We start from the raw sequence: 54133 nt of genomic DNA on the forward strand, positions 1-54133 counted from the left end.
CGAATTTTTTACATGAGAGAAATGGCATAATACTAGTTAATGCTCGAGTTGTAGAATATCAAATTAGCTTAGGCGTCCGCTTCCACTCCTACGGGATGTTTTTTCCACGTTGCCAACTGACCGTAATCCCATTCTTGGAATTTTCGTAAAGCCAAAAAAGAACCAATGGGATACTGTCAGTAACAACCTGATAAGTTTCGCTAACAGTCAGTGGTAAAACCCCACTGATTGTAGTCTCACTTTATCCGAAGATCCACTTTGGTAAGCGATCTTTGCTTGCCAAAGTTAGCTGAGGAGAAAAACCCGTGGAAAGGGAAGCGGACAAGCCGTAGCGGTTTCTAAGCGCAAACAACATGTCAAAATTACCCCAATGAATTTATATTTTATTATATTTAGTGTTCTTCAAATAACAAAACACGAGCCGGTGCTGCTTCAGTTCCGACTAATTTCAGCGGTGCTGCTATCATAAAATATTCACCCGGGGTAATATCTTTTAAACGTAGACCTTCGATAATAATAATATCGTGGCTGAATAAAGTTCTGTGTGTAGGATTACCTTCTTGAGAACGTTCGATTCCTAAAGTATCAATGCCAATCCCCTCAATACCTAACTCTTTCAAGTATTCAGCACCATCTTCTTTCAAAAAGATAAAGTTAAAGTCAAAGGAAGGCTCATCGTAATACGAGTTTTTCGTTTTGCATAGAATAAAATCACCTTTTTCTATCGAATGCGCTTCCAAATCAGAACTCGTGATGCCATCGTTTACATCTTCTAAATCAATAACTTTCACTTTACGTACTAATCTTTCTAACTGAATCGTTTCAAAAGTATCAGCATCATTAATCATATGGAGAGGGGCGTCAATATGTGTACCAGTATGTAAGCCGATATGTGCCGTTGTACTTGTCACATGACCACTCGTGTTCCTATCAAAAACAGGTTTGGCTCCTTCTATATCTTCCCAAACTTGCATGTCAGGATGAACTTCCATTGAAATATCATAAAACTTCATGTTAACACTCCTTTAATTATTATAAAAAAGCAATCAATCAAAGAAATATTGATTGATTGCTAATTGATTTAATCTTTTGTTACGTCCCACCATTCGAAGCCATCATTGTGTAATAATTGATCTGCTTCTTTTGGTCCGTTGCTGCCTGAAGCATAGTTAGGGAAATCCGCTTTTTTCTGAGACCATGCTTTGGCTATAACATCGGTGAATTTCCAGGATAATGCTACTTCATCCCAATGTGTGAAGTTGGTAGAATCACCACGCATACAATCATGTAAAAGGATTTCATATGCTTCTGGTGTGTTCATTTTATCATCCGAATTATTATCATAGCTTAATGTGATCGGTGTTGAGGAAGCGTTATAGTCCCCTTTCTTGGCATTTACATGTAAGGTAATACCTTCATGTGGCTGTACGTGAATCACTAAAAGATTAGACTTTGTCTCATGTTCTTTACCGTAATAAAGGTTCATCGGTAAATCTTTAAATTCTACTACAATTTCTGTTGATTTTTGCTTCATACGTTTTCCAGTTCGAAGATAGAATGGTACACCTGCCCAACGGAAATTATCGATCATTAGCTTTGCAGCAACAAACGTATCTGTATTAGATTCAGGGTCTACTCCGTTACCTTCTCGGTATGCCGGGAGTTCTTCCCCATTTACGAGTCCCTTATCATATTGTCCGCGAACAAAGTATTGTCCCACTTCGTCTTCATTTAGAACACGTAATGCACGCAAAGCTTTTACTTTTTCACTGCGAATTTCCTCAGGTGTTAATTTTATCGGTGGATCCATTGCGATCAGTGCAAGCATTTGTAGCATATGGTTTTGCATCATGTCTTTTAGTGCGCCTGCACCATCGTAATAACGACCACGCTCTTCTACACCAAGTACTTCACTTGAAGTGATTTGAATATTAGAAATGTATTGATTGTTCCAAAGTGGTTCAAATAGCGCATTTGCAAACCGAATGACTTCAATATTTTGAACCATTTCTTTTCCAAGATAATGATCAATGCGATAAATTTGATCTTCGGTAAATGCTTCCCGTATTTGATCATTTAATTCCTTCGCTGAGTGATAGTCATGGCCAAATGGTTTCTCGATAACTAAACGAGTCCAACCTTTTGTTGTTGTTAGTCCTTCTGATTTTAAGTTTGCTGCAAGAGTGCCGAAAAAGTTCGGCGCCATTGAGAAATAAAAGAGACGATTTCCATCTGTATCATGCTTAGCATCCAATTCAGTAATCAAATTCTCTAGTTTCTCATAATGTTCAAGGTCTTGAATATCAAATGGATTGTAATGAAAGTGACTTGCGAACTCATCAGCATCGATATGATCATCATCGAAACTATCAATCGATTCTTTAACCTTGTCACGGAATATTTCATTTGTCCATGGACGTCTTGCTACACCAATTACTGCGAAATTATCAGATAACTTTCCATTACGATAGAGTCGGTAAATGGAAGGGTAAAGTTTTCGATTTGCAAGATCCCCTGTTGCACCAAAAATAACAATAACTGCTTTCGGGTTATTCGTTGTCATTAACTTTAACTACCTTTCTACATGTTTATTTACGAGTTTTCACGGTGCTAACCGTCCGTGAGTCTCCAAAGAATCGAAGTCTCACATTATACGCATATGTGTCACGATATGCTATAATTTTGTAACGACGTGTCAAAAAAATAATGGTACTATGTTATACTACCATGTGTGAAAATGCATTTAAAATATTATACATGATAACATATAAACAGGTGTGTTGACGGAACTGTCATAAATATATACTATCATTTATTGGGAAAATGACAAATGAAATACATGGAATTTTCAAAAAATTTAGGAGGAAATCATGAAAAAATATAGCGGTTTTCTAATTGATTTAGATGGTACAGTTTATAAAGGTACTGAAAAAATAGTAGAAGCGATCGAATTCGTAAAAGAATTAGAATGTAAAAACTTGCCATACCTTTTTTTAACAAATAACTCTACCAAGCATCCCAGTGATGTTTCTGAAAAATTAGTTGATATGGGAGTTCCGAGTACTACAGAGCACGTTTTTACCACAAGTATGGCGACAGCTAGTTACATAAAAGAGCAAAATAGAGATGCAAAAGTTTATCCAATTGGTGAAGAGGGACTACATATGGCATTAGAAGAATGTGGTCTTGAAATCGTTGAAGAAAATGCAGATGTGGTTGTAATGGGGTTAGACCGTGACATTAATTATGAAAAATTAGCAAAAGGTGTGTTAAATATTCGTTCAGGAGCTTCGTTTGTGGCGACAAATGGTGATGTTGCTTTACCAACAGAACGTGGTTTTCTGCCAGGTGCAGGTTCGCTTATTTCGGTGCTATCCGTATCAACAGGTGTTCAACCGAAGTTTATCGGGAAGCCAGAATCAATTATTGTAGAACAAGCATTAGAAGTGTTAGGAACATCAAAAGAAGAGACGCTGATGGTTGGAGATAACTATGCAACAGATATCTTGGCAGGAATCAACGCTGGAATTGATTCGTTATTAGTTCACACCGGAGTTACAACAAAAGAAGATTTAAAATCAATAGAAAAGCAGCCAACTTTCACGATCGACAGTTTAGCGGAATGGACATTTGGTGAATGGTAAAAGAGACAGGGACAAAAGAAATTTATAATTATAAACATCCAAACGATTAGGATAAACTTAGAATCGTTTGGATGTTTATGCGTAGTAGGAAGAAACTGCGACATAGCAGAAGTGGTAATTATGAGATTTTGCTTTGCAACCGCTTCGGCTTGCCCGTTTTCCTTTCCGCGGGTTTTTACCCTAAGCTAACTTTTCAAGCAAAATTCGCTTAAAAAGTTAGCTTAGGGTAAAAACATCCCGCAGGAGTGAAAACGAACGCATACGCTTTAAATGGATACTACAACTGTTGTCAAAGCTATCATTTGAACTTTCTATAGTATTTTATCTACATTATGCGATAGTGTCATTATTTAAATTCTTGCATCTATTGTAGCACTATAACTAGCGTAGGCGTTCGCTTCAACTCCTATGGGACTCGTTTTACCTGAAGATCCACTTTTCCATGCGGTTTTTGCTTGGAAAAGTTAGCTGAAGGGAAAACCCCATGGAAAGGGAAGCGAACAAGCCGTAGCGGTTGTTACGCACAAATTTACTGTCAAAATGACTACATCATTTATTGCATAGTATCCTTATATCGCGTAACATTACTTATAGTTTCGTTCGTATTTGTTGTTAAGAAAATTGGTTATGTCCTAATCTCCTTTACTTTGGCTCTATTCGTAATAAGCACACCGAAAATAACGAAGAAAGACCCGATTAGCTGTACCCATGTTAATTGCTCACCTAAAAAGATAACCGCTCCTAACATAGTAAAAACCGGGATTAAATTCAAAAAGACAGATGCACGTGATGGACCTATCGCTTCAATCCCTTTATTATACGCTATTAAAGCTACCAGAGAAGGGAACACACCTAAATATATAAGTCCGGCAATTACCTCCCATGACCAATTAATAGAGCTAAATTGATTCATTTCGATAGTTATTAAAGGAATAAATATAATAATAGCAACTACCACCATAACAAGTAATGCACCATACGTCGGAAATTTCCATGTGTGTTGTTTAATGAAAATGGAATAAAAGGACCAGGTTATCATCGCAAGCAGCATAATTAAATCACCACTGTTAAATTGCAAACTCATGATCACTTCCAAAGAGCCTTTTGTAATGACGAAAAACACCCCGAATAGCGAGATGAATACTCCAATCATTTGCTTTCTCGAAAATCTATCACCAAATAATAAAAAAGTAAGAATTAGTGTGAATATCGGTGTAGATGCTTCTACAATTCCTGCATTGATAGATGTCGTATAGTTAAGTGCTAAATAAACAAAAATGTTAAAGAGAACTAAACCAGTTACAGATAATGCGAGTATTGCTTTCCATTCTTTTTTCCATAGTTCCCTATTGCTTTTCCATTCACGATAACCAATTGGTAAAATAACGAGTGCAGCTATTAGATATCGAAAGAATGATAGCATAATTGGTGGAATCTCCTCTGTAACAGGCTTCCCAACAATCAAATTTCCAGCGTAAAACATAGCAGCTAAAATTAAGAGAATGTATGCTTTCATTTGATCACCTCCAATAGAAGGCATCATAACACGTTTTCAGGTATGAAAAAAGGGCATAAAAATAGAAAAGTGCCCCGTATACATTGATTGATGTATGCTTCAGACACTCTTCATCTGTTTATTTTTCTATTTTCTCGATTTCAAAAACATCTTCTAATTTTTCACTTAAGAACTGGTGAGCATCCTTTATCCCTTGATTGTAAAAGGTCGGAGCAATTTCATTCATGAAAAAATCTAATAAAAAGCCTGCTTCTAAATTTCCTATTTCTTCTTGGCGTTCGTTTAGATAGAAATCTTGAATCGATGTTATCATTTCTTCTTTTTTCTCTTTGGAGATAGTGAAGGGTGCTTTCATACGATAACTCCTTTAAATTAATAATATTATTTCCAATTATATCATAGTGTTTATGGAGTTCATGTATAGTCGCACCTCTTAAATAAATCAGGATGGAAGTATTACTTTACAGCTTTCTGTAACTTCTGGATCATTTTTAAAGAGCGTCCTGTACCAATGGCAACAGATTCTAAAGGATTTTGAGCAAGGTGTACTGGAACATTCACTTCATTAGATAACCATTCTTGCATTCCTTTTAGCAATGATCCACCACCAGTAATCGTGATCCCCTGATCTACAATATCTCCGCTTAATTCAGGTGGGCAACTTTCTAATGTCTCAGTGATGGCATGTAAGATGGATTCCAATACTTCTTTAATAGAGCGCTGGATTTCTGTTGAACGAATGCTGACCACTTTTGGCAAACCAGTAACAAGGTCACGTCCTCTAACATCCATTTCTTCTTCCGAATGCTCGACTAACGCATAACCGATCTCCATTTTAATCTTTTCGGCACTGCTTTCACCGATTAATACATTGTAATGGCGTTTAATATATTGGATAATCTCTTCATCCATATGATCTCCACCTACACGAACGGAACGGCTGGCTACTACACCACCAAAGGAAATAATACCAACTTCACTGGTGCCTCCACCAATATCAACAATCATACTTGCTGTCGGTTCTGCGACAGGTAAGTCTGCACCGATGGCAGCTGCTACTGGTTCTTCAATTAAATGTACTTCTTTTGCACCAAAATTTTTCACTGCATTATCAATAGCTCTTCGTTCCACCGCTGTACTGCCAGAAGGAGTACAAACCACTACACTTGGCTTTCGCATCGATACTCCTGCTTTTTTGCTAACTTTTTTCAGGAATGCTTTTAACATTTGTGTTGTCATATCAAAATCAGCAATCACACCGTCTTTTAGCGGACGAATCGGAACAATATTTCGTGGCGTTTTACCAATCATTTCTTTTGCTTCGTTACCGACTGCAACCACTTGATTAGTAGTTGTATCAACAGCAACGACAGATGGTTCATTTAAAATAATACCTTTATTTTTTGCGTATATAAGAATATTTGCTGTACCTAAATCAATTCCAATTTCAGTATTTGAAAACATGCTGTTACCTCCATATGTTGTACGTTTTTATCACAAAAATGATCTTTATGACACGTTTAATTAACCATTAGAAATTCAAATGTTTCTTTAATGGTTGTCTCCTTTATATATAGTTATTCTTTTTTTAATCTAGAATTATGACGGTAGAAAGGGTGGTGTATTTTAACAATTATATTACTATCAAAAAAAGTAACAGACCAGTGTATGGTCTGCTACTATTTGCAACGTTAAAGACCGCCGATTCTAAAGGGGTTTTTAAGACAGTTTGTTATTCTGTTTCTTCTAATAAATTCGCAAGGACGTGTGCTTTGAATTTTTCGATTTTTCTTCCTTCATGATGACGCACACCTTTTTCTTTCAATTTTTCTACGTACCAACCTTTGCTGCCTACATGCATAATTCAACACTCCTTACTAAAAATTTTGCAGATGCCATTCTAACATCTGAAAATTATAGTGAAAAGGGGTTAATGGTAATTATTATAGGTATTTTTTTGTATAATAGAAATTATACAAGTGGGAGGAGGGTTCGGATGACTTATCGTATTTTCTCTTTAAACGTAGGAAAACCAAAAATATATCAATTAGAAGGAAAAGATATCAGGACTGGCTTTATTAAAAAACCGATTTATAAACCTAGCTTTTTAACGTTAACTGGTTTTGAAGAAGATGGACAGGCAGATTTAATAAATCATGGTGGAGAAGAAAAAGCATTACTCTTGTATCCAAAAGACCATTATTTATTTTGGAACAAACAATATAATAAAACTTTTTCTTATCCCGCTTTTGGTGAAAATATAACGATTGAGGGTCTTACAGAAAAGGATGTCTTTATCGGTGACACCTTTCAATTAGGGGAAGCAAAAATTCAAGTATCTCAACCGCGACAACCTTGTTACAAAATAGCGAAAACTCATGGCATTAAAGAGATGCCTGCTGTGGTAACAGAGACAGGTTATAGTGGATTTTACTTTCGAGTATTAAAAGAAGGAACAGTAAAGCCGACAGATGAACTAAAGAAGATAAAAGAAGATAGAAACCGCGTAACATCCTTTGAAATTTTTGATTGTTTATTTCATGATCGTAAAAATAAGCAACGAATGCAAAATTATCTTCAGTTAACGGGACTTGCTGCAAATGTCAAAGCAACCTTACAAAAAAGAATCGATAAGTTAGGTTAATGTATATACGTGCAGCACAAAAATAAGTCGAATATATTAGAAATTAAGTGAATTATAGGGAAAAAGTAGAAAAAAGTCCTAAAGTTACTTTTTAAGTTGACCTGATTAACGTATACTAAAAGAAACTATAAAAAAAGGTGACAACAATGCCAAATGAAAAAACAATGAAACAAGCCGAAGCTCGTATTAAGAATACGATAAATAAAAGCAATAATCTTTTGGAAGAAAAACATAATTACGAACAAATACTGAAGCACAATATGAACTTGATATTTGTAATCCGCCAAGAGAATGATCGTTTCTATTTTTCATTGTTAGCCGGGAAGTTAAAAGAGAAATTAGATTTATCTGATAACTTAATCGGAAAAAATGCAGACTTATCTATATTGGATCATGGTTTGAAAGCTTTGTTTAAAGAAAAGATACAAGAATCGTTAACAGGTAAAGAAGTATCATTTAGACACACCTATCAGCAATGTGATATATATTCGATGTTATCGCCAATCGTAAAAAATGGGCAAGTAATCGAAATTGTTGGTACTTCTATCGATATTACATCATTTAAAAAAGCAGAGCAGGAAATAGAATATTTACGAGCATATGACAGGTTAACAAATCTTCCTAATCGAGATAAATTACTGAAAGATTTAGATGAAAGCATTAAAGATAAGAAAATTAATCCTCTTAAAGCACTGATTATGTGTGATTTAGATCGGTTGAAAAATATAAATGACACATTAGGGCAATATGCGGGAGATCAAGTAATTTCGCTGATTTCAGAGCGGCTTCTGCAAATAACTCCTAGAGGTTGCAAAATCTACCGTTTTGGTGGAGATGAATTTGTTATTGTTATGGACCAAACGATAAAAGACATTAGTCGATTAGCAGAAGAGATTCTGCATATTATTCGACAGCCATTTGTGTTATCGAAAAATGACTTTTATATGACAGGAACAATAGGTATAAGTTATATGAATGAATCTGTTGAAGAAGCAGAAGAATATATTAATAGAGCAAGTGTTGCCGTTCATTATGGTAAAGTCAAGGGTGGCAATCGTGTAATTGAATATAATAATCAAATGAGTGAAAAATATAATGAGATATTATTGCTCGAATCAGACATACGTAAAGCATTTCAATACAATGAATTTACGCTATCTTATCAGCCAAAGGTAGACGTACATACGAATGAAATAGTTGGTGTCGAAGCATTGATACGATGGGAACATGGTAAGAAAGGTATGATCCCTCCATCCACTTTCATTCCAATTGCAGAAGAAATCGGTATGATCGAAAAAATTGGAGAATGGGTATTACGGGAAGCATGCAGCCAATTTGTAAAATGGCAATCAAGTGGACTTAAACCAGTGATAGTAGCTGTCAATGTTTCTGCCGTAGAGTTACAACAATCAGAATTTTTAAAAAGAGTAAAGAAGATTATTAAGGAAACAGGGATGGACCCAAATTATTTAGAGATTGAAATTACAGAAAACAGCATCATGCAAAACACTGAAGAATGTATTGATCGAATGAACCAACTACGAGAGATGGGCATTTCATTATCGATTGATGATTTTGGTACAGGTTATTCCTCTATGGGGTATTTGCAAAAATTCCCAATTAATTATTTAAAAATTGATAAGTCCTTTATAAAAGAATTATTTAGTCAATCGGGAAGTGCTGAAATTATTAAAGCAATGATTCAATTAGGACATACATTTGGTTTGAAGGTAGTAGCAGAAGGGGTAGAAGGTGAACAGATTCTTTCTTTTATTCAAAATCAGGATTGTGATTATTATCAGGGCTATTTCTATAGTAAACCAGTGGAACCAGAATTAATAAAAGAGAAATTGTTAGCTTACTCTTAACAAAAAAAGAGGATTAGCATAATGAATGAGGTGGTATTATATGATTAATGTGTTATTTATTTGTTTAGGAAATATATGCAGATCACCGATGGCAGAGGCGGTCTTTCGACAAATTATCAAAGAGAAGGGACTTGAGGATAGATTTGTAATTGATTCAGCAGGAATAGGTGATTGGCATATTGGTAATCCTCCACATCAAGGAACAAGAAAAAAATTAGATGAGATGAAAATTTCATATCAAGGGCAAAAGGCACGTCAAATTATAAAGAATGACTTAGAAGAATTCGATTATGTCATTGCTATGGATCAGCAGAACATGGATGACTTACAACAATTTAATTTTGAAGCTGCAAAGGTAACAGTAAAAAAACTAATGGATTTTATTGATCAACCAATAGAACAAAATGTACCTGATCCATATTTTACGAAAAATTTTGATTATACATTCGAGTTAGTTCAAGAAGGTTGTGAACATTTATTCGAGTATATAAAAAAAGAACACGACTTATAAGCATTAGCCAAAATAAGTAGAGAAGGGTTGATAGGTTATGGGAAAAGAAACACTGATTAAAGGAATTGCAGCTGGAGCATTAGTTGGAGGTTTGCTTACATTATTTGATCGAGATACACGAATTTTTGTATCAAAAAACCTAAAAAATTGTGGAGATAAATCTGTATATTATGCCAAAAATCCTGCAGATGCTATCCATCAACTTAATGCAGGATATGCGAAATGTTCGGAGCAGCTCTCTTCCGGGTTAACCACAGCGTTAGATATGCTTAATCAATTACAGGAAGTCACAAAGAAAATAGACAATAGAGATGCTAAATGAAAAAGAAATGGTTAAATCAACCGTTTGTTCGTTTTCTAAAGCGGCTGTTTGATCGAATTACGTCTGATGAGGTTCCGGGATTAGCGGCTCAATTATCTTATTTTTTATTGTTATCCTTGTTTCCTTTTATGATTTTTCTTGTAACCTTAGTAGGTTACTTACCTTTCAATGATATTGACGTAATGAACTTTGTTTCTACCTACGCACCAGACGGAATCATAACACTTTTGAATGATAATCTAACGCAAATTATGAATAATCGTAATGGTGGGTTATTGTCGATTGGTATTATTGGTACCCTCTGGTCTGCTTCCAATGGTATTAATGCATTAATACGTTCATTTAATAAAGCATATAATATTGATGAAGAACGATCTTTCGTTGTGACTAGAGGAATTTCGATTGTCTTAACGATTGCGATGCTGCTTGTCATACTTATCGCTTTTCTTTTACCTATATTTGGGCGGATGATTGGTGTTTACCTGTTTTCATTATTCGGATTGTCAGCAGGATTCTTAGATTTGTGGAATGCATTAAGATGGGTAATTTCGTCGGTAATTTTCTTTATTGTTTTAATAATGCTCTATCGATTAGCTCCGAGCAAAAAGGTTTATTTTAAACATGTTTATATCGGGGCGATCTTTGCTACTGTGTTTTGGCAATTAACCTCATTAGCATTCTCCTACTATGTATCGTCAATGGGTAATTATTCGGCCACATATGGAAGCTTAGGTGGTGTGATCATCCTAATGATATGGTTTTACATATCGGGCATCATCATTATCACCGGAGGAGAAATTAACGCAGAAATAGAAAGCAAACACAAGGCTTACGACTAATCGTCAGCCTTGTTCTCTTCACGGGATAATGCCTGCTCTTCACGGGATAACTACTTCGCTTCACGGGATAATGCCTGCTCTTGACGGGATATTATGACTTATCCCGTGAAGCGATCACTATATCCTGTGAAGACAACTGAATATCCCGTCTACAACACCACTTATCCCGTGAAGAGAATCCCCGCTTTTTGTTTTATTTTAATGTTAACAGACGTAAGCCGTTTAGTATGACTAGGATGGTGCTGCCTTCATGTCCGATAACTCCAAGTGGCATATCGATTAGTTGCAAGAAGTTAGAAGCGATAAGTGTTAGGATTACAGCGATAGAAAAAACGATATTTTGTTTGATAATTCGATTCATTTTTTTAGACAAGTTTACGGCCTTGACGATTTTTGAAAGTTTATTCTTGATTAAGACGACATCGGCAGTTTCCAATGCGATATCACTACCTGCCCCCATTGCTATTCCGATGTTCGCTGTTGCTAAAGCAGGTGCATCATTAATTCCGTCACCAATCATTGCTACTTTTTGATTATTCTCAGCTAACTGTTTTAGGTGTGTTACTTTGTCTTCAGGTAAACAGTTCGCATAAAATTCATCAATATTAGCTTCTTTAGCGATAGCAGCAGCTGTACTTTTGTTATCACCGGTTAACATTACAGTTTTTATACCCATTTTATTTAATGTCTCTATCGCCTCAATAGAATCTTTGCGTAACGTATCCTTCAAGAGAAAAATCGCGATAACTTCCTCAGCCTTTTTAACAAAGACCATCGTTTTTTCAACATGCAAATCCGTATTAACACCCTGTGCATTAATAAACTCCTCAGCCTGGCTATCTCCAACCATCGCTTTATTACCAATAAACCATTCTTCGTTATCAATACAACCTTTTAATCCCTTCCCGTTAATGTGTTTAACATCTTCAACAGTGACAGTGGTATCCTTTTTATTGTCACGTGCCCAGACTGTCATCGTTTGAGCTAATGGATGATTGGATTCATTTTCAATTGCATAGATCACATCGGCGATATATGGATAAGAATACGCCGAATGAATAAACGCGTCTGTTACGACTGGTTCACCTTTTGTTAATGTACCTGTTTTGTCAAAGGCAATTGTATCAATAGTAGATAAACCCTCGACATACATGCCACCCTTAAAAAGAACGCCATTTCTTGCACTGTTTGAGATGGCAGATAATGTTGCTGGCATGATCGCGGCAACGAGAGCACAAGGTGAAGCAACGACTAATAAAATCATGGCACGATAAATGGTATCTGTCCAAGACCAGCCAAATAAGAAATGCGGCAAAAACATCATAAAGCCTACTGAAACTAAAACAACTTTTACATAAGTGCTTTCAAAACGCTCAATAAATTGTTGGGATGGCGACCGCTCATTTTGTGCATGTTGAACAAGCTGAATGATTTTTTGAAAAAGCGTTTGATCAGGTAATGTATGGATCTCTACAAATAATGTGCCATTCATGTTAACTGTGCCTGCAAAAACGTTGTCCTCTGCATTCTTAATGACAGGAATCGCTTCTCCTGACAATGCGCTTTCGTCGATCGATGTTTCCCCTTTAGTAATTACCCCATCTGCAGGAACTCGTTCGCCAGCTTTGATGATAATATGATCGCCGATTTGTAACTTAGAGACTTTTACTTGTTTATTGTTTAAAAGTGTTGCCGTTTCTGGTTGTAAATTCATTAATGATTCTAATTCTTTTTCACTTTTGTTTTCTGTATAGGTTTCTAATGCACCAGATAGCGCAAAAATGAATATCAAAATCGCACCTTCTGTCCAATATCCGATCGAAGCTGCTCCGATAGCGGCCATGATCATAAGAAGTTCAACATTTAATTTTTTCTCGGAGATTGTTTCTGTAATTCCTTCTTTTGCTTTTGCATAACCACCGATAATAAAAGCACTAAGCAAAATGATAGTCCAACTTCTTTCAGGAAGCGAATCATGTAATAACCATGCAGATAGTATCAATAACCCACTAAACAAAGCAGCAATCAATTCTCGGTGTTTCCAAATGAATGAAAAAATTCGGGAATTCTTCCATGTATTCTTGTTATCGAATATTGGTTTATTTAAAATTATTTTAATTACATTACTCATTGTAATCCCCTCTCCTTATTAATTGAGAATAGAATTCATCAAAAGTCTTATATGACAATGATTATCATTATATTTTAATTATAATGATTATAAAATAAAAACTAATTTAATAATAGCATTTCTTCGAAAAAAGTCAATGGTGATTAAATAAGTAATGGGATAATATAACAGAAGATAAATTCCACTATAACAGATTGCAAAAACATTGAAATAAAAAAGATAAACTGTTATCTTCAATAAAGGAGAATACATATAACAAATGATAAGGGGTGTAGTAATAATGAAGAAAATTCTTGGATTTATGAGTTTTATTATAATGACGTCAATCCTGTTTGCATGTAGTGAAAATAGTGAAAAATGGGATGAAATTCAGGAAAAAGGTACAATAGTAGCTGGAACATCTGGTACTTTAATTGCTGCTTCAACATATGACGATGAAGAAAATTTAACAGGTTATGATGTGGAAGTTATGCGAGAAGTAGCTAAACGTTTAGATTTAGATGTAAAGTTTGAGATTCTTGGTATTGATAGTATGTTACCGGCTATTGAGAGTGGAAGAATTGATGTGGCGGTTAATGACATAGAAGTAACGGATAAGAGAAAAAAACAGTTTGCGTTCTCAGAACCATATAAATACTCTTACACAACAATGGTTGTCAGAAAAGACGATAATTCAGGTATTGAGAGCTTGGAAGATTTAGAAGGGAAACGTGCTGGTGGTGGAGCTACAACAATCTTTAGCCAGATTGCAGAACATTTCGGTGCAGAAGTTGTTACATATGGTAATGCTCCAAATGAAGCTTATCTGAGAGATGTTCATAATGGTAATACAGATGTAATCGTTAATGACTATTTCTTATCAAAATTTGGAGTGGGTGCATTTCCTGATTTCGATATTCATCTGCATCCAGATTTAAAATTCCACCCAACAAAGCAAGCGGTTGTGATGGATAAGGATGCACAAAAGTTGCAACAGGAGATTAATAAAGTAATAGCTGAAATGAGAGAAGATGGTACATTAACAGAGCTTGCAACTCAATTTTATCAGGAAGATGCCTCCCAAAAACCAGAAGAAGATATTGAAGAAATTGAAGGGCTTGACCTATAAGGTGTGATAGATGTGGAAGATTTTTTTGATATTAAATTAGCGATTGAAAACCTCCCGTTGATTCTTAGTGGTTTACCAATGACGATTATCGTCTCTTTAGGGAGTATGGCGTTGGGGTTAGTGCTAGGATTATTTTTATCACTAGCACGTAGCTCTGAGTTAATCGTTCTAAGATATCCTGCGAGAATATATATTTCGTTTATGCGAGGTACCCCCATTTTAGTATTTCTATTTATTTTGTACTATGGGTTGCCTATGATTGAAACCGTAAATTTACAGATGTCTGCATTATCGGCAGCTATTTTAGGCTTTGGATTAAATAGTGCTGCTTACATTGCAGAAGTGATTCGTGCTTCGATTAACAGTGTACCAAAAGGACAATGGGAGTCAGCAAAAGCACTAGGCTTAGGCTATTGGAGCTCACTAATGAAAATTATTCTGCCACAAGGTGCTCGTATTGCGATGCCACCTTTGACGAATGTTTTCTTGGACTTAGTGAAAGCCACATCGCTTGCTGCAGTTATTACAGTTCCCGAACTATTTCAGAAAGCCCAAATAGCTGGTGGTAGAAGCTTTGATTCGTTAACAATGTATATATTAGTAGCTCTCATTTATTGGCCATTGTGTATTATAATATCTATTATTCAAGAACGATTAGAAAAAAGGTTCAGTAAATATATGTGATCAAAAAAAGTAACAAGCATTGAGCTTGTTACTTTTTTTGTATTAAAATTGTGTAAATATTCTTTAAACTTTGTTTTATATTTTGTATTCATGATACCATTTTAATAATATGAATATAGAGTATGCATTCTATTAAAAAGGTGGGGTTTTTAATGAGAATAATTGTAGCGGGTGGAGATGGTTTCTGCGGGTGGCCAACAGCTCTTTATTTATCGGAAAAAGGACATGATGTATCGATTATTGATAATGGTGTTAGACGAAAGATAGATAATGAACTTCATTCCAATTCACTAACACCTATTGCTTCCTTAGAGGAAAGAGTAGCAAAATGGGAAGAATTAACGGGTAAACATATCACAGTATACGATGGTGATCTTGTACATTACGATTTTCTAAAGGAAATATTAAGAAAAGAAAAACCGGATGCATTTGTTCATTTTGCTGAACAAAGATCTGCACCTTATTCGATGATTGATAGGGAACATGCTGTATATACGCAAGAAAACAATGTAACGGGAACATTAAATGTTTTATTTGGAATCAAAGAAGTGGTTCCAGACTGTCATTTAATTAAACTAGGGACACTAGGAGAATACGGTACTCCGAACATTCCAATCGAAGAAGGATATATTGAAATCAAGCATAAAGGTCGAAAAGATACACTACCTTTTCCAAAACAACCAGGGTCTTTTTATCATTTGTCCAAAGTACATGATAGCCATAATATCATGTTTGCTTGTAAGATTTGGGGTATACGTGCGACAGATCTTAATCAAGGTATTGTATACGGCCTTGAAACAGAAGAAACACAACTGGATCCAGTATTAACCAATCGTTTAGACTATGATGGTGTTTTTGGAACTGCTTTAAACCGCTTTATTATTCAATCAACCGTCGGTTATGACTTAACGGTATATGGTAAAGGAGGACAAACAAGAGGCTTTTTAAATATTAAAGATACCGTGAGATGTATAGAAATAGCTGCTGAAAATCCTGCCGATTTCGGAGAGTTTCGGGTGTTTAATCAATTTACAGAACAATTTTCTGTTGCAGACTTAGCTGAAAAAGTACAAAACGTTGCTAAAGAAGAAGGCTTTGAAACTAAGATAGCTAATTTAGAAAATCCAAGAGTGGAGCTGGAGGAGCACTTCTATCAAGCTGAAAATACAAAGTTAAAAGATTTAGGACTTGAACCACACTTATTAACGGAAGATGTAATAAGAGATGTCTTAAGAACTGTAATTAAGCATAAGGATCGGGTAATCGAGAAGAATATTTTACCAAGTGTGAAGTGGAAATAGATTTGATTAATGATAGCAAGAAAGGGGAAGTATATTAGAAAAAGATCTTGATAGGATGAGGCGACAATGAAAATACTAATCATCACGGAAACGTTTTTGCCATCCACAGATGGTGTTGTCACTCGATTAACGAATAGTATACGCTATTTTTTGCAAGCTGGTCATCAGGTGAAGGTTGTTGCACCTGATTTAGGCGTGGATCAGTACAAGGGGGCGGAAGTGATTGGGTTGCCAGCCCGTAAATTGTTTTTTTATCGCTCCAAACCCTTTGCACTTCCCAATAGAAAAGTGAAAGCGATTATGAAAGAATACCAGCCCGATATTGTCCATGTTGTCAATCCAGGATTTGTTGGTGCTTCGGGTGTCCATTACGCCAAAAAATTACACTTTCCTTTAATCGCTTCGTATCACACGCAAGTACCTAAATATTTAGACTACTATCATTTATCTATGTTCAAAGGGTTATTGTGGTGGTATTTTCGGAAACTACATAATAAAGCAGAGCTTAATTTGTGCACGTCACATATAGTAAAAGAAGAATTAGATAACCAACGATTTAAGAATGTACAAGTTTGGAAACGTGGAGTTGATACAATTCTATTTGATCCAAATAAATCGAATCCAGAAATGCGAAGAAAATTATCCAATGGTAAGGTATCAAAAAAACTACTATTATATGTAGGGAGATTAGCGGCAGAGAAGGAAATTGAGAAGATTCGAGCTGTTATCGAAAAATCCGATCAGTTTGTACTAGCTATTGTTGGAGATGGTCCACATCGAACAACACTTGAAAACTACTTTAAAGGAACGGATACCGTATTTACCGGATTTATGCATGGGGAAGAACTAGCAGAGGCTTATGCTTCTTCTGATGTTTTTGTATTTCCATCAACAACGGAAACGCTTGGATTAGTTTTAATGGAGGCGATGGCTTCTGGGCTGCCAATCGTTGCTGCCAGGAGTGGACCCACGAAAGAACAAATTCGAGACGAAGTAAATGGTTTACTCTATAAGCCGGAAAGTATGGAAAACTTTATTGAAACTGTCCTGCGTTTCGAAGATGAGACTTTAAGAAGGCGTTTGGCAAAAGCGGCATGGCAAGAGGTTCAACAAATGGGATGGGAAGAACAATCAAAACAAGCATTAGATTTTTACAGACAAGTTGCAGGATTGCAAGCTGGTGAGGTTAGTAAAACTATGGAGAATTCAAAAGATTAAGGATTAGAAGGAGACATATGAAAAAGCATCCAAAGAAAAGTGGACGTTTTCAATTTTTTCAATTTAGTATGATCGGTGCCAGTAATGCCATAATAGATATTGGGGCATTAAATATATTGTTGTTATTGTTTCATACAGAAAATCGTGTTATTTTACTAGTGTTTAATACAATTGCCTACTCTCTAGCAATACTAAACAGTTATATCTGGAATGCTTCGATTACGTTCAAAAGAACTTCCGAAGGCAATGCCTATCAACGTTTCTCTTTTATCGTACAAGCTATCGTCAGTTTAGTCATTAGTAATGGTGTATTTATCGGGGCACATACACTTTTTATGGCGATGGATATGCCTTCATGGTGGAATTATAATCTAGCAAAATTGTTAGCAATGGTACTTTCATCATTAGCAAGCTTTTTTATGGTTAAGTTCTTTGTGTTTAGAGATTATTAAAGGAGGAATTTTAATGGATTTTTATCTTTCTGAAGGTGGCGTTCGAACACAATTACCGTTTGGTGAACTAGATATCTCAGGAAATGAAGAGCATGGTTATCGACCATTTCAACTTATGGTATCGTCAGTTGCCGGCTGTAGTGCATCTGTTTTTCGAAAAATTTTAGATAAGAAAAAAATTGCAATTGATGATTTAAAAATATCAGCAGAGGTAGAAAGAGCTCCAGATGAAGCAAATAAGATCACAGATATTCAACTGCATTTTGTTGTTAAAGGAGTAGGATTAAAGAAAGAACAATTGGAAAAAAGCATTGAGATTGCAAGAAAGAATTGTTCCATGATTAGGACGATAGAGGATAGTGTCACAATTACAGAAACCTTAGAGGTTATCAATTTAAGTAATTAATACGCATATTTTTCGCTCCAATTGTAACACTAAGCAAAAAAGGAGCGAAATATATGGAGAAACTAGGTCTTTCTGTCATCCTGTCTCTAATGATGTTAATGATTCCGCTAATTGCTTACTCTAAAGAAGAAATTCCAGATCAGGTAACATCTATCGAGAAAGAAAATACGTACACTCAAATGTCAGAAGAGGATGCAACAATCGAACCAAGTGATGAAGTGAAGGAATTGTTAGAGGATGCGAAAATTGATATAGATAATCCAGTGCTCATAAAATTATTAAATGAATCAACAATAAAGCCATCCCCATTTGCTTTTGGTTACAGGGCAAATGTGTATTTAGGACACTGGCCATTATCGTATCAGTCGGAATCGTCTGAAGTAAATTGGGATTTTCAAATGGTAAATGTAAATGAAATTAATAATGTGAATGGTGAAAAAAAGGAAGATCTTTTTTACTATCAAATAGAGGAAAAGCATGTAAAAGGCGCTTTAACTGCTAAAGCAGAGCAATCAGATCAAATTAATCAAATGATTTTGCAACAAGCGAGAGCTCAACATGATTTACCTCTTACTTTTCATGCGGTAGTCGGAAAAGAAACCAAATCAAGCAAAACTTACTCCGTTCCTGAGTCGAAAATAGGTAAGCTAAAAGCCTATCTTCCTGCTGTAAAGGATACCGGTCAGATGACGCTTGGCGAAGTATATCTAGAATTAAAAGGTTCGAATAAGAAGATAGTGATTAAAAACGTTACCAAGCAAGAAATAGGTGCCTACATCCCAGTCGCCAACCACCTCACCTTCACCTTCGAAACAAAATAACCCAAAAGCATGCAATCTTACCAGACTGCATGCTTTTTTACTTTTGCTAAATTTTTTTGTTGTTCACAGCATAATGCCTTCTCTTGACGGGATATCCTCTCCGCTTCACGGGATAATTGGTGTTCTTCACTGGATAATATGACTTATCCCGTGAAGACAATAACATATCCCGTCTACAGCACTACTTATCCCGTGAAGAAAGTGTACTTTTTGTCGAAAGTCTGTAATTGAGATTGAAAAAATTCTAGACAAGTATGTGAATTTCTATTAGCATGAGTAAGGGATAAAGAGAGGTTCTTATTTAAGAAAAGGAGCGAAATTATGAGTAACGAAGAAAAAATTAAACAACTAAGATTACAGTTAAAACATTTCCTTAAACAGCTTGATCAGATGGATCCTGAACAAACATCCATAGAAGATGTTGATCAATTGATTGAAATGATCGAAAAAATGGAAAAGGAACTAGGATAACCATTAAAGGGAGAGAATAGAAATATGGAATGGATTGTTATTGTATCAGTAATTGTTATGCTTGCACTTAGTTTATTAAAAGTCCATGTCATTTTTGCTATCATCATTGCAGCGATTGTGGCAGGTATGATGGCAGGTATGAATCTTCAAGATGCAATCGAAATGTTGATTGAAGGTATGGGTGGACAGGCTACGACCGCATTAAGTTATATTTTGTTAGGAGTATTTGCCGCTATGATAAGTTATACCGGTATTACTTCAATTTTAGTACGTGGATTAATCAAAGTATTAACAGGAAAAAAAACGATGCTTGTATTGGTAATAGCAGGTATCGCTTCACTATCACAAAACGTAGTTCCTGTGCATATCGCATTTATTCCGATTTTGATACCGCCATTATTAAAATTATTTGATCAAATGAAATTGGATAGACGTGCAGTTGCGACAGCCCTAACATTTGGACTGAAAGCCCCATATGTCATGATTCCAGCAGGATTTGGACTGCTCTTTCATCAAACCATTCAAGAGGGCATGAGTAATAATGGTGTGACGCTTACGATAAAGGAGATAGCACTCTCTTTATTATTACCGGGTCTTGGAATGGTTGTTGGTTTATTAATTGCAGTGTTTTTCACTTATAGAAAAAATCGTGAAGCAAAGCAATACGTATCTGTAGATAGTATATTAGTAGACCATGAAAAGGATAAAATCACTTTTAATTCGTCACATGTTTTCACTATAATTGCCATTATAGCAGCTTTAATTGCTCAAATTTTAACGGGAAGTTTAGTTATCGGTGCCTTAACAGGTGTAATCTTAATGGTATTATTCTTTGCCGTACCACTGCGTGAAGGTGATGCTTTTGTTCAGCAAGGTGTAGGAATGATGGGAACAATTGCTTTCGTTATGCTTGTCGCCTCTGGTTTTGGAAATATTCTTAAAGAAACAGGTGCCGTTGATGCCTTAGTCGAATCATCATCAAGTATGTTAGCAGGAAACCAAGCGATTATTTCACTTATATTGTTAGTGGTAGGTCTGGTTATTACATTAGGTATAGGTTCTTCTTTTGGAACAATTCCTATCATAGCAGCTCTTTATGTACCAATCTGTGTAGCGGCCGGTTTTTCGCCAATGGCAATTGCCGTATTGATTGGAACAGCAGGTGCGTTAGGTGATGCAGGTTCACCGGCGAGTGACAGTACATTAGGTCCTACCTCTGGGTTAAGTGCTGACGGCAAACATCATCACATTTGGGATACCTGTGTACCAACCTTTTTACACTTTAATATTCCATTGTTTATATTTGGATGGATTGCCAGCATTCTTTTATAGACGAAGTGGATATGATCATCCTTTTGTTCAATAATAATTAAAAAAGGTGATCACATGAAAAAACTTAGTTTAATGTTTATGATTCTGTTAATAGTAGCACCAATCGACCTCAGTGCAGCAAGTTACGGCTGGGGTTATAAAAAGGGAACAAATAATCAACAGCCTGAGGTAGGTAAATACCAGCAAATATTAGAAAAATACAACAGTTACTATCTAGATCCATCAGGAGATAAACATGTATATCTCACATTTGATAATGGCTATGAAGCAGGGTTTACGGAGCAGATATTGAATGTATTAAAAGAGAAAGAAGCGCCAGCCACATTTTTTCTCACGGGTCATTATGTCGAAGATCAACCTGAATTAGTTAAACGAATGATTGCTGATGGTCATATTATTGGTAATCATTCAGATGGACATCGTGACTTTACTTCGATCTCCAAAGAAGCTTTCACTAAAGATGTGACAGAACTGACCACAAAGATAGAAAAACTCGATGACAAGGTGGATGTACAATATATTCGCCCTCCAAAAGGGACATTTAATGAAACCTCTCTGGCATGGGCCAATGAGTTAGGTTACACACATATCTTTTGGTCATTGGCATTTGTTGATTGGAATGAAGGATCAGAAAAAGGTTGGAAACATGCCTATCAACAAGTGATGGACCAGATGCATCCTGGAGCAATAGTGCTGATGCATACTGTTTCGAAAGATAACGCGGATGCCTTAGCGTATTTAATCGATGATCTCAGAGAACAAGGCTATCAATTTAAAAGTTTAGATGATCTGATGTTAAAACAGCTGTTACCAAAAGAGATAATTGGCTACAATAAGGAAAAATAAAAAAGAAATTTCAACATAAAAATCCAAACGACTTCGAAATCGTTTGGATTTTTCTAATTCTAGAATTCTTTTTGTCTCAGTTGTTCAATTCTAATGAAAATGACTACACCATTTTGTTAAGTGGCTCACTTCACTGAAAGGCTTAAATTCCCTTTTTTCTTATCACCACGAATAATTCATCAATTCTTAGGATAAGTTAATCATATTAGTTTAGATTCCCTAAAAAGGAGGAATAGAATGAAACTCGATGGAAAAGTAATTCGATTAACTTCGGCGGAGATAACTCAATTATGGAATACTTACATGAATGATAGCGGCACTATTTGTCATTTAGAACACGAATTAAATCATGTTGAAGATGAACAAATAAAGCCGATTCTTCAACACGCATTAGCTATATCAAAATCACATATAAAAAAAATAACAGAACTATTCAATGCAGAAGGATATCCTGTCCCACATGGCTTCAAATTAGATGAAGATGTGAATGTAACAGCCCCTAAATTATTCTCTGACGTATATACTTTGATCGCAGCTAATTATTTAGGAAAAATGGGATTGAACGCTTATAGTATGGCATTACCTGTTGTTCACAGATCAGATGTTTATGCTTTTTTTAGCGACTGCCTACGTGAATCAGTTGAAATTATTAGGAAGTCCAATGAGCTATTGTTGTCAAAGGGGTTATATATCAAGTCACCGTATCTTCCCACTCCTGAAAACTTCGATTTTGTGAAAGATAAAAGCTTTCTAGCAGGTTACTTTGGAGAGAAAAGACCATTAATAGGTGCTGAAATTACAAACCTTTACACCAATTTCCAAAGAAATGCTTTAGGATCTGCCACTATGATGGGGTATAGTCAAGTTGCAAATAACAGTGATGTAACAGAATTTATTCTAAAAGGTAAAGAAATAGCACAAAAGCATTGCGAAATATTTGAGTCTTATTTAAATGAAAATGATCTTCCCAGTCCTGTGAGATGGGATACAGAAGTAACAGATTCAACCGCATACACGTTTTCTGATAGAAAAATGATGTTTTATTCTACTACTTTAACTGCCATCAGTATTGGTTATTACGGAGCCAGTATATCTATGAGCCCTAGAAGAGATATCGGAATTATGTACAGCAGGCTAGTAGCGGAAATCTTAAAATATGCGGATGATGGGGCAAAATTAATGATTAAGCATGGGTGGTTAGAAGAGCCGCCAAGGGCACTTGATCGTGATGAATTAGCAAAGAAAAAATAAGGTTGTTATTTATGTGCTAGTGATATATGAAAAATAAGAGATCAAATCATATACGATTTGATCTGCTAACTATAATTCGTATTTTTCTCAATAAAAACGGAATTACAGAAAATTTTATGGCTGCTTATTCTTCATCTTCTAAAACGTTATATGCCATATCAAACAAGGTAAGCTGACTGTTCCACAATGTGCCAGAGGTTTGATGTCTAACATGTGTATAACTGCCGTCTTGTGCTTGAATTCGCATTTTAGCAGTATCTCTTAATGTTATTTCTAAAATAGAAAGAATTCTTGATTTAATTCTTCCTTCAAAAATGGGGAACATTAACTCCACGCGCTTAACCATATTACGCGTCATCAAGTCAGCAGAAGATAAAAATATTTTTTCTTCTCCATTATAATGAAAATAATAAATGCGAGTATGTTCCAAAAATCGGCCAACAATGCTCCTGACATTAATATTATCACTAATACCTGAAATACCAGGACGTAAACAACAAATGCCACGTACTACCAGGTCCACCTTAATACCTGCTTGTGAAGCCTCGTAGAACTTCTTAATCACTAATTTATCTGTTAACGAGTTCATTTTTGCAATGATCCGACCATTTCCATATCGTTTGTGAAATGTAATCTCACTTTCAATATAAGTAATTATATCATTTCGAATATTAAAAGGAGCCATCGATAAATGATGAAAAGTCGGCTTTTCAGTATAGCCACTTAAATAGTTGAAAAAGTTGGTAGCATCGACCCCGAATTTTCGTTTCGTTGTCAGATAGGACATATCTGTGTAGAATTTGGCGGTCTGATCATTGTAATTACCTGTACCAAGGTGTACAATTCGCTCAATTCCACTCACTGTTTTTCGGACCACAAGGGTGATTTTGCTATGCGTTTTTAACGAAATCATCCCATAAATAACGTGACAACCCGCTTTTTCTAACTCTTTTGCCCATTGCACATTATTTTCCTCATCAAATCTTGCCTTTAGCTCGACCAAAACCGTCACTTGCTTGCCATTTTCTGCTGCACGTTTTAAACCTTCAATTATCGGTGAGCCACCACTAACACGATACAACGTTTGTTTAATAGCTAAAACATTAGGGTCATCAGCTGCATCACGGATCAAATCGACTACCGGTTCAAAGGATTCGTACGGATGATGCAGGAATAAATCCCGCTTTCTAACAGCCTCAAAAACATTTTCATCCTCATGAATATCTTGAGGAGGCTGTGGAATTAAGGTTTCGTAAATCAAGTTTTCATTATCTTTTTTAATATGATTATAAAAATCATCTAAAAAGGTGAGATCTAAGGGGCCATTAATAACGTATAAATCTTTTCTGTGGATTTCCAGAACATTTAACAGAAATTCCGTCATTTCTGTATTATTTTCACGCGCATCTACTTCCAAGCGGACGGCAGCTCCCCATTTTCTTTTCTTTAATTCCTTCTCAATTTCCTTTAAAAGATCCCGCGCCCCTTCCTCATGAATAGTCATATCTGCGTTACGAGTAATTCGAAAAGTCGTACTCGATAAAACATGATACCCTTTAAAGAATTTATGAATAAAATAGCGAATTAAATCTTCTAATAAAACATAATGGCTTGATTCACCAATTTGAATGAAACGATCTAATAGTGCTGGAACTTGTACGATTGCAGTTTTTACTTGTTCATGGTCAAAATCATATATATCTTCTAATTGCACAGCTAGATTTAAAGACTTATTTAAAAGCATAGGAAAAGCGCGATAGGCATCAATAGCCATAGGAGTTAATACAGGGAAAATATCTTCATCAAAATAATGTTCCAGTCGATTTATTTGCGAGACATTTAAATCTTCCATATTCAAAATTCGTATATTTTCTTTGGTTAGAAGTGGTAAAACACTTTTATATAAATCATATTGTTGTTCGACTAGCTCATGATTGAAGTTAGATATTCTGGATAGTTGTTGTTTTGGGGTTAAGCCTGATTTATTATCAGGGCGATTAAAACCAGCCTTGACTTGGTCTTTTAAACCAGCTACACGCACCATGAAAAACTCATCAAGGTTGGAAGAGAAAATGGCAAGAAATCGCAATCTTTCTAACAATGGATTTGTATGATCATCCGCTTCTTCTAAAACGCGTTTATTAAAAGAGAGCCAACTAAGCTCTCTATTATTATAAAATGTAGGAGAATCTAAATTTTTTTGTTGTTTAACGGTGGACATCAATCATCATCCTTTTTAGACAATATCTATCATCTATCATAACGTTTTATTAACGTTCTTTTGTTAAGATAATGTAAAAAATACGTAAAGTTAAACTTTACAATTTGAAATCCAATTCAATTTCTTTCTTTATTGCTTTTTCAACATGCTTCTTTTGTTTTTCTGATTGATATTCTTCTGGCGTGGCATCTCCTTCACAATGTAGAGTAAGGTATAGCTTATTATTCTTGTGCGAGCAGGTTATGTCCTTTATGACTTGTCTCTTTGTGGCATCTAAACAGTAACTGAATTTCAGTAATGCTCCTAAGTGTCGTAATCGTTTGCGTTCATCTTTTAAAAACCACGATTTATAAGGTTTAATAAATTGTTTAAAAACTGTTTTATTTTTGTATGAGGCAATTAAAGCTAGTCTGAGACGGTCCTTATGCATTAATCCATCAATTGTCCGGTTGGCCAACAAATAAAAGGTATGTTGCGCACTTGATTCGGCATCAATATATTCACCGAGATTACACAAATAACTTGCTCTTTTTAATAAATTCCAATCCTTTTTATCTAAGTGAATGAGCCCGTTTTCCTTCAAACAATCAAATAGCTTTCTGGTCAAATATTGAACATGAAGGATTTGTTTAGGTTCCAAGTTATAATCATTAATTAATTCTTGGATACTATCCTCTAACACATTAGGAAAAAGGATAGAACCGGTCTCCTTTGATAATTGCTCATAAAAGACGCCGTCTCTTAACCCTTTTCGACTTAAGATAAAACTATCTGCTTGTGTAATTTGATATAGACTGTGAAAGACTTCTATTGCGGGTATAATAATGTCTGCGCGATCTTTCGATAATCCTTCGACCTTTGATAGCTTTTCTGGCTTTAATGATGTTAAATAATTGCTAACATTTTTTATGTCAGTGTCATACATTTTGTATTGATGCAGGCCGGCTAAGGGGTATTCTTTTAAGTTTTGGTCGATTTGGACAAGGTTTCGTGCACTACCACCGATTGCAATCAATGGCACCTCTTTGTCAGATAACCATGGTAAGGTTTTAAAATGTTTTGTTAAATAGATTCGCAGTTTCTGTAATTCATCATCTGTTGGTATTTCTTTGGTGAAGAATTCTTTTAGTGTTAGCGCACCAAAAGGAAAGCTGTGAGCATGTTGTAATTCACGATCCTTAAAATAGGTCACCTCTGTACTTCCACCACCGATATCGACTGTAATGCCAGTCGATATCGACGTAGAGTTGACGACAGCAAGATATCCATAATACGCTTCTTCCTGGTCGGAGAGAATACGCATCGTCATTCCAGTTTCTTTTTCTGCCTGTATTACGATTTCCTCTTTGTTAGTTGCTTGTCTGATTGTTGCAGTAGCTACACAAACAACTTCCTGTAAGGGATATATTTCTAACACATCCTGAAAACTTTTTAATGTTGTGACGAGACGTTCGATTCCTGCTTTATTCAAGTGATTATCTTCATCTAGAAAGGTTCGTAGTCTGGCAACAGCTTTTACGTTCTCCACTTCTTTAAGTCTGCCGCCCTGTTCCCGTAGATAGATTACTAAACGCATCGTGTTGGAGCCAATGTCTATAATGGCATAATATTGTTTTTTCATCGAATCACCCTATACGTTGTGAATTTTTTCCCATTATATCATAATAGAGTGAAAACTCTGAATTCTGGAAGGAGTCTTAAAAAATGTGGGAAGTGAAAAAAAAGTTACATATTCCGTATGACTTTGATTATTTATTGTTTAGATTAGATATGGATGATTTAAACTACGTAAATATGGAAGAGCGACTCGTATTCGTTCCATTACGAATGGATGATGAAAAGCATATCGTCAAAGTTACTGCAATAGGAACAACGGAAAATCCGGAATTTAAAGTAGAAGGGCACGACATCAACCGAAAACGTTATTTGCTAAACAGGATCGCAGACATTTTTGCGTGGGATCAAGATCTTATCAAAGTGAAAGCCTTTTTTGCTGAAACAGAATTAGCACAATTATTTAATAACTACCCTGCCACACCATTGATTCGAGAATTTGATCCATTTAGTAATTTAGTGAAAACAATTATACACCAACAATTAAATATGGCTTTCGCCCAAGTATTAACAGCTCGTTTTGTTACCACTTACGGAGAAAAACTGGAAGATGTCTGGTTTTATCCAACACCTGAAACAGTAGCGAATATTCCCTATCATGAACTACAAGATATGCAGTTTAGTAAACGAAAAGCAGAATATGTGATTGATACAGCGAATAAAATTGTCGCTAATGAGCTGGATTTAGCGTCTTTTGATCAAAAAACAGATCAGGAAGTGATGAATGAATTAACAGAGATACGTGGAATAGGTGCATGGACTGCACAAAATTGGTTAATGTTCTCCTTAGGCAGACACGATTTATTTCCATCTAGTGATATAGGGATTCAAAATGCCCTCAAGCTCTATTTAGGTCTTGATAAGAAACCGACTGTAATAGAGCTCGAGGAATGGAACAAAGCTTGGAAACCTTATCGTTCTTGCGCTGCCATGACGCTATGGCGGAGTATTGAAGAACCTTAAGACGGAATATTCACCATTAATTGTTTATAGGTATTTGCTTGCGTTTTATCCCCTTTGGCTAAATAACTTTTGTATAAATAGTTTATTGGTGCTGGGTTGTTGGGTGATAATTCCATTTCCCATTCAAAGCAAGCAATCGCTTGATCATATTGTTCTAAATCATAATAGATTTCCCCTAAAGCAAACTGTTGATCAGGATTGTCTGTAAGTTGTTCCATCTTCTTTAGTTTGTGAATAATCGGTAGTTCTGTGTGCGGTATTGCTTCCATAATATCGGGTAATGATAGATGATGTAGTAATTTTCGAATCGTAATATGCAATAATTTCTCCAATTGGCCGGTGTCATTCTTATAAGTCTCCGTTAATGATTTTAATAAAAGTTGATAATTTTCAATTAAATCTTCAGAGGAAATATTCTCTAGTGCCTCTTCAAGTATCTTTAAATCAATATTAGCCTGACGATGATTGAGATAATGGATTAACAGTTGTTTGCATCCATTAAGTTCTACCAGCTTATTTATCATTTCTTTGGATTCTGGTTGTTTCTCTAATAAAAGTGCCCATAACTTTGCTTGGTCTTTTTTAGATAATCGTTTTTGTGAAAGTTCATGGATGTTGGATACAGCGTCCAACTCGGAAGATTTTAATACATATAAACTGAGCTGATCAAATTCTCGGTTTTCTACATGATATTGTTGCAAAAGTGGTTTTATGATCGATTCAGGAAAATTCTGATCAAAAAAGACGGCTTCTAAGTAGAGAGGATCAGACCATTTTTCGGTAATTTGATCGATCTTTTGATATCGATCTTTATACTTCTGGAAGTCAAAATGGTGGAGCATGTCACGAGCAAATGTGTCATTTGGTCTAACTTGGAGAAAGTTAATTAAAATGCGAAATGCTTTAAGAAGTTGGCCATTCCGGCGATATTGATAAAATGTTTTTTTGCATAAAGCCTGAATTTTCTTTTGATCGAGGAAGTTATCAAACATAGCAAGCACATAGAGCATTTCTGTATCATTAAATTTATCTTGTAATTTAGTGACCATATGATTATTGGTAGAAAGACTATAACTTTTTTCCTCAGAGAGTAACGCTTTTGTTAATGGGTGATCTGAAGTAAATGTGTAACCATGGATGAGGGCTCGATGTAAAAAAGATTGCAGGCGTATAGAGGTAGTTTTTTTTGCATTGATAAAACTTTTTTTGTAAAAGATAATGGTATAACATTGGTTTTGTTTGCTGAGAGCTTCGATGATTTTTGCTTGTTTATAAATGGTCATTTGCTGTACGTGAAGGGTCAACGTTTTTTTATTATTGGTTAATTGGATCGTTGTCATAGTAGAACAACTCCTTTTACTTGCGGATTACTTCTATTGTAGCATAGTTAAAAATTGCGTTAAAGCATGGGCAGAGAAATTCACTAGCTAAAATTATGGGCCACCATATAAATGTAAATTATTTGTAATGTTTTGTCCCAAAAGTCAATCATTCCAGATTTCCTGTGGTATGATGTGAGAAAAGCGGATTAGGGGGATCTATGTGCTAAAAGAAATTTTATGGATGGTCATTTTAGCCCTTGCAATTGTATTGATTCCATTCGGTGTTGTTATTTGAAAATATGGCAATTATAAAATAGAATTCATCTTCAAGTAGAGCCTGTATTATTGCGCAATATACGGATAGTAAGCAATAATTGGGGTGGTAATATTGAGATGAAGTTTGTGCTTAAAATCGCTCCGGCTTGCCCACTTCCCTTTCCAGGGGGCGCGTCTAGAGCTAACTTTGTAAAGAAGATCACTTTACAAAGTGGATCTTCAGATCGCGCTGATCGCCCAGGAGTCGAAGTGGACGCCTACGCTAATTTGATATTCTACAACGCTAGTATGAGATAACATTAGGTCCTGTCCGCAATGTGAAAAAAATATTTTTATAACAGATCAAAATGCGACCTGTCAAAATAGTTGTAGAAAAATTATAAGTGAAGGCCGCTCACTGCTTAGAAAACACTACGAATGCTTAATTTGGTAGATGTTGCACTTGTGTGCAGACTTCTCCTTTTGTCCGATATATTCTTTTATCGGACACTTGGACAGGTGCGCGCTTCTCCTTTTGGACGATATATTCTTTTATCGGACACTTGGGCAGGTGCGCACTTCTCTTTTTGGGCGATATATTCGTTTATCGGACACTTGGAGAGGTGCGTGCTTCTCCTTTTGGGCGATATATTCTTTTATCGGACACTTGGGGGAGGTGCGCACATCTCCTTTTAGACGATATATACTTTTAATAAACTATTTCGGTTAGTTCACAGTAATTTAGTTAAATGGGGATATCCCATGGTAAAAGGAAAGTGGGCAGCCGGAGCGGGTGCTACCTAGTTAATACAGTTTCAAAGTTACCATCCGTTATCGCGTATTATCCTCCTAAATAGCAATCCAAACGATTCAAGGTCTATTTCGAATCGTTTGGATTTTTTGTCGCCCTTTTTTAATTTTTCAAGCAAAGTACTTGAAAGTCAAAAAAGGTCAGACTATAATGGGAAATAAGATGAAAGGTCAAATATAGTCAAAGTCAAATTGGCCTTTTAAAATTGAAGGAGGAATGACAAATGAAATGTCAACAATGTGGAATTCGTCAAGCGTCTATTAATGTAAACCTTCGATTCAATGATCAAACAGACTCTTTACATGTTTGTAGTACATGCTTTCAAGATATAAAAAATCAAATGAAACAACCATCAGGTGATATGTTTAATGGTCAGGGATTTGAAGGTTTCTTCTCAGGAGAAGAAAGTGGTCCGAATCAAGCACAAGCAAAAACGTTTAATTCAAAAAAAGGTAAAGGTAATGGCCTTTTAGACCAATTAGGTAAAAACCTTTCCGATGCTGCAAGAGCAGGATTAGTTGACCCAGTAATTGGACGAGATAAAGAAGTAAAACGAGTAATGGAGACATTAAATCGTCGTAATAAAAACAATCCAGTCTTAATCGGGGAACCAGGTGTCGGTAAAACAGCAATAGCTGAAGGGCTTGCGTTAAAAGTCGTAGAAGGAAATGTCCCATCTAAGTTACTCAATAAAGAAATCTATATCTTAGATGTGGCATCACTTGTAGCAAATACTGGTGTTCGTGGTCAATTTGAAGAACGAATGAAACAACTGGTAGCAGAACTGCAAGAACGTCAAAATGTGATTCTCTTTGTTGATGAAATTCACTTACTAGTTGGTGCAGGTACTGCAGAGGGGTCCCAGATGGATGCCGGAAATATTCTGAAACCAGCTCTTGCCCGTGGTGAACTTCAGCTTATCGGTGCGACTACATTAAAAGAATATCGTCAAATTGAAAAAGATGCTGCATTAGAACGTCGTTTCCAACCGATTATGGTCAAGGAACCATCCCTTGAGGAAGCAGAGCAAATTTTACAAGGTTTAAAAGAACGATATGAAAAATACCATAAAGTAACGTATTCAGATGAAGTACTACATGCAGCAGTAGGATTATCCAAACGTTATATTCAAGATCGTTTCTTACCTGACAAGGCAATCGATTTAATGGATGAAGCTGGTGCCCGTCTGAATTTAGAGGTGAGTGAAACAGATCACGATTCCTTACAAAAACGTTTAGATGAAATTGCTAAAGAAAAGATGGAAGCAGCTGAAAAAGAAGATTATGAACGAGCTGCCAATCTGCGCCATCAGGAAATTAAGTTAGAAAAGAAATTAGAGGAAACAAATGAGGCACCAAAAGCGGAGGTAACTGTAGAAGATATTCAATTGATTATTGAAGAGAAAACAGGTATCCCTGTTAGAAAGATTCAGTCTGACGAGCAATCGAAGATGAAACATTTAGCTGTTAATCTAGGACAAAAAGTAATTGGTCAGCAAGTAGCAGTAGATAAAGTAGCAAAAGCAGTCCGTCGTAGTCGTGCTGGATTAAAATCAAAATACCGTCCAATTGGTTCATTCCTATTTGTTGGCCCAACAGGTGTTGGTAAAACGGAATTAACCAAAGCATTAGCAGAAGAACTGTTTGGCACAAAAGAATCGATGATACGTCTTGATATGAGTGAGTATATGGAAAAACACACCGTATCTAAAATTATCGGTTCACCACCAGGTTATGTTGGGCATGAAGAAGCAGGTCAATTAACTGAAAAAGTTCGTCATAACCCGTACAGCTTGATTTTATTAGATGAAATTGAAAAAGCCCATCCAGATGTGCAGCATATGTTCCTGCAAATTATGGAGGATGGTCAATTAACAGACAGTCATGGCAGAACGGTAAGCTTTAAGGACAGTGTGATTATCATGACAAGCAATGCCGGTACTGGAATAAAAAATATAACGGTAGGGTTTAACAGTGACAATAATGAAGCTGTGTCCACATTAGAAAACTTAAGTGATTATTTTAAACCAGAATTCTTGAATCGATTCGATGCGATCATTCCATTTAACGAATTAGAACAAGAGGACTTGATAAAAATCGTTGATCTAATGGTTGCTGAACTTTCCGAGCAGTTAAGAGAATCAGATCTAGAAATAACAGTGAGTGAGGATGCAAAGAAATACCTTGCCGATAAAGGTTATGATCCGCGATTTGGTGCACGTCCTTTACGTCGCGTAATTCAAGACAAAATCGAGGATGGTATTACAGACCTTGTTTTAGAAGAAGAAAATTTAAGCAGAGTAAAAATTGTACTAGAAAACGAAGATATCGTCGTGCAGAAAAGCACTAGCTGATTGAGCTAGTGTTTTTCTAGTTTACATAATCGGAGAGTGGCCGTAAAAAGTGGAAAAGTGTCCATAAAAGTACCGAAAGTGGCCATAAAAGTGTCAATAGTGGCCATAAAACATCTTAAAGTGGCCATAAAATAAAAAGCACGGTTGACTGTTTATCGAACGAATCAACCGTGCTTATATAAGATATTGCTTTATCATATGACAAGTATGTCTTTTTGATTACTGGAACATTAATTTAAATGTTAAAATGACACAAGTGAAAAAATTTGGATTTTTCCTATGTCTCCGATTCAATGGAATACCTCCTAAATCGTTTTTTAAGATAGCTTTAGATTAACATCAATAGAAAAAGGGTAAAACTAAGCTGTAAGAATATGTTACACACTTTTTTTTCAAAAAGAATTTATTGACAAGAGATTGGTATAATAAATCTAAAAGGGGGACTAAAATGATTTATCAACAAAATGAATATGACAGCCTAAAGAAAGTTATTGTGTGTCCGCCAACATATATGGAAATAAAAAAAGTGATTAATGAAACACAAAAGTTTTATGAGAATGACAATATTGATATTAAAATTGCGACAAAGCAGCATCAGCATTTTGTAGATACACTCAAAAAACATGAAGTCGAAGTTATCGAATTGTTTACAGATCCAAAATTAAACGAACAAGTCTTTACAAGAGATATTGGTTTTACTATTGGGGATACGCTGTATACCGCTGAAATGGGACGAAATATCCGTAAGCCTGAAATTGATGTACTAACTCAAGTACTAGATCAACAGGCTATTACATATCAAGCTCTAAAAACTCGTTCAATTGAGGGAGGAGATGTAATTGTTGCGGAAGATAAGGTGTGGGTAGGAAATAGTCAACGAACCACCAGCAGAGCAATATCTGCATTACAACAGCACCTTCCTAACAAAGATGTGGTGGAGGTTCCCATACGCGAAGATATTCTTCATTTAGACTGTGCCTTCAATTTGGTGAGTGATGAGGTTGGTTTAATCTATAGCCCGGCTTTTAAAAAAGAAGATGCTGAAAAACTTCATGAGCGTTACGATTTAATTGAAGTAGCGGACCGTGAGCAGTTTACATTAGGAACCAATGTATTTTCTATAGGCGATAAAAAAGTTATTTCACTGCCAGAAAACAAAAAAACCAATCGTCATCTATCCCAAAAAGGCTTTAAAGTGATCGAAGTAGAATTTTCAGAAATTATTAAATCTGGAGGTTCATTTAGGTGTTGCACCTTACCGATTGAAAGAAACTAAAGTGGAAGAAGCGTAATTAAGTCAAAACGATATCGAAGTCTCTTCGAATCGTTTTGATTTTTTTAATTACAAAATATTTCTGAAATACTCTATTAGGTGGCTCTTTGTTGTTTTGATATAATAATATTAGTAATGATCATTTCACAACAGAGGGGACTTAACATGAATCGATATGAAACACTCAAACGTCATATGTATTTATTTATCTTACCTGTTATTACAATTGCGAGTGTTATAGGACTCATTTTTTCATCACGTTCCAATCCCTTTAACATATGGATGTTAAGTGTATTTGTGGTGGTTTTTTCTCTCTCATTTCTTTTACTATTTTTCCCTAATACATTAAAAATAGTGGAATACTTAAACCTTTCTGTTGTAACCATCCTTCATATTATTAAATTTCATTCTATTATTACACTGGATATGATCGTCAAAGGTTACTCACATACCGGTAGCTCTACTTATTGGACGCCACTCATTTTAGTATTTATCTTTATTGCTTTACCAAGAAAAATAGGTATTTATTATGCATTGGTTTTATGGTCGATTATGGTATATATTGGATTCGACTATTGGTCATCGATCTCAGATAAAGGTACAGAAAGACTACTCCAATATTATCTGTCCATTTTAGTTTATATTATTCTTATCTATTTTGTTCGCCGGGTTATCACCTACTATGCTGAAAAAGAAATGATAGAAAAATTAGCTTATTTTGATCCCTTAACTGGAGTAGCTAACAGACGAAAAGTTTATTTATGGTTAGATGAAAGCATTCAAAAGAAAAAGGATTTTTATGTTGTATTATTTGATATAGACCATTTCAAAGCTGTGAATGATACGTATGGTCATCCGACTGGAGATGAAGTACTGAAAAAGATCACCGAAATTACGGCCTCTCAGTTAGGTGAAGATGACATAATTGGCAGGTGGGGAGGTGAAGAATTCATAATAGTTACACGAAGAGAAAAAGGAGCTCATTCATTAGTTGAACAAATTCGAAAGAAAATAGCGAATTTTGAGTTTGACGATATCCCCAATATAACTGCTAGCTTTGGTATTGCCAAGTATCAGAATCAATCAACAGAATTATTGCTGGAACAAGCGGACAACGCTCTCTATCAAGCAAAAAGTAATGGGAGAAACAGAGTAGAAACATATCAAAATATAAAATATTGAAACTATTTACTTTGGTAAACGTAAACATACTATATGAGGAGGTGAGAGAAGATGGGTGAAATTTTAAATTCGCTACCAATTGTTGCTCCGCTTATTTTGGTTCAATTTTTGTTAATGATTATTGCACTTATATCCTTAATTAAAGCAGAACAGACGAATGGACCGAAAGCTATGTGGGCAGTGATTGTAATTTTTATTGGATTTATCGGACCTATTTTATTTTTTATTATCGGAAGGAGGCAATACTAAATGGCAGTTATTGAGGTCCAAAATTTAATAAAAGCATTCAAAGGTGATCAAGTTGTCAAGGGTTTAAATTTCACTCTTGAAAAAGGGAAATGTGTTGCCTTGCTCGGACCAAATGGGGCGGGCAAAACAACTACTTTAAGGATGCTTTCAGGGCTTTTGAAGCCGACAGATGGTTCGATTCATTTTGAAGGTGCCACAAAAGGTGAAGATATTCGACAGTATATAGGTTACCTGCCGCAATATCCCATTTTTCATCCGTGGATGACTGGCAAGGAATTTCTGGTGTATGTTGGTCAACTAGCCCATTTATCAAAAAAAGATGCAATAGAGAAAGCAGACCAATTACTCGAGAAAGTGGCTATATTTGAAGCAAGAAATCAGCGTATTGGAAAATACTCAGGCGGTATGAAGCAACGATTAGGGATTGCACAGGCCATGATTCATAGCCCGCAGCTGTTAATGTTAGATGAACCTGTTTCCTCGTTAGACCCACTTGGAAGGCGAGAAGTATTAACCTTAATGGAAGAGTTAAAACAACAAACCACGATTCTCTTTTCTACACATATATTAGGAGATGCTGAAGAAATTAGTGATGATTTGTTAGTAATGCATCATGGAGAAATTGTAGAAGCAGGCTCAATTGAATCTCTAAGACATAAGCATCAGACAGCTAAATTCGAGTTAGCATTCCAAGGAGATACTACTACATATCAAGAAAGACTGAAGCAATTGGAATGCATTCAGGAAACCTTTTTAGAAAAAGGGGAAATCCATGTCATTGTTGAGGATATCGAAACAGCCAGAAGGGAAATTTTAAAAGAAGCGATTGCAACGGATTGGCCACTTGTTAAATTCGAATTAAGTAGAACGACGTTAGAGGATCTTTTTATGAAAGTGGTGAAAAACTAATGCAATGGATCACAATATTTAAAAAGGAAATACTAGAAGATTGGCGAAATTATAAGTGGATTTGGGTGCCTCTTGTCTTTATCGTTATTTGTATTATGGATCCGATATCGACGTATTACTTACCACAAATATTGGAATCAGTAGGAGGAATGCCTGAAGGAACGGTGCTAGAGCCTCCGGAAGTAGTTCCATCTCAAGCAATTATGATGAGTTTAACTGAACTGAGTATGCTCGGAGTACTCGTAATTGTGGCCATTTCAATGTCAGTTATTGCTGGCGAGAGGAAGAGCGGTGTAGCAGAACTTATTTTAGTGAAACCAGTTAGTTATTTCACCTACATATCCGCTAAATGGGCGGAAAAATTGTTATTAGTTTTCACTTCCTATTTGATCGGTATGTTAGCAAGCTGGTATTATGTCGATTTGTTATTCGGTCAGATAACAGCAGGGCAATTTTTTAGTTTATTCTTTTTCTATTTGATTTGGCTAATTTTCGTTATTAGCTTAACTATTTTTTATAATACAATTGTGAAAGTACCTGGACTTGTTTTAACATTGACTGTTGTCACAATTATGGCAATGTCGGCAATCAATCAAATATTTTCTTATCGGATGCCATGGTTTCCTAATAGTATTAGTGGACATATAACAAAAATGTTAATGGAAAATTCTGTTCCAAACGCCCTGTGGGGAGCAGTTTCTATTACAATTATTCTATCTGTTGGATTATTGATTGCTTCCAATTTTATTCTCAAGACAAAAGAAATGGCAGATTAAGAGTTCGTGCATTTGAACTCTTTTTCTACTATAATAGATACATATAAGGGGCATTAGCTCAGCTGGGAGAGCATCGTGCTGGCAGCGCGAGGGTCAGCGGTTCGAGCCCGCTATGCTCCATTAATGCAAAAGACCGTTCCGAAAGGATCGGTCTTTTGCATTTAACAGTAGTAGGGATTGAACCCCTGGAATATTCATCCCACGGACAGGAAGCGATTGAATCTGCATCTAATAGGAAGTCTCATTGAGGGAAGGACAATTAGATGTATCCCTCTTTGATACAACTGGAAGCGAAAGCGACACCACAATATTGTAATGTCGCTTTCGCTATATGCGCATGGTGGTCGATCTCCATGGGCTAGTATATATTCCGCTATTGGAGATTGGTGATTAATCGCAATTTATTTTCCAAGGAACGCCAAATCGATCGACTAATATACCATAACCTGTGGACCAAAAGGTTTCTTCAAACGGCAAAAGCACTTCTCCACCATCAGATAATGAATCGAAAACCTTTTTTGCAGTTAGTTGCTCAGGGAAATTTAATATAACAAAAACACCTTGAGGCTTCTTATAGTTTCCATGTAATGTATCTGCTCCAGCAAGGATAAAATCATTAATTTGAAGTGAAGCGTGTATGATTCGATTATGTGAATCTGGATCTACCTCTTTTACCATAGGGGAATCCCTATACTTTAACATCGTGACTATCTTTCCACCGAAGATTCGTTGATATTCAAGAAACGCTTCTTCACACTTACCATCAAAACTTATGTAGGGGGTTATTCTCATAGGAATACTAGGCCTCCTCGTCTATAAAACATAGTAGTTAATTAAAAATCTTTAGTTTTCAGGAATTTCCTGAAAATCAATATTGGATATATTAGTAAATTTATGGTTTTTTTTCAATTATAACTAAGGTGGTCTTTATTATCAACTTTTGATAGATTTAGCATCGTGCTGGCAGCGCGAGGGTCAGCGGTTCGATCCTGCTATGCTCCATCAAAAAACCGTAACCGAAGATGGCTGCGGTTTTTTGATGATGAATTTTGAAAATGTATAAAGCCAAAGTAAAACTATGATGATTGTTTCTCTGGCTGTGGTGAAATGGGTACGGTGAGCAGTTCACTTCGATGTTCCTTATACCAATTAACTGAGTCATGAAGTGTAACATGGAGTGGGCGAAAAGTAATGGCTAATTCATGGATTGCTTTAGCATTGCTGCACACTCTGCCTTCACTCACTTCATGGACACCATTTACTGAGATAGACATTTCTTTTTTTGTGATAGCTGCCATCCTGTCAATCAGCCATGCAAGGGTAAAGGCAACGGGTTTAGGGATCGTGAGCTTAGGAGAAGGGATTCCTGATGCTTTTTCTAAATGCTTGGATAATTCTCTTAAGTGGAAATGGTTACCTGTAACAAGGAAGCGATCCGTCTGCTTCACTTTGGTAACTGCTGATACTATTGCATCTGCAACATCTCTTACATCAACGATATCGATGCTGCCGTTCACATTACCGGGTATTTGTTTATTGAGATAATCAAGAATATATCTTCCACCGGTTGTTGGGCCTGCATCGACTGGTCCCATCATCCAACCAGGTAGGAAAGTAATGACAGGTATGGAATGTTGCTTACTAAAGTCTGTAATAAGCCTGTCACCGATAATTTTACTTTTTGCATAAAGTGTTTTTGCATGTTCCAGTTTCTTTACATCCAATTCAGTGCTTGGTTTATTATCTTTTCTTTTTTGAATCGTATTATTACTACTAGTATGAAAAATGCGCTGAATGTTATATTTTTTGGCATATTCAAAAAGCTTGAGCGTATTCGTTATATTAATCCTTTCTAATTCTTCCCAATGAGAGCCATATAAGAAGGATTCCCTGAAATATGCTGCCGTGTGAAAAAGAAGCTCACAATCCCTAAGTTCATCTGCAAAGGCGTCCACATTGGCCATATCTCCCTGTACAAATATGGCGTCAGTTGAGCCCAATATTTCCTTTGCTTTCGAGATGGAGCGCACCAGCGTTTTTACCTCATAGCCTTCCTTTAACAATTTCTTTACTAAATGATTTCCTAAGAAACCAGTCCCACCTGTTACGAATACTTTCATCATTATCACTCCTTATTTATAAACTATATATAATATATATTTAGTTTATAAATAAGTCAACTGTTTTTTAGATTGACTTTCATAAAGCTATTGATATAGTAAATATAAAGTGAAATTAGTTAATGAGGCATTTCATGATTAATTATGAGATTTTTGAAAGAGGAGATAAAATGAGTTATTCTACAGCTTTTTCCCATGCCTTATCTATTGTTGTTTATACTGCTGTCAAAATAGATGAGGGTGTCACAGAGTATGTTTCGGCACGACAATTATCAGAGCAAATAAACATCCCAAATCCTACGGTTGTGAAAATACTACAATCGCTAAATCGCTTTGGTCTTATAACTACAAAAGAAGGAGCAGGTGGAGGCATACGGCTATCAAAGGGTGCTAAAGATATTACGGTATATGATGTATTCAGTGCGATTGAGGTTGATCGTCCTTTATTTAAATTTTCACTTCCATCTACCTTAAATGATGATAAATCACGTCATGTCGGTCAAAATATTCAACATGTACTGTCGCAAGCTGAAAAAGATATGAAAAAAACGTTACAGTCTACGACAATATCAGATCTATATTAATTTTTTTTGTTAAATTGTATTGTATCCATCTAAAAAAGGGAAAACGAATAATAAGATATTTTCATACCATACTAGCAAAGAGAAGGTAGGTGGGATAATGAAGATTGGTGTACCTAAGGAAGTCAAAAGTAATGAAAACCGGGTGGCGATGACACCGGCTGGAGTAATGGCGTTAACGCAAGCAGGTCATGAAGTGAAGATAGAGCAAGGTGCAGGTATCGGGAGTGGAATTGAGGATCGATTATACCAAGAAGCTGGAGCAACTATTGTAGCTGAGGCAGAGCAGGCCTGGTCACAGGAACTTGTAGTTAAAGTCAAAGAACCCCAAGTCTCAGAGTTTCGTTTTTTCAGAAAAGACTTAATGCTTTTTACGTATCTGCACTTAGCTGCAGAAAGTGATGTAGCAGATGCATTATTAGAAAACAAAACAACGGCAATAGCATATGAAACCATTCAATTAAAAAATGGCGGTTTACCATTGCTGACACCTATGAGTGAAATTGCAGGACGAATGTCAGTACAGGCAGGCGTTCACTTTTTGGAAAAGACGCATGGAGGTAAAGGCGTTCTTGTTAGTGGAGTTCCCGGTGTAGCACCCGCAAATGTCGTGATTATTGGTGGCGGGATTGTCGGAACAAATGCAGCTAAAATGGCAATCGGCTTAGGTGCAAATGTTACATTACTAGATATAAATATTGAACGGTTGAGACAGTTAGAGGATTTATTCTCTGGTAAAATAAGAACATTGGCTTCTAATCAATATAATATTGCAGAGCAAGCTAAAAAAGCAGACCTGCTAATTGGAGCAGTATTAATTCCTGGCGCAAAAGCACCAAAATTGGTAACAGAAGACATGGTAAAAACAATGGAGGCAGGCTCAGTTATTGCAGATGTTGCGGTTGACCAAGGTGGTTCGATTGAAACGATTGACCGGATTACAACACACGAAGACCCAGTTTATATTAAACACGGTGTCAACCATTATGCAGTAGCTAATATACCTGGAGCAGTTTCTAAAACAGCAACATATGCACTGACAAATGTTACGGCACCCTATGTACTACGATTGGCAAATTTGGGATTAAAAGAAATGATTTTAAAGAACCCTTCATTTGCTAAAGGACTAAATACGTATCAAGGAAAAGTTGTTCATGAAGCCGTGGCTCAAGGTTTAGATAAAAGATATATCGAATTATCCTCGATTTTTCAGTAGTCTGAGTGAGATTTGCTGCTCAGGCTTCTTTTTTTTTCGACCTTTTCATAAAAAAAGGTTCCGTCAAAACGGAACCTTATTGTTCGAAGAAAGCTAATTCCTCTTCTATCGCTTTTCTTATTTTTTCTAATGTTTCTTCAGGTGTTTTCCCGTGAATACGTCGATTATTAACAAGCGCATATGGTTTTAATCGACACAATCCACAAAAATTCAAACAATCATTTATTAAAACAGCTACCTCTGGGTACTCTGATTCAATAGTAGCCTCTATATCAAATGTGTTCATTAAATTGCTATCACAAATTTCTACAACAACGATTCCCATTTAATCACCTTCCATCTATGTCTGTATGACGTAAATCACAGACAAAAAGAGAATCATCCTTTAAAATAACGACATAATCCGAATTTGTCAATAGATACGTATTTTAATAAAGGTGGTGTGACAAAATGATTAAACAACAATCTACACGAAATGAGATATTAGAACTTTTAAAGAAGAATCAAGCACTCTCTGTAAATGGAATAACTTCCTATTTAGATATTACAGAAATGGCAGTTAGAAAGCATTTAGTCAAACTAGAAGGCGATAAATTAATTACTGCTAAAACAGTGCGTCAACCAATGGGGAGACCTGTAATTTATTATTCATTAACAAGAGCGGGTGAAAATGAATTCCCTAAAAGTTATGATGTACTTGTGGTGGATTTTTTATCCGATATTGAGCAAACAATGGGCAAAGAAGCAATCTTACAATTGTTTGAAAAAAGGGAAGAACGATTACACAAAAAATATAGCAGACGTATTTATCCAGAGGATAACATATCAGAAAAAGTGCATGCGCTTGTCCAAATTCAACGTGAAGGTGGATATATGTCCGAACTTCAAGAAGAAGATGACACTAGATTATCGTTTTCGCAGTACAATTGTCCCATTGCAGAAATTGCAAATAAATATGATAAGCCATGTGAAGGTGAGCTCGACTTATTTAAATCTGTGCTCAATACTGAGCAAGTGAAGAGAGTAGAATGTATAGCAAAAGGGGGGGACGCGTGTAAATATATCGTGGGCAAATGAAGCAGAAGAAGAAGGCATTCTTCACGGGATAAGTAATGCTGTAGACGGGATAAGTAGTCCGCTTAACGGGATATATTACTCTCTTCACAGGATAAGTCGACTTATCCCGTGAAGAGAAGAAAGTATCCCGTCAACAGAGAGAGTTATCCCGTCAAGAGGATGACTTTAAAAGATCATTAAAAAGAATGGAACTAAAAAAGATACGATTACAGCACTTATGGTCATTGATAAAGCACTCACAGCACCTTCTAATTGTCCTAATTCCAACGCTTTTGCTGTGCCAATTGCATGTGAAGCCGTTCCAATCCCGAGTCCTCTTGCGACAGGATGCTCAATTCTGCAAATCCGAACGATCCATGGCCCAAACATTGCACCACTAATTCCTGCAATCATTACAAAAACGGCTGCGAAAGATAAGTTTCCACCAGCTGTTTCTGTAATGCTGAGAGAAACAGGAGTTGTTACAGATTTAGCTGCAACAGATTTGATAAGCGATTGATCGAATCCCAGTATTTTAGCTCCAATTAATCCTGTTACTACACCTACAGTGGATCCTGCAAATATTCCAATAAAGATTGTACGTGCATACCTTTTAATTAAATCCAATTGTCGATATAGAGGTAAAGCTAATGCTACGACAATTGGTCCAAGGAATAGATCAATCCATTGTCCACCAAGCATATAGGATTGGTAAGGTATGTCGACAATAAATAATAAAATTATAAGTAAGCTCGATGTGAGAAAGATTGGTAATGTAAAAGGGTTTGGCAGAAGTCGATATATTTGTTTACTGGCAAAGAAAAGACCAATGGTTACAATGAGAAAAACGCTACCTAAAAGGAAATCATTCATATGTATGACCATCTTTCTTCACTAGTAATGAGGTAATCAGACTACCACTTAAGATCACCAGAAAGGTGCTCAGGATGATTAAGGGTATCATTAAACTCCCTTTTCCAATAAAGAAGTCTAAATACTGAACCACTCCTACTGTGACTGGAACAAAAAATATCGGCATATCTTTTATTAATAAATCGATGCCATCTTCTACCCACTCAACTCGAATCCATCTAGCAGTTAATAATCCAAAAAATAGTAGCATACCAATGATGCTACCGGGAATAAACAATGAAAACAGTTCCTGGATGGTTTTACCGATATAGTAAAAAATAAATAATACACTGATCTGCATGATTATCTTCAGTATTTTTGGCATATACATTCCTCCGCTCTCTTCCTGAAGCTTTCTTGTTAACTAGAGCGCAAGTCTATTTTCTTTATGCAAGAATGGCAATAAATTGTGCCATACTCCTTATAATATTTTTTCACATTAGTAATAACTAATCCATCTTGAAGCTTACTTTTAAAAAAATATTCTTCATTAAATTCTATTTTTTCTCACAGTGATCACAAAATAATTTCGCTAAAAACATAAAACATGCCTCCTGTAAATATATTAACATATTCACAGCTTTATCAACAGAAACATTCCCTGTCAACATGTGTTTCAGAGTTTATCCACATTATCCACAGAAAAGCGCTAAAAATAACAGTGAATAGCGGAACTTATCAAAACAAGATCCACAACTCTTATGCACAATATGCACAGAGCTGTGGATAAGAATTGTGGATAAATGTTGGACATTATATAGCTTCTTCTCCCTCGGCAGAAGTCTGCGTATGGGAGAAATAGTTTTCTTTTGTAATCACATATAAATCATAAACAGCGACGAGTTGTGAATCATTGATTTTATTAAATACTTCAGGATAGCTTTCATTACCATACATGACAAAAGGGATTTTCAAAATTGCTTTTAAAGAGCGAACATTTGCGCGTCTGATTTTTATGAAAACAGCATCAATGTCATGTTGGTAAAATAACTCCTCAAAAAAGGCGTCCTTTGCTAACTTATTATACCCCTTGCCAAAATACGGTTTGCCAATCCACGTTGCCAGAAAGCCAGCATTATTTTCTATATCAAATAAATTGATGGTACCAATTGGGTTGTATTGTTCGTCAACGATGGTACGGGAAATCAATTCACCGTTTTCTTCTGCTTCGATCGTTTGTTTCGTTAAAAAATAGAATTCGTCACTTGTGTTTACCTTGTGTCTCACGTATGGAAATACTTCAGGATCAGACATTAAATCAAATAACACCGGAGCATCTTGGACGTCTCTTTTTTTTAGCATAAAAAATCCCTCCTTGTTGATGGGAGGGTGAAAAAAAGACAGAGACAGTGCGTCACTTTGTTCTTTCCCACCCTCGAATTTTTATCACGATAATTTCCTGATAAGTTTCACTTGCAATCCTGTTGATTGAAGTCTCACTTTATCAAGTTTTAACAAAAATTCGGGATGGGAATCGAACCCATTAGAACCAGTGAAAATGACTGGTGGCGCACCATTTGCCTTCCCTTATATGAACTGCCGTATCTTGCAATAAACTTTCCAAAAAATCTTACCCTTATCTTACACAATGAATAGGGAAATTGTAAATAGAAAAATCAAAAAAATATTAAAAAATTTCGAGTAAAATGAAGGAATATTAAGAAAACTTTATATATATAACATTATCTTAACCTCAGCACGTAATATAACGGAATTTCATCTATTATTACCTTTAATCATAAATTTCCTTAAGTGCTTCGTCGATGGTAGAATAATTAAATTTATAGCCGAATTCTAGTGCTTTTTCAGGTAGCACTTTTTGTCCATCAACAATTAATATACTCATTTCTCCTAAACCAGCTTTTAATAAAAAACTGGGTGTCGGAAACCAATTTGGACGATTTAAAACATGAGCTAAACTAGCAGATAATTCTTTGTTGCGAACCGGATTAGGTGCAGTCAGATGTAAAACATTCTCTATTTTAGGATGATCCAAGGCAAATAGTAACATTCCGACAACATCATCAATATGAATCCATGATACCCATTGATTACCACTACCTATTTTGCCTCCCACTAGAAATCGAAAAGGCAGAGACATTAAAGGTAAAGCACCTTCTTCACCCAAAATAACTCCAAACCTGGCTAATACAGTACGGACATTATGTGATCTGATTTGCATTGCCGTTTTTTCCCAGGCATCTGTCACTTCAGCAAGGAAGTCATTTCCTTGTTCTTGAGACTGTTCTGTAAATGTTTTTTCATCTGAGGTACCAAAATAGCCAACTGCTGAAGCGTTGATTAAGACTTTAGGCTTGTTTTCTAAGTTAGCTATTAGTTTATCGATTGCATAGGTCGCATTGATTCGGCTCTGATAAATTTTATCTTTTTTCGTTTTGGTCCAATAACCAAACAATGAATCTCCAGCTAAATTGATAATGCCATCAAGCTCAGGCAGTTCGTTTTCAGGTTGGCTTTCATCTGATAACCATCCGACATACTTTACGAAAGAGGTATTGATATATTTTTTAGGGGACCTCGTTAAGATATATACTACGTCTCCTCTAGATGTTAATGCTTTTGTAAGATGTTCACCAACGAATCCTGTTCCGCCTGTAATAGCAATGTTCATTGAAATCCCTCCAGTTATAAATTGTAGAACAAATGTTTGAATGGTAAAATAGAATTGAGGTGATAAGTGTGCCGGAAATAACCAAAATAACAACCCAAAAAAAATCAAAATACCGTTATAACATTTTTTTAACAGAAAATAATCAAGAATATTACGGCTTTAGTGTCAATGAGGATATCCTTATTGACTATCATTTACGAAAAGGTATGCTATTAACACCTGAATTAATTGAACAAATTCAAGAGCAAGATTCCTCTTATAAAGTGTATACCCTATCTGTGAAGTATTTAAGTTTCAGAATGCGTTCTGAACAAGAATTAATCGATTATTTACAAAAGAAAGAGGTTGAAGATACTTATATTGAAGAAGTAATCCATCGCTTGAAGAAAGAAAAATTACTCGATGATACAGCTTTTAGTGAAGCTTTGGTTCGGACTCGTGTTCAAACTTCCAGTAAAGGACCTATGTTGATCAAAAAAGAGTTAATGGATAAAGGGCTACAAGCACCACTTATAGAAGAAGCTTTAAAACATTATTCATTTGAGCAACAGTTTGAAAAAGTTGAGAAATTGGCACGTAAGAAATTAAATAGTTCAACTAAAAAATCTTTTAAACAACAGGAAGATAGTGTGAAGCAAACTCTCCTGCAAAAGGGTTTTACTTTTGATGTTATTTCAGAAGTTATTAACAGTTTGGACGTGGAACGAGATCATGATGAGGAATACAATGCTATTGTATTTCAAGGTGAAAAGTTGGTGACTAAATATCAAAAAAAAGACAGCGGATTTGCTTTAAAACAGAAGGTGAAAGCAGGATTATATAGAAAAGGTTTTGCAGGAGAATTGATTAATCGCTTTATAGAAGAGTATGTAAACGAAGACTAATAAATAACTTACAAGCGAATGCATAGCAACCGCTTGTAAGGATTACTTTATTTTAGTTATTTACTAAATGTGTCAGGCACTCTATTGCCTGATGAACATCATCGACGACATGTGCCGCTTTTTCTTGAACTGATTTTGGAGCGGTGCTCATTGCAAAGCTATTAGGAGTCATTTCAAACATCGGAATATCATTGTATGAATCACCTATTACCGCCATTTCTTCCGGATCTATACCTAAGTGTTTAGCAAGCGTTCGTAATCCCAAGGCCTTACTGACACCTTTTGGAACGATATCCACACATCTTGGATCAGATAGATAGGTTTCACTGACATCCTTAAATTGCTCATTGATTTTTTCTTGTAATACTATAATATCTTTTTCCGAGCCTAGTAACATAAACTTACTAGGTAAAAAAGCATCGTTATATTGATCAGCGAAATCTACACCTTCTACCAATGGGAAATAGAGAATCGATTCCATCGCCTTCAATTCAGGTGTCTTCTTCGAAATATATGATTCATCTGCTGTTGTAATACTGAATGGACTCGAGAATGAACTTATAACGTTGTGTAAGGCATTACTTGTAACTGCATCAAATGTTTTGGCAAGAAGGGCTTGATTACTTTTCGAGTCAACGAATGCCCCGTTTTGACTGATTCGATGTGCGTCATGATTTATTTCTGAACAAATCTTTTTAATATCGCGGTCCATGCGACCCGTCGCTATCGCAAAGTCTATGTTTTGTTCCTGCAGTCGATGAATGGCTGCAATATCTTCTTCCTTAATGAAATTACCATGTTTTAATAGTGTACCATCAAGGTCTGTGGCAAATAATTTTATCAAGCTTAATCAACATCCTTTTTATTGAGTTGCTTTCATTATAACGTTTCTTGTATCAAGAAAAAAATAAAATGAGCCTAAGCTTTTGACCGAAACGAATCTCATGCTAAAATTAAACTAGAAATCAAGATGGTGGTGGAAGAATGGATAGAAGATACAGTTCCTATACAGTAGAAGAATTAAGAGAAGAGGTTGCTAGCTTGAAAGAGCAGCTGCAAAAAGCGGAACAATGGGGAAATGTAAGTGAATATGAAATTATACAAAGAAAAATGCAAATGGCGGCAGCCTATTTAGTAAATCCAGCAGAATTTAAAAAAGGAATGCGGTATGAATTAGCGGGAGACCCTGGTCAAACATTTGAGATAACCTATATCAATGGTGTGTTCGCCTGGGGACACCGAATTAATTTACTGGGGCAAAAATTTGAAGAAGAAGAAGCGGTCCCCCTTTCCATTTTAGGCGATAAACAAAAATAATAGTGGAGGGAGCAACATGCAAGAAGAAATACAACGATTGGCCGAAGAACTGCAAGAGAAAAACCCCTCGCTAACAATACTCGAAGCAAGAAGTTGGGTGGAGCTATTGTGGGAAGATTTTGAAACGACCAGAGCCAAAGCTGGTAGAAAATATGAAGGAGCAGAAGTGACACAAAAAATTGTACGCTATTGGATTCAGCAATATGGTGCAAGTTTGGACGATTTCATCAAAAGGCATCCTAAGTATCAAAAATTAATAAATGGAAGTAACCGTCCCATTCATTAGCAAAAAGAGGAAAAGTCATAATTATTTTGACATGATGTGTGTGCTTAGCAATCGCTACGGCTTGTCCGCTTCCCTTTCCACGGGTTTTTCTCCTCAGCTAACTTTGGTAAGTAAAAACCACTTACCAAAGTGGATCTTCGGATAAAAACATCCCGTAGGAGTAGAAGCGGACGCCTCCGCTAATTAGGATTCTACAACGCTAGCATGAGGAAGTATAATATTATTTATATCATGTAGAACAATGATTTTTTAAAGTAACAGATCATAATGTTACCTTTCACAATAGTTGTAGAACAAATATACTAGCGCAGGCCGCCCACTTTCACTCCTGTGGGAATGTTTTACCTGAAGATCCACTTTTTTTAGCGTTCTTTGCTCAAAAAAGTTAGCTGAAGGTAAAACCCCACGGAAAGGGAAGTGGGCAGCCGGAGCGGATGTTTATCTCACAATACATTTCAAAATTACCACTTTGTATAATAAATATACACCGAGTATTGCGCAGTTCGTTTCTAATACGCATGAAAATCCAAACGATTTAAAAGCCTAATCGTTTGGATTTTTCTAATTAAAAAATTAATTTGTCCCAGCTTCTTTTAAATTGGATTACTATCCATATTTAATTTGTTTTGTAATTTCTCTTCTGAAAACACCCAGCCTGTGTATGAATTCATAATCCGCATGTTATCATCGATTTGTACAACAGCTACAAATGGATAGTGACCGTCAGAACGGTAACGCAAATCGATAAAACGAATTTCTGAAAAATCATCAAACATATTGATTTCCCAACGATAGATCGGTGAAAAAGATAAAAATGCTGAAATGTTTTTATCGGTTCTTGCTAATTCAAATAATGAATTTTCAGGTTCGGGAAGTCGGTGAAACTTATCGTCTATTTCAACATGTCCATCTTCGACCCTGCCAACAAAATGATGTTGATCCGTATTAAACGCCACTCGCCAAGAGTTTTGTTTAGTAGTCGGTGAAGTTGCGATTTGTTCGACCTGTTCAAAGTGCTCATGTATTATTTTGACGATTTCCCGCTTGTCGATATAACGTTTAATATAATACAATACAATAATAAAATAGATCATGATCCAAGTGAATCCAGGTGTAGCACCCAAAATCCAGGCAATAATCCCAATCATGTGTAGACTGAAAATATAAGGATCGAATGTACTTATAAAACCATGGGCAATCCATTTTCTTGTGAATGGCCGATATGCTTGCGTACCATACGCATTAGGTATGTCCACGACTACATGCAGAATAACTGCTAAAAATGTCCATAGCCATAGATGTAAAAAGTTTACCTCTGGTACAAATAAATAGATGATTGATGAAATTAGAATACCCCAGAAAATGACAGCTGGGATGGAATGAGTAATTCCTCGATGATGTCTAATATAGACAGCATTATTTCGTAATTTGAGCACCGTGTCAAAGTCAGGCGAATGGGAACCAATAATCGTACCTACGATGACAGCGGTAAATAAGGTGGGATCTTGTTGTACTACTGGATCTAATGTAGCAAAACCACCTAAAGCAACGCCCATTGCAATATGTGTGCCAGTATCCATCTTAGCTGTCCCCTTTCTTAGTTAATATTGTATCATAAAGTGAATCAGTTAGACGCTATCTCTTCCGACGTTTATAAGCAAAACTTACCGACCATTATACTGTGATAAAGGATGAATAACTTTGAATTACACGTCTACTATCAATATACCCCAATTCCAAGAGGATCTAATCACATGGTTTGAAAGTGAACAAAGAATCTTGCCATGGCGCGAAAATCAGGATCCTTATCGAGTGTGGGTTTCAGAAATTATGTTACAGCAAACAAAAGTCGACACCGTTATTCCATATTTTCAAAACTTCATGAAACATTTTCCAAACCTAGAAGCTTTGGCTAATGCGGATCAGCAAGATGTATTAAAAGCATGGGAAGGTTTAGGGTATTATTCCCGTGCACGCAATTTACAGTCTGCAGTCCAAGAGGTTGTGGAACTGTACGATGCAGATGTTCCAAACGATCCAAAACAACTAGGTGATTTAAAAGGAGTTGGCCCTTATACAAAAGGGGCGATATTAAGTATCGCATTTGACCAGCCAGAGCCAGCCGTTGACGGAAATGTCATGCGTGTTCTATCAAGAATTTTACGAATCGAAGAAGACATAGCCAAACAAAAAACACGAAATACGTTTGAATCAGTAGTGCGAGAGTTGATTTCCCAAGATAATCCTTCTGCATTTAATCAAGGGATGATGGAACTGGGTGCCTTAATTTGTACTCCAAAAAGTCCAAGCTGTTTATTGTGCCCTGTACAAGCGCATTGTGTAGCTTATCGTGATGGTGTGGAACAGACTTTGCCAATAAAGAAGAAAAAAACGAAAAAATCATCACATACTTATTTTGCACTGGTTATCCAAGATGATGCTGGAAATTTTATTATTGAACAAAGACCTGAACAGGGTTTACTTGCTAAGCTTTGGCAATTCCCTATGGTGAGCACTAATGAAGTTGATGAAAATCATCTATCTGTATTTATTCAGGAAAAATATCAAACAGATATAGATACTGTCGAAACGTTGGAGCCTGTAAAACACGTTTTTTCACATTTGACCTGGTATTTACATGTAAAAATGATTAAGGTAAGAGGAAAAATAAGTTTAAACAAAAACATGAAACTAATGTCAAAATCTGAAATTAGCAAATATCCATTACCAGTATCCCATCAAAATATATATAAACAATTGTAACGGTATATACCATTTGTAAACGAATCTTTATCCCTCTTTTAAAAAAGCAATATTTTTTGGATAAAAAAGAATCTGCTTGGGCAAATTAATTGTCGTGGAGGTGATATTGATGGCTAAACGTAATAATCAAGCAAATCCAGCAAACCAAGCAAACAATGCAAGTAAAACAAATGCTGCTGAAGTAAAACGTCAAAACCAACAAGCTGCTCAAGGGCAAGGGAAGTATGGCACTGAGTTTGCTAGCGAAACAAATGCACAAGAAGTTCGCCAGCAAAACCAAAAGTCACAAAACAACAAAAAATAATTATACAAATGAAAGCTTGGCTCTTCCAGTGGAGGGGCCAAGTTTTTTTGTTAGGAGAAAGCCGGTGTTTCGTCAGCTGTAATAAGAGGTAATTTTCACTCGATTTTTGTAAATTTTTTAATACCAATGAGAATTGTATTAGTTTCAATTGTAAATATTTATCGTTATAATGGTTACTATTATGATATTCAAGAAAGGGAGATACGTATGGAGACATCCGAGCCAGGAAAAATCATCCAAATCCAAAGCTATAAACATAATGGTCAACTCCATCGTGTCTGGGATACAACGACGGTATTAAAAGGAACGAGTAATCGTGTGATCGGAGCAAATGATAAAACACTTGTGACCGAAAGTGACGGACGTACATGGGTGACAAGAGAGCCTGCCATTTGCTTTTTTCATGCGAAGTATTGGTTTAATGTAATCGGAATGTTACGTGATGATGGGATTTATTATTATTGCAACATTAGTTCGCCGTTTGTTTTTGAAGATGGAGCGGTTAAATATATTGATTATGATTTAGACGTGAAAGTATTTCCAGATATGACATACACACTGTTAGATGAAGATGAATATGATTTGCACAAAAAGCTGATGAATTATCCTAAAGTATTGGATAAAATTTTATGGAACAATGTAGAATACTTATTGCATTGGATCAGGCAACGAAAAGGTCCGTTTTCGGCAGAATTTGTCGATCAATGGTACGAGTTTTACTTGACATATCGCTCATGAAAGTCATCAAGAAAAGAGGTGAAGTTGATTGGATAGTATAAAGCGCTATATGAAATTTGTCTTCCCATATAAGTGGAAGATATTAATTACTGTAATAATTGGGATCTTTAAATTTGGTATCCCTCTTTTAATGCCTTTAATTGTGAAATATGTTATTGACGATATAATTGGTGCAGAAGGATTGACATCTGACGAAAAATTGACAGAATTATTCTGGTTGATGGGTATATCTGCAGCTTTGTTTATTATACTAAGACCACCAATTGAGTATTATCGTCAATATTTAGCACAATGGACAGGGAACAAAATTCTATATGATATTCGCGACAGATTGTTTGATCATATTCAGCGCCTTAGTTTGCAGTTTTATTCACGAACGAAAACAGGCGAGATCATTTCAAGAGTAATTCATGATGTCGAGCAGACGAAAAACTTTGTTATGACAGGACTTATGAACATTTGGTTAGATATGTTCACCATTTTAATTGCCATTATCATTATGTTATTTATGGATGTCTGGTTGACGATTGTAGCAATAGCGTTATTCCCTTTATATGCAATCTCTGTCAAGATATTTTACGGAAGACTACGTGATTTAACAAAAAAACGATCGCAAGCATTGGCACAAGTCCAAGGACATTTACATGAGCGAGTACAAGGAATTCCAGTAACTCGTAGTTTTGCCCTTGAAGATTATGAGGAAAAAGAATTTGATAAACAAAATCAAAATTTCTTAGACCGAGCAATTGATCACACATCCTGGAATGCCAAGACTTTTGCAGTGATGAATACCATTACAGATGTTGCTCCATTATTAGTAATTGGCTTTGCAGGTTATTTTGCGATCACTTCAGATTTAACTGTAGGTACGATTGCAGCATTTGTAGGTTATATGGATCGTGTGTACAGTCCATTACGCAGGTTAATTAGTTCCTCAACTGTATTGGTTCAGTCGATTGCCTCGATGGAGCGTGTCTTTGAATTTATTGATGAAGATTACGATATTAAAGACAAACCACATGCAACGCCGTTAAAACAGGTGGATGGAAAAGTGGAGTTTGATCATGTCTCGTTCCGTTATGAAGAAGAGGAAGATTTGGTATTAAACGATGTATCGCTAAATGTGAATCAGGGTGAGACGGTAGCACTTGTTGGTATGAGTGGTGGTGGTAAATCCACCATAATTAGCTTGATTCCTCGATTTTATGATGTTACAAAAGGTCGAATTCTAATTGATGGTAAGGATATTCGCGATGTTCAGGCAAGATCACTAAGGGATAAAATAGGAATGGTTTTACAGGATAATATTTTATTTAGTGAATCGATTGCAATGAACATTCGAATGGGTAATCCTGATGCTACAGATGAAGAAGTTATCACTGCAGCTAAAGCAGCAAATGCTCACCAGTTTATCACAGAACTTTCAAAAGGGTATGACACACTTGTTGGAGAAAGAGGTGTGAAGCTTTCAGGGGGACAAAAACAACGGATTGCAATTGCACGAATTTTCTTAAAAAATCCACCATTGCTAATTTTGGATGAAGCGACTTCTGCCTTAGATTTGGAAAGTGAAAGTTTAATACAGGAAGCATTAGAAAAATTGGCATCTGATCGTACTACTTTCATTGTTGCTCACCGACTATCAACGATTACACACGCAGATCGCATTGTGTTAATTGAAGGCGGCGCAATAATCGAAGAAGGGACACATCATGAATTAATGAAAAAGCAAGGTAATTATTATAAACTTTATCAAGTTCAGGAATTAGATGATAATTAAATTTTGATTAAAGGGATTCAGTTTAAATGCTGGATCCTTTTTAGTACTTAAATTGAATTTAGTGTCTCATCGGCATTTCACAAAAGAATAACGTCAAAAATCCCGACGAGAAGTCGTCTCATCGGCAATTCACAAACGATTAACGTCCAAAATGCCGACGAGAAGCACTCTCATCGGCAATTCACAAACGATTAATGTCCAAAATGCCGACGAGGAGTCGTCTCATCGGCAATTCACAAGCGAATAACGTC

At 35.9% G+C, this 54133-nt stretch carries 53 protein-coding genes and 1 tRNA gene; 35 read left to right on the forward strand and 19 right to left on the reverse strand.

Going from position 1 to position 54133, the window contains the following annotated elements:
* Positions 1-392: 392 nt before the first annotated feature.
* Together BUC25_RS14835 and zwf are read right to left on the reverse strand one after the other, a co-directional pair.
* Positions 393-1013, reverse strand: a complete 621-nt coding sequence (locus BUC25_RS14835) for a cyclase family protein (RefSeq protein ID WP_073202673.1) — start codon at positions 1011-1013, stop codon at positions 393-395.
* Positions 1014-1081: 68 nt separating this feature from the next.
* The gene (gene zwf, locus BUC25_RS14840; protein ID WP_073202674.1) at positions 1082-2563 is read right to left on the reverse strand and encodes a glucose-6-phosphate dehydrogenase; all 1482 of its coding nucleotides are present in this window, start codon (positions 2561-2563) and stop codon (positions 1082-1084) included.
* 307 nt (positions 2564-2870) lie between these two features.
* Between zwf and BUC25_RS14845 the strand changes: the two genes are divergently transcribed.
* A complete protein-coding gene (locus BUC25_RS14845; protein WP_073202675.1) occupies positions 2871-3644 on the forward strand; it encodes a TIGR01457 family HAD-type hydrolase in 774 nt (257 codons plus the stop codon).
* Positions 3645-4269: 625 nt separating this feature from the next.
* Here the strand turns inward: BUC25_RS14845 and BUC25_RS14850 are convergent.
* The 4 genes from BUC25_RS14850 to BUC25_RS14865 all read right to left on the reverse strand — a co-directional run bounded on the left by BUC25_RS14850 (position 4270) and on the right by BUC25_RS14865 (position 7021).
* A complete protein-coding gene (locus BUC25_RS14850) occupies positions 4270-5160 on the reverse strand; it encodes a DMT family transporter (RefSeq protein ID WP_073202676.1) in 891 nt (296 codons plus the stop codon).
* A 118-nt stretch (positions 5161-5278) separates the two neighbouring features.
* A complete protein-coding gene (locus tag BUC25_RS14855) occupies positions 5279-5515 on the reverse strand; it encodes a DUF2164 domain-containing protein (protein ID WP_073202677.1) in 237 nt (78 codons plus the stop codon).
* 101 nt (positions 5516-5616) lie between these two features.
* Positions 5617-6624 (reverse strand): rod-share determining protein MreBH, encoded by a 1008-nt coding sequence (gene mreBH, locus BUC25_RS14860; RefSeq protein WP_058306071.1) that lies wholly within the window; start codon positions 6622-6624, stop codon positions 5617-5619.
* 268 nt (positions 6625-6892) lie between these two features.
* Entirely contained in the window at positions 6893-7021 is a 129-nt protein-coding gene (locus tag BUC25_RS14865) for a YflJ family protein (RefSeq protein WP_073202678.1), read from the reverse strand.
* Positions 7022-7156: 135 nt separating this feature from the next.
* On the opposite strand from BUC25_RS14865, the gene BUC25_RS14870 reads away from it, so the two are divergent.
* The 5 genes from BUC25_RS14870 (at position 7157) to BUC25_RS14890 (ending at position 11344) form a co-directional block, all read left to right on the forward strand.
* The gene (locus BUC25_RS14870; RefSeq protein ID WP_073202679.1) at positions 7157-7804 is read left to right on the forward strand and encodes an MOSC domain-containing protein; all 648 of its coding nucleotides are present in this window, start codon (positions 7157-7159) and stop codon (positions 7802-7804) included.
* A 146-nt stretch (positions 7805-7950) separates the two neighbouring features.
* Positions 7951-9672 (forward strand): sensor domain-containing protein, encoded by a 1722-nt coding sequence (locus BUC25_RS14875; RefSeq protein WP_244535199.1) that lies wholly within the window; start codon positions 7951-7953, stop codon positions 9670-9672.
* A gap of 40 nt (positions 9673-9712) precedes the next feature.
* Positions 9713-10183 carry a low molecular weight protein-tyrosine-phosphatase gene (locus BUC25_RS14880; protein ID WP_073202680.1) on the forward strand — a complete coding sequence of 157 codons (471 nt, stop codon included), beginning with the start codon at positions 9713-9715 and terminating at the stop codon, positions 10181-10183.
* A gap of 37 nt (positions 10184-10220) precedes the next feature.
* Entirely contained in the window at positions 10221-10505 is a 285-nt protein-coding gene (locus tag BUC25_RS14885) for a hypothetical protein (RefSeq protein WP_073202681.1), read from the forward strand.
* Entirely contained in the window at positions 10502-11344 is an 843-nt protein-coding gene (locus BUC25_RS14890) for a YihY/virulence factor BrkB family protein (protein WP_073202682.1), read from the forward strand. The genes BUC25_RS14885 and BUC25_RS14890 overlap by 4 nt, the downstream gene beginning before the upstream one ends.
* Positions 11345-11537: 193 nt before the next feature.
* Here the strand turns inward: BUC25_RS14890 and BUC25_RS14895 are convergent, their stop codons facing one another.
* Complete coding sequence (locus BUC25_RS14895) at positions 11538-13475, reverse strand: heavy metal translocating P-type ATPase (RefSeq protein ID WP_084543481.1); 1938 nt, start codon at positions 13473-13475, stop codon at positions 11538-11540.
* 280 nt (positions 13476-13755) lie between these two features.
* Here BUC25_RS14895 and BUC25_RS14900 point away from each other — a divergent pair, with 280 nt between their 5' ends.
* The 11 genes from BUC25_RS14900 to BUC25_RS14945 all read left to right on the forward strand — a co-directional run bounded on the left by BUC25_RS14900 (position 13756) and on the right by BUC25_RS14945 (position 23365).
* Positions 13756-14583, forward strand: coding sequence for a transporter substrate-binding domain-containing protein (locus tag BUC25_RS14900; RefSeq protein ID WP_073202683.1), 828 nt, complete (start codon positions 13756-13758; stop codon positions 14581-14583).
* Between the two features lie 12 nt (positions 14584-14595).
* Positions 14596-15267 (forward strand): amino acid ABC transporter permease, encoded by a 672-nt coding sequence (locus BUC25_RS14905; protein WP_084543482.1) that lies wholly within the window; start codon positions 14596-14598, stop codon positions 15265-15267.
* 152 nt (positions 15268-15419) lie between these two features.
* On the forward strand, positions 15420-16568 hold the full coding sequence (locus tag BUC25_RS14910) for an NAD-dependent epimerase/dehydratase family protein (protein ID WP_073202684.1): 1149 nt from the start codon (positions 15420-15422) through the stop codon (positions 16566-16568).
* A 66-nt stretch (positions 16569-16634) separates the two neighbouring features.
* Entirely contained in the window at positions 16635-17786 is a 1152-nt protein-coding gene (locus BUC25_RS14915; RefSeq protein ID WP_073202685.1) for a glycosyltransferase family 4 protein, read from the forward strand.
* A 17-nt stretch (positions 17787-17803) separates the two neighbouring features.
* Complete coding sequence (locus BUC25_RS14920) at positions 17804-18238, forward strand: GtrA family protein (RefSeq protein ID WP_073202686.1); 435 nt, start codon at positions 17804-17806, stop codon at positions 18236-18238.
* Positions 18239-18251: 13 nt separating this feature from the next.
* The gene (locus tag BUC25_RS14925) at positions 18252-18644 is read left to right on the forward strand and encodes an OsmC family protein (RefSeq protein ID WP_073202687.1); all 393 of its coding nucleotides are present in this window, start codon (positions 18252-18254) and stop codon (positions 18642-18644) included.
* 53 nt (positions 18645-18697) lie between these two features.
* Positions 18698-19465 (forward strand): YfkD family protein, encoded by a 768-nt coding sequence (locus tag BUC25_RS14930; protein WP_073202688.1) that lies wholly within the window; start codon positions 18698-18700, stop codon positions 19463-19465.
* A 321-nt stretch (positions 19466-19786) separates the two neighbouring features.
* A complete protein-coding gene (locus BUC25_RS19435; RefSeq protein WP_170862712.1) occupies positions 19787-19936 on the forward strand; it encodes an SE1561 family protein in 150 nt (49 codons plus the stop codon).
* Positions 19937-19960: 24 nt separating this feature from the next.
* On the forward strand, positions 19961-21268 hold the full coding sequence (locus BUC25_RS14935; protein WP_073202689.1) for a Na+/H+ antiporter family protein: 1308 nt from the start codon (positions 19961-19963) through the stop codon (positions 21266-21268).
* Between the two features lie 54 nt (positions 21269-21322).
* Positions 21323-22114 carry a delta-lactam-biosynthetic de-N-acetylase gene (gene pdaA, locus BUC25_RS14940; protein WP_073202690.1) on the forward strand — a complete coding sequence of 264 codons (792 nt, stop codon included), beginning with the start codon at positions 21323-21325 and terminating at the stop codon, positions 22112-22114.
* 237 nt (positions 22115-22351) lie between these two features.
* Entirely contained in the window at positions 22352-23365 is a 1014-nt protein-coding gene (locus tag BUC25_RS14945) for a DUF3231 family protein (protein ID WP_073202691.1), read from the forward strand.
* Between the two features lie 124 nt (positions 23366-23489).
* Here BUC25_RS14945 and BUC25_RS14950 read toward each other — a convergent pair whose 3' ends face one another.
* Both BUC25_RS14950 and ppx read right to left on the reverse strand, forming a co-directional pair.
* Positions 23490-25586: an RNA degradosome polyphosphate kinase gene (locus tag BUC25_RS14950; protein WP_073202692.1), complete on the reverse strand. Its 2097-nt coding sequence runs from the start codon at positions 25584-25586 to the stop codon at positions 23490-23492.
* 97 nt (positions 25587-25683) lie between these two features.
* Positions 25684-27207: an exopolyphosphatase gene (ppx, locus tag BUC25_RS14955; protein WP_073202693.1), complete on the reverse strand. Its 1524-nt coding sequence runs from the start codon at positions 27205-27207 to the stop codon at positions 25684-25686.
* An 83-nt stretch (positions 27208-27290) separates the two neighbouring features.
* On the opposite strand from ppx, the gene BUC25_RS14960 reads away from it, so the two are divergent.
* Positions 27291-28163, forward strand: a complete 873-nt coding sequence (locus BUC25_RS14960) for a DNA-3-methyladenine glycosylase family protein (RefSeq protein ID WP_073202694.1) — start codon at positions 27291-27293, stop codon at positions 28161-28163.
* Here BUC25_RS14960 and BUC25_RS14965 read toward each other — a convergent pair.
* Positions 28160-29503 (reverse strand): tetratricopeptide repeat protein, encoded by a 1344-nt coding sequence (locus BUC25_RS14965; RefSeq protein ID WP_073202695.1) that lies wholly within the window; start codon positions 29501-29503, stop codon positions 28160-28162. The two genes, BUC25_RS14960 and BUC25_RS14965, sit on opposite strands and share 4 nt — an antisense overlap.
* Positions 29504-30774: 1271 nt before the next feature.
* Between BUC25_RS14965 and BUC25_RS14975 the strand changes: the two genes are divergently transcribed.
* The 7 genes from BUC25_RS14975 to BUC25_RS15005 all read left to right on the forward strand — a co-directional run bounded on the left by BUC25_RS14975 (position 30775) and on the right by BUC25_RS15005 (position 37413).
* Positions 30775-32904 carry an ATP-dependent Clp protease ATP-binding subunit gene (locus BUC25_RS14975; RefSeq protein ID WP_073202697.1) on the forward strand — a complete coding sequence of 710 codons (2130 nt, stop codon included), beginning with the start codon at positions 30775-30777 and terminating at the stop codon, positions 32902-32904.
* A 448-nt stretch (positions 32905-33352) separates the two neighbouring features.
* Complete coding sequence (locus BUC25_RS14980; protein WP_073202698.1) at positions 33353-34180, forward strand: dimethylarginine dimethylaminohydrolase family protein; 828 nt, start codon at positions 33353-33355, stop codon at positions 34178-34180.
* A gap of 162 nt (positions 34181-34342) precedes the next feature.
* Complete coding sequence (locus BUC25_RS14985; RefSeq protein ID WP_073202699.1) at positions 34343-35359, forward strand: GGDEF domain-containing protein; 1017 nt, start codon at positions 34343-34345, stop codon at positions 35357-35359.
* A gap of 51 nt (positions 35360-35410) precedes the next feature.
* Entirely contained in the window at positions 35411-35608 is a 198-nt protein-coding gene (locus tag BUC25_RS14990; RefSeq protein ID WP_073202700.1) for a PLD nuclease N-terminal domain-containing protein, read from the forward strand.
* Entirely contained in the window at positions 35609-36517 is a 909-nt protein-coding gene (locus BUC25_RS14995; RefSeq protein WP_073202701.1) for an ABC transporter ATP-binding protein, read from the forward strand.
* Positions 36517-37293: an ABC transporter permease gene (locus BUC25_RS15000; RefSeq protein WP_073202702.1), complete on the forward strand. Its 777-nt coding sequence runs from the start codon at positions 36517-36519 to the stop codon at positions 37291-37293. The genes BUC25_RS14995 and BUC25_RS15000 overlap by 1 nt, the downstream gene beginning before the upstream one ends.
* Before the next feature lie 47 nt (positions 37294-37340).
* Positions 37341-37413 (forward strand) — tRNA-Ala (locus tag BUC25_RS15005).
* 270 nt (positions 37414-37683) lie between these two features.
* Here the strand turns inward: BUC25_RS15005 and BUC25_RS15010 are convergent.
* Together BUC25_RS15010 and BUC25_RS15015 are read right to left on the reverse strand one after the other, a co-directional pair.
* The gene (locus BUC25_RS15010) at positions 37684-38085 is read right to left on the reverse strand and encodes a VOC family protein (RefSeq protein ID WP_073202703.1); all 402 of its coding nucleotides are present in this window, start codon (positions 38083-38085) and stop codon (positions 37684-37686) included.
* A gap of 284 nt (positions 38086-38369) precedes the next feature.
* Positions 38370-39413 carry an NAD-dependent epimerase/dehydratase family protein gene (locus BUC25_RS15015; protein ID WP_073202704.1) on the reverse strand — a complete coding sequence of 348 codons (1044 nt, stop codon included), beginning with the start codon at positions 39411-39413 and terminating at the stop codon, positions 38370-38372.
* A 170-nt stretch (positions 39414-39583) separates the two neighbouring features.
* Here BUC25_RS15015 and BUC25_RS15020 point away from each other — a divergent pair, with 170 nt between their 5' ends.
* A complete protein-coding gene (locus BUC25_RS15020; RefSeq protein WP_073202753.1) occupies positions 39584-39997 on the forward strand; it encodes an RrF2 family transcriptional regulator in 414 nt (137 codons plus the stop codon).
* A gap of 97 nt (positions 39998-40094) precedes the next feature.
* Positions 40095-41210, forward strand: a complete 1116-nt coding sequence (gene ald, locus BUC25_RS15025) for an alanine dehydrogenase (protein WP_073202705.1) — start codon at positions 40095-40097, stop codon at positions 41208-41210.
* 76 nt (positions 41211-41286) lie between these two features.
* Here the strand turns inward: ald and BUC25_RS15030 are convergent, their stop codons facing one another.
* The gene (locus BUC25_RS15030) at positions 41287-41535 is read right to left on the reverse strand and encodes a YuzB family protein (RefSeq protein ID WP_073202706.1); all 249 of its coding nucleotides are present in this window, start codon (positions 41533-41535) and stop codon (positions 41287-41289) included.
* Between the two features lie 125 nt (positions 41536-41660).
* On the opposite strand from BUC25_RS15030, the gene BUC25_RS15035 reads away from it, so the two are divergent.
* A complete protein-coding gene (locus BUC25_RS15035) occupies positions 41661-42287 on the forward strand; it encodes a helix-turn-helix transcriptional regulator (RefSeq protein WP_073202707.1) in 627 nt (208 codons plus the stop codon).
* 165 nt (positions 42288-42452) lie between these two features.
* On the opposite strand, the gene BUC25_RS15040 is transcribed toward BUC25_RS15035, so the two are convergent.
* The 4 genes from BUC25_RS15040 to BUC25_RS15055 all read right to left on the reverse strand — a co-directional run bounded on the left by BUC25_RS15040 (position 42453) and on the right by BUC25_RS15055 (position 45810).
* A complete protein-coding gene (locus BUC25_RS15040) occupies positions 42453-43139 on the reverse strand; it encodes an LrgB family protein (protein WP_073202708.1) in 687 nt (228 codons plus the stop codon).
* Complete coding sequence (locus tag BUC25_RS15045; RefSeq protein WP_073202709.1) at positions 43132-43503, reverse strand: CidA/LrgA family protein; 372 nt, start codon at positions 43501-43503, stop codon at positions 43132-43134. Before BUC25_RS15045 ends, BUC25_RS15040 begins: the two co-directional genes overlap by 8 nt.
* 428 nt (positions 43504-43931) lie before the next feature.
* The gene (locus BUC25_RS15050) at positions 43932-44480 is read right to left on the reverse strand and encodes a GNAT family N-acetyltransferase (protein WP_073202710.1); all 549 of its coding nucleotides are present in this window, start codon (positions 44478-44480) and stop codon (positions 43932-43934) included.
* A 430-nt stretch (positions 44481-44910) separates the two neighbouring features.
* Positions 44911-45810: a TIGR01777 family oxidoreductase gene (locus BUC25_RS15055; protein WP_073202711.1), complete on the reverse strand. Its 900-nt coding sequence runs from the start codon at positions 45808-45810 to the stop codon at positions 44911-44913.
* Positions 45811-45878: 68 nt separating this feature from the next.
* On the opposite strand from BUC25_RS15055, the gene recX reads away from it, so the two are divergent.
* Entirely contained in the window at positions 45879-46694 is an 816-nt protein-coding gene (recX, locus tag BUC25_RS15060) for a recombination regulator RecX (protein WP_073202712.1), read from the forward strand.
* Positions 46695-46746: 52 nt separating this feature from the next.
* On the opposite strand, the gene BUC25_RS15065 is transcribed toward recX, so the two are convergent.
* On the reverse strand, positions 46747-47538 hold the full coding sequence (locus tag BUC25_RS15065) for a Cof-type HAD-IIB family hydrolase (RefSeq protein WP_073202713.1): 792 nt from the start codon (positions 47536-47538) through the stop codon (positions 46747-46749).
* 140 nt (positions 47539-47678) lie between these two features.
* Here BUC25_RS15065 and BUC25_RS15070 point away from each other — a divergent pair, with 140 nt between their 5' ends.
* Entirely contained in the window at positions 47679-48011 is a 333-nt protein-coding gene (locus BUC25_RS15070) for a YfhH family protein (protein ID WP_073202714.1), read from the forward strand.
* Between the two features lie 16 nt (positions 48012-48027).
* A complete protein-coding gene (locus BUC25_RS15075; RefSeq protein WP_073202715.1) occupies positions 48028-48297 on the forward strand; it encodes a YfhJ family protein in 270 nt (89 codons plus the stop codon).
* A gap of 593 nt (positions 48298-48890) precedes the next feature.
* Here the strand turns inward: BUC25_RS15075 and BUC25_RS15080 are convergent.
* Positions 48891-49877, reverse strand: a complete 987-nt coding sequence (locus BUC25_RS15080) for a metal-dependent hydrolase (protein ID WP_073202716.1) — start codon at positions 49875-49877, stop codon at positions 48891-48893.
* Between the two features lie 121 nt (positions 49878-49998).
* Here BUC25_RS15080 and mutY point away from each other — a divergent pair, with 121 nt between their 5' ends.
* The 4 genes from mutY (at position 49999) to BUC25_RS15100 (ending at position 53882) form a co-directional block, all read left to right on the forward strand.
* A complete protein-coding gene (mutY, locus tag BUC25_RS15085; RefSeq protein ID WP_073202717.1) occupies positions 49999-51060 on the forward strand; it encodes an A/G-specific adenine glycosylase in 1062 nt (353 codons plus the stop codon).
* Between the two features lie 109 nt (positions 51061-51169).
* Positions 51170-51364 (forward strand): gamma-type small acid-soluble spore protein, encoded by a 195-nt coding sequence (locus BUC25_RS15090; RefSeq protein WP_058305621.1) that lies wholly within the window; start codon positions 51170-51172, stop codon positions 51362-51364.
* A gap of 207 nt (positions 51365-51571) precedes the next feature.
* Positions 51572-52102 carry a nucleoside tri-diphosphate phosphatase gene (gene ntdP / locus BUC25_RS15095; protein WP_073202718.1) on the forward strand — a complete coding sequence of 177 codons (531 nt, stop codon included), beginning with the start codon at positions 51572-51574 and terminating at the stop codon, positions 52100-52102.
* Positions 52103-52130: 28 nt separating this feature from the next.
* Entirely contained in the window at positions 52131-53882 is a 1752-nt protein-coding gene (locus tag BUC25_RS15100) for an ABC transporter ATP-binding protein (RefSeq protein WP_073202719.1), read from the forward strand.
* Positions 53883-54133 lie beyond the last annotated feature (251 nt).

This window comes from Gracilibacillus kekensis (genome assembly GCF_900143085.1).
In the GTDB taxonomy this organism is placed as follows: Bacteria; Bacillota; Bacilli; order Bacillales; family Amphibacillaceae; genus Gracilibacillus; species Gracilibacillus kekensis.

Excerpts from the sequence above, each read along its gene's own strand:
- BUC25_RS14915 (WP_073202685.1), top strand. The coding sequence starts at position 16,635 with ATGAAAATACTAATCATCACGGAAACGTTTTTGCCATCCACAGATGGT.
- BUC25_RS14900 (WP_073202683.1), top strand. The coding sequence starts at position 13,756 with ATGAAGAAAATTCTTGGATTTATGAGTTTTATTATAATGACGTCAATC.
- BUC25_RS14910 (WP_073202684.1), top strand. The coding sequence starts at position 15,420 with ATGAGAATAATTGTAGCGGGTGGAGATGGTTTCTGCGGGTGGCCAACA.
- BUC25_RS15035 (WP_073202707.1), top strand. The coding sequence starts at position 41,661 with ATGATTAAACAACAATCTACACGAAATGAGATATTAGAACTTTTAAAG.
- BUC25_RS15070 (WP_073202714.1), top strand. The coding sequence starts at position 47,679 with ATGGATAGAAGATACAGTTCCTATACAGTAGAAGAATTAAGAGAAGAG.
- BUC25_RS14850 (WP_073202676.1), bottom strand. The coding sequence starts at position 5,160 with ATGAAAGCATACATTCTCTTAATTTTAGCTGCTATGTTTTACGCTGGA.
- BUC25_RS14960 (WP_073202694.1), top strand. The coding sequence starts at position 27,291 with ATGTGGGAAGTGAAAAAAAAGTTACATATTCCGTATGACTTTGATTAT.
- BUC25_RS14990 (WP_073202700.1), top strand. The coding sequence starts at position 35,411 with ATGGGTGAAATTTTAAATTCGCTACCAATTGTTGCTCCGCTTATTTTG.
- BUC25_RS15055 (WP_073202711.1), bottom strand. The coding sequence starts at position 45,810 with ATGAACATTGCTATTACAGGCGGAACAGGATTCGTTGGTGAACATCTT.
- BUC25_RS14935 (WP_073202689.1), top strand. The coding sequence starts at position 19,961 with ATGGAATGGATTGTTATTGTATCAGTAATTGTTATGCTTGCACTTAGT.
- BUC25_RS15080 (WP_073202716.1), bottom strand. The coding sequence starts at position 49,877 with ATGGATACTGGCACACATATTGCAATGGGCGTTGCTTTAGGTGGTTTT.
- BUC25_RS14845 (WP_073202675.1), top strand. The coding sequence starts at position 2,871 with ATGAAAAAATATAGCGGTTTTCTAATTGATTTAGATGGTACAGTTTAT.
- BUC25_RS14870 (WP_073202679.1), top strand. The coding sequence starts at position 7,157 with ATGACTTATCGTATTTTCTCTTTAAACGTAGGAAAACCAAAAATATAT.
- BUC25_RS14890 (WP_073202682.1), top strand. The coding sequence starts at position 10,502 with ATGAAAAAGAAATGGTTAAATCAACCGTTTGTTCGTTTTCTAAAGCGG.
- BUC25_RS14950 (WP_073202692.1), bottom strand. The coding sequence starts at position 25,586 with ATGTCCACCGTTAAACAACAAAAAAATTTAGATTCTCCTACATTTTAT.
- BUC25_RS14835 (WP_073202673.1), bottom strand. The coding sequence starts at position 1,013 with ATGAAGTTTTATGATATTTCAATGGAAGTTCATCCTGACATGCAAGTT.
- BUC25_RS14930 (WP_073202688.1), top strand. The coding sequence starts at position 18,698 with ATGGAGAAACTAGGTCTTTCTGTCATCCTGTCTCTAATGATGTTAATG.
- pdaA (WP_073202690.1), top strand. The coding sequence starts at position 21,323 with ATGAAAAAACTTAGTTTAATGTTTATGATTCTGTTAATAGTAGCACCA.
- BUC25_RS14880 (WP_073202680.1), top strand. The coding sequence starts at position 9,713 with ATGATTAATGTGTTATTTATTTGTTTAGGAAATATATGCAGATCACCG.
- BUC25_RS15045 (WP_073202709.1), bottom strand. The coding sequence starts at position 43,503 with ATGCCAAAAATACTGAAGATAATCATGCAGATCAGTGTATTATTTATT.
- BUC25_RS14895 (WP_084543481.1), bottom strand. The coding sequence starts at position 13,475 with ATGAGTAATGTAATTAAAATAATTTTAAATAAACCAATATTCGATAAC.
- BUC25_RS15010 (WP_073202703.1), bottom strand. The coding sequence starts at position 38,085 with ATGAGAATAACCCCCTACATAAGTTTTGATGGTAAGTGTGAAGAAGCG.
- BUC25_RS15030 (WP_073202706.1), bottom strand. The coding sequence starts at position 41,535 with ATGGGAATCGTTGTTGTAGAAATTTGTGATAGCAATTTAATGAACACA.
- BUC25_RS14975 (WP_073202697.1), top strand. The coding sequence starts at position 30,775 with ATGAAATGTCAACAATGTGGAATTCGTCAAGCGTCTATTAATGTAAAC.
- BUC25_RS15040 (WP_073202708.1), bottom strand. The coding sequence starts at position 43,139 with ATGAATGATTTCCTTTTAGGTAGCGTTTTTCTCATTGTAACCATTGGT.
- zwf (WP_073202674.1), bottom strand. The coding sequence starts at position 2,563 with ATGACAACGAATAACCCGAAAGCAGTTATTGTTATTTTTGGTGCAACA.
- BUC25_RS14980 (WP_073202698.1), top strand. The coding sequence starts at position 33,353 with ATGATTTATCAACAAAATGAATATGACAGCCTAAAGAAAGTTATTGTG.
- BUC25_RS14965 (WP_073202695.1), bottom strand. The coding sequence starts at position 29,503 with ATGACAACGATCCAATTAACCAATAATAAAAAAACGTTGACCCTTCAC.
- BUC25_RS15075 (WP_073202715.1), top strand. The coding sequence starts at position 48,028 with ATGCAAGAAGAAATACAACGATTGGCCGAAGAACTGCAAGAGAAAAAC.
- mreBH (WP_058306071.1), bottom strand. The coding sequence starts at position 6,624 with ATGTTTTCAAATACTGAAATTGGAATTGATTTAGGTACAGCAAATATT.
- ald (WP_073202705.1), top strand. The coding sequence starts at position 40,095 with ATGAAGATTGGTGTACCTAAGGAAGTCAAAAGTAATGAAAACCGGGTG.
- BUC25_RS15050 (WP_073202710.1), bottom strand. The coding sequence starts at position 44,480 with ATGCTAAAAAAAAGAGACGTCCAAGATGCTCCGGTGTTATTTGATTTA.
- BUC25_RS14865 (WP_073202678.1), bottom strand. The coding sequence starts at position 7,021 with ATGCATGTAGGCAGCAAAGGTTGGTACGTAGAAAAATTGAAAGAAAAA.
- BUC25_RS14925 (WP_073202687.1), top strand. The coding sequence starts at position 18,252 with ATGGATTTTTATCTTTCTGAAGGTGGCGTTCGAACACAATTACCGTTT.
- BUC25_RS14985 (WP_073202699.1), top strand. The coding sequence starts at position 34,343 with ATGAATCGATATGAAACACTCAAACGTCATATGTATTTATTTATCTTA.
- BUC25_RS15015 (WP_073202704.1), bottom strand. The coding sequence starts at position 39,413 with ATGAAAGTATTCGTAACAGGTGGGACTGGTTTCTTAGGAAATCATTTA.
- BUC25_RS14995 (WP_073202701.1), top strand. The coding sequence starts at position 35,609 with ATGGCAGTTATTGAGGTCCAAAATTTAATAAAAGCATTCAAAGGTGAT.
- ppx (WP_073202693.1), bottom strand. The coding sequence starts at position 27,207 with ATGAAAAAACAATATTATGCCATTATAGACATTGGCTCCAACACGATG.
- BUC25_RS14945 (WP_073202691.1), top strand. The coding sequence starts at position 22,352 with ATGAAACTCGATGGAAAAGTAATTCGATTAACTTCGGCGGAGATAACT.
- BUC25_RS19435 (WP_170862712.1), top strand. The coding sequence starts at position 19,787 with ATGAGTAACGAAGAAAAAATTAAACAACTAAGATTACAGTTAAAACAT.
- BUC25_RS14920 (WP_073202686.1), top strand. The coding sequence starts at position 17,804 with ATGAAAAAGCATCCAAAGAAAAGTGGACGTTTTCAATTTTTTCAATTT.
- BUC25_RS14855 (WP_073202677.1), bottom strand. The coding sequence starts at position 5,515 with ATGAAAGCACCCTTCACTATCTCCAAAGAGAAAAAAGAAGAAATGATA.
- BUC25_RS15090 (WP_058305621.1), top strand. The coding sequence starts at position 51,170 with ATGGCTAAACGTAATAATCAAGCAAATCCAGCAAACCAAGCAAACAAT.
- BUC25_RS15000 (WP_073202702.1), top strand. The coding sequence starts at position 36,517 with ATGCAATGGATCACAATATTTAAAAAGGAAATACTAGAAGATTGGCGA.
- BUC25_RS14885 (WP_073202681.1), top strand. The coding sequence starts at position 10,221 with ATGGGAAAAGAAACACTGATTAAAGGAATTGCAGCTGGAGCATTAGTT.
- BUC25_RS15020 (WP_073202753.1), top strand. The coding sequence starts at position 39,584 with ATGAGTTATTCTACAGCTTTTTCCCATGCCTTATCTATTGTTGTTTAT.
- BUC25_RS14875 (WP_244535199.1), top strand. The coding sequence starts at position 7,951 with ATGCCAAATGAAAAAACAATGAAACAAGCCGAAGCTCGTATTAAGAAT.
- ntdP (WP_073202718.1), top strand. The coding sequence starts at position 51,572 with ATGGAGACATCCGAGCCAGGAAAAATCATCCAAATCCAAAGCTATAAA.